This is a genomic window from Cedecea colo (assembly GCF_011808225.1).
Taxonomy (GTDB): domain Bacteria; phylum Pseudomonadota; class Gammaproteobacteria; order Enterobacterales; family Enterobacteriaceae; genus Dryocola; species Dryocola colo.
In genome coordinates, this window is sequence record NZ_SOYS01000002.1 from 516,422 (window position 1) to 568,825 (window position 52,404).

Consider the following 52,404-nt stretch of genomic DNA (forward strand, 5'->3'; position numbering starts at 1 on the left):
ATATGGCTGCGCTTCAGGCCTTCTTCGTGGAGCAAGGCGTTTGGGTGCGTCCCTTTGGGCGTCTGATTTACCTGATGCCGCCGTACATTATCGGCCGTGACCAGCTGGCAAAACTTATCGCCGCGGTGACAAAAGCCGTCGCCAACCCGGCCTTCTTCAGGAGCTGACCGCCAGCAGCCTGTGCAAGGATGCACTACACTTCGAAGATCTTTTCATGCGCCCAACAGGGAGAAGCAAATGAAAATCCTCATGGTACTCACCTCGCACAATCAGCTCGGTAATACGGGCAAACCTACCGGCTTCTGGCTTGAAGAGTTTGCCGCACCTTATTACGTCTTCCATGACGCAGGGCTTGAGGTGACGCTCGCCTCCCCCAAAGGCGGGCAACCGCCGTTAGATCCCAAAAGTGACGAGCCGGATGCGCAGACTGACGCCACCCGTCGTTTTCGCAGCGATGCGGACGCGCAAAAGCTTCTCGCCAACACCCACAGGCTGGATGCCGTAAACGCTGAAGATTTTGATGCCGTGTTCTATCCAGGCGGCCACGGCCCGCTGTGGGATCTGGCTCAGGATCCCCATTCGATTAAACTGATTGCAACGTTCTGGGCGTCGGGTAAACCCGTTGGCGCGGTCTGCCACGCGCCGGGCGTGCTGCGCCAGGTGAAAACGCCGGATGGCGTTCCGCTGGTAAAAGGCAAACGCGTCACAGGATTTACCAATAGCGAAGAAGAAGGCGTTGGCTTAACGACCATCGTGCCGTTCCTGGTAGAAGATGAGCTGAAAAAAGCAGGCGGCCTGTTCGAGCGCACCGACGACTGGGGCGAATATGCCGTTGGCGACGGGCATCTGGTCACCGGGCAAAATCCCGCCTCTTCCACCATCGCCGCTGAAGAACTGCTGAAACTACTCGATCTCTAATCACAAGGAGCGGCTATGAAACTGATTAGCAATGATATTAAAGAGGGTGAAAAGCTGCCGTCCCGCCATGTCTTTAACGGCATGGGCTACGAGGGCGACAATATTTCCCCGCAGCTTGCGTGGGATGACGTACCCGCAGGAACGAAGAGCTTTGTAGTGACCTGCTACGATCCGGATGCGCCAACCGGGTCGGGCTGGTGGCACTGGGTGGTAGCGAACCTGCCCGCCGATACTCGCGTCTTACCGCAGGGGTCCGGCTCTGATTTAGTAGAATTGCCTGAACCCGCCGTGCAGACGCGCACAGACTTCGGCAAAGCTGGCTACGGCGGCGCGGCGCCGCCAAAAGGCGAAACGCATCGCTATATTTTTACCGTGCACGCGCTGGACGTGGAAAAACTGAATGTTGATGAGCACGCATCCGGGGCCGTGGTCGGCTTTAATGTCCATTTTCACTCGTTAGGAAGCGCCTCTATTACCGCAATGTTCAGTTAATCCCACCTTTTATGAAGCCGATTGTGCAAATCGGCTTCCCGTTTCGCTCAACTTAGTATAAAAAAGCTGGTATAAAGATGTTAAATCTATTTACAATCAGTAATTTAGATGAGAAATAGAACAATAAACACACTACAAAACACGACTAAATACCATATATCCAGTCACTAACAATCAGTTACTTACATATCATTAGTGACCTCAAGCAGAGCATTAGCGCAAGGCGGCATTCGTCATCTTGCGCTAATTTTTTGCCCCATCCATGCCCCATCACATTTTCTTCGAGAAGCGCCCCAGAACTGAGCAGCCATTGTTTACATGCTGCTCACCCACTATTACCATCTGCTTGTCATAAGTTTTCAGGTGCGCACCTTCTTTTTGACATGCTCACTTCACAACAAGCAGATCGGAATAGCGCGTCGTAACGCAGCGATCAGGTTTGTGGGCTAACTTCAGCCAGCAGGAAACTTTTTATAAAGTGTGCACATAGCGACATCATAAATTAATGCCACCTGCTTCCTGGACGTGCCGTTAGCGATAAGTCGTCCTGCCTGCGCCCACCACTCAGTAGTTAGCTTTGTCCGCCGTCCGCCGACGCGGTTGTATGGAAATAGCCCACGTTTGTGGGCCGTTTTCTACCTAACTCTTTGAGAATGCTGCCCCAACTGAGGCTGTAAAGTTTCCGGCAGAGTTATTCATCAGGCAAGTCTTTCCTCCTGTTGGTCCGCTTATCGTCTGCGTCTGCGCTGTGCCAGTGGTTGGGTAGACGGTGATGGTATCACCTCCCTTAAGTATCCTTATCTTTCCTGACAGGTCAGCTGTCACCGCCCCAACTGAGGCAAGCTCTCCGTTGCTCATTGTGTAAAAGGACAAAGACCCTGTCGCAGATCTACCCACTCCACACGCTGATTTTTGTTTCTGCTTATAGTTAAACAAAACAACCAGGCCGACTGGCATGGACTCTAGATCCACTACAACAGACTGAGACGCTTTGCTGCCCTTTATCATGTCCGGCGCTTCGTCATCAGCAGTTGCAAGCCGGTAGCCGAGTGTTAAGTCGTTAACTGCTGGGTCGCTTCCTGTAACGCCTCGGATCTGACCAGAGTTCAAGGCAATAAAATTGAAGCCTGTGTAAACAGGCTGTAGGGATTCGCGAAACAGGATGCCGGGTGGGTACACACGGGATGGCAAGCCACCGTAGGTAACTGAAATGATATTCAGCCCTTTTTTCAGGGTGCCTATATTAGTGGTTTGCTTACCTGAGAATGATGTCATTCCATTACTGGACACTGGTCCCGACAGATATGCAGCATTCCTGATGTCATTGAGTATTACGGAAAATTGATTTGTGCGATCTGACGTTGTGTAAGTGGGATTAAATGGCTCGAATAATGTCACTGAAACATCACTCTTGTCACTCCAAACAAAGTACCGGCATGTGACGTTCTCAGATGCCGGATTAATCATCCCCCACCCTCCAAGCGCATCAAGATAATCCCCCCCACTTAGATTGGAAATGGACGGGTAATATCTTGCACCAGATGGATAACCTAAACCTATAAAAGAAAGTTGTGTTGTTGGGATGAGATTTTTATTTTTTGTGGCTAAGTAAACCCTCTCTTTAAAAATCTCTTTGGCCGCATACGCACCTATATATGCGTGTCCAATTGTCGAGGGATGACTCTGGTCAAATACTGTTCCGCCAGCCCGCTTGGCTACATCGGAGATGGAATATGCTCCGATATCTGCGTAAACGTCTGTTGTGGCTATCGACAGGTCAAGAAATTCGACTTTTGGAAATAATCGCTCGATACGTTTCTTGATTGCCGATTCCAGAAACGCCTTTGGTGCATCGTTATTGTTCATTGTAACGAAGCAAACCGGGCTTCCGTATCCCCAAGACTTTCTGATTAGCTTCTCAAATTCATGAAGATAACTTTCGAAGCCGATTGTTGGCAAAACTCCATTATCGTTAAACCCGAGGCTAACGAACAGAACATTAGGAGCAGACTTCCCATAAGCAGCATTCTGAAAGAATCCATAGTCAAAGTTGGCATATCCCCACCCGGTAGCCAATGCCTTACCTGAAGATGCGCAGTTATAAGCTTTAAAAATGCTAGTCGTGCTATCAGACAACATATTGAGGCAATCAGTGAAGATCCTGAACCAGGAATACTGCCCGCCATTCAGATTATGGTTATAGTTAGTGGAGTTAAGATTACCGTTTGAATCAGTAGGGTTCGCTGTCCAGCCCGAACTATACGAGCCATCTGTTATGGAGTCACCAATAATACCCACATGACAATCAGCAATCGTTGATGGATAGCCCTGCTTATTCGCAAACTGAGCGAGAGTGCCAAGAGCTGTAAAAGCTGTCCCGTTGGTTGCAAGCCCTACATCATAAACATGTTCGCCGCCCCAAGGGTCACGAGTCAGGATCTTACCTTCACCAAGGAATTTTGTTACATCATCGTCAGGTAAAAAGTTGCATCGCAACTGCACGCCATTAGGAACATAAATCTGTCCGGAATACGCGTAAAGAGCTGTTCGATTATCGGTCGTATCATTAATGACGACCCCAGGAACATATTTTACAGCCAATGCATCACTGCGATATTTGCCATTACTTAGCTCTGTCCTTAATGCTGCGTCCCCAACACCGACCCACTTCCCTTCACCCATACCGCCAGTGCTATCAGGAGTTGATCCTGGGGGAACGACTTTGGGAGTTGAGAGGTCTCCATCCCATCTGTAGTATTCCCCGTTACTCTCCCAGCGCAAGCACTCGTTAGCAATGCTAATGGTGCTGCCATCTTCAAAAGAATCCTTCGTGATATAGCCATAATTCAGAATTGCCTGATTCGCATCATAATTTATGCCATCAATTGTACGATGTTTATCGCCGAATCTGTCAACATAAACATGGTTTTCTGAAGTCACAAACTCGTCAATCTTGCCTGCATTAAATTTTAAATCGCGAGGTGACTCGGATGGAACTGGTAACTGTGTAGGTGTGGTCGCCATAATTTTTCCATAAAAAAACCCGGCTCGGTGGCCGGGTTCGGAGTTGGATGAATGTTTAGTTAGGGGTAAGTCAGGTCGCTGTACTCAGATAAATTGAGCGATGTCGTGCCGCCTGCATTGGGGGGTTTCTTCTCAGTTATAAGCCACTGAGTGGCATCAAGTTCTTCAGATGTGGCAATCACGTAACGCGAGGGTGACTGCACATCAAATCCGTCATAAATGTTCAGTTCAATATCGGGAATGGCAGCTATAAAGCCGAAATCGGTATCAGCGCGCTGCGTAGCTGCATAGCGTGAAGTTGTATTGCCCAGAGCATCGGTGACAACGACAAACATTGAGCCCGAAAAGTTAATACGTTCGCTGGTTTCGAAGTTGTTTCCGTTACGAGAAACGATATATCCGGCTTGTTGGTTGGTGTCATATGTATCCGGAACCTGCACCATGTCACCAACATTTACCCATTCCCCATCCGCCAGCGCCGTGAGCGACATGCTCATGCGTGAATATAGCAGGCGACGACATTCCTTTTGTGCGCGATAATCTGCCTGAAATGAATCACGGATATACATCATTTCGAACTTTTTCGCCTTGGTGGGCTGGCCGAGTTCAATCTGATTATTTCGGATTCGATAGCGAATGAACGCCTGTTTGTTCGTCGTTGGGTTCCGGTACTGCACCTCAACGCCGTCATAGCCGCCAGGCAGCGTCATATCGTAGCTAAGCGAATATCCCGTCTCGACTGTGTTGGAGCGGTTAAAAACGGTAACAGGCTTATCGCGCTTCGAGTCGAGAGTGAAAGACAGCACGCCGTCATCAGAATAAACGCTGACGCCAGCAGCATCGCAAATAGTCTCTATACGCTGGCCTAGCGACACATCCTCATCATCAAATGTGTAGTCGAAATACGCCAGTCGTTCATCGCGAGCATCAAGCTCAGACTGTATCTGATAAAGTCCAAAGATGTCGATTGTGGATTCATCCTGGCCTCCCGTAACGAGCCAGTTAAACAGAGCGACATCTGAAAATTTTCGCGATGGCCTGATTGTATAATCTACTTTTTGCGCTGACGGGTCATAGCTAATGACGTGACGTGTAATCAGGGCGTTATACTTTCTCTCTTTCACCGATGAAGAGTTTTCTGTCTCCTTCGTGGTAACACGTACAATAGTGTCGTCCGGATAAGTTACATTCTTCCTGATTGTGACTATATGTGCATAATCCAGCTTTAAGACATTGTAATCTTCATAGTTGTCAGTACGGTAAATCTGAAAAGCATATCTACCCTTTCCGTAAGGAGGGGCGAGCTTAAGTGTAAGGTATCGGTAATCTGACCCTTTTGTCGCATTTGAAATAGCCCCGGAAAATTGAGTTGTTGTGCCAGCAATAGCATTATTTTGCTCATCCACCTGCCAGTAAGAGCCACTAAAAGAGGCAGTTACTCTTCCAGATTGTTCGGCATGAAAATGCAACCATAACTGCTCGCCCTCCAGCGGGGAGAAAAATGGGCCCTGGACAAGCGGCTCATTATCATTCAGCACAAACTTTGTTGTATTGATAACTGTGTTTGCAGGCAGCCCTTGCGCATCTTCGCCGGAAAGATTTGAAAAGTAAAAAGTGTAGTAATGCGTTGGATTAGTTACGGAGCCATCATCGGAAGTTTGTGCGTCTGACAAGTTTGCAGTGATGTTCACGTCAGTTGTCACGGTGCCTGATGGCGTGCCATACGACACATTAACAACAAACGTCACACCGTGCGGACGCGGCAGGTCATAGAAGTAATCAAACGATTGCTGCTGTACGATTTTGACAGCCATCTGCCCGCCTGATAAATCAGCAGATACAACTGTGTTGGCTGTAGCACTATAAGCGGGGTTATCTTCTGTCTGATTTGGTCCGGGTAAGTCCTGTCCGTCTACATCATCAAACTGAAATCCCTGGTTAATCACTGCGATGTTGCTGCCGGGATTGTAAACCGTATAGCTCGCCTCAGGTAACGCGCCAATTGACGATTCTGAATATCGGACGTTCTCTACGTTGTATCGACCAAGTCCGAAATTCATCCATTCCGTGACGAGTTTATTGTTGTTTACGTACTCAAAAATGGATTCCTGTATCAGGTCGGGGTAGGCGCGAATTTGACCAAAATTATCAGGACGGGCCTCTCCATTTCGCGCAATGTTAGTCTGCCCTTTCAGGCTGTTATTAGATGATGTTTTTGTTTGCCCGGTATCGATACCTGGCTGCTTAATCAGCGAGTTCATCACTTTCTGGGTGAACTTGATCGGGTTGAAATGCTCAAGAGGGTTAAGCAGCGTTCCAACTAATCCGCCGCCCTTCGGCTGGTCGAATATGATTACCCTGTCGTCGTCTTTCAGCTCAAACGACAGCTCATCATCATTCTGCAACTCCCTGCCGTTTACATTTATTCTTACTTCAGCGTGAAGAGATTCTTCAGCAAGCCATTCGCTGAATATCGTCCCCACTGGAACATGAGCGCGGTCTTTCGGCAGGCCGGGAACACGCTGAATCTCGATGAGCGGCATAAGAGTAAAATTCCACTTTTGTATAAAGTTTCTGAATAGTGCGGATGTGGTCTGCGCGTACATGTCCGTTTTCGCCGCGGCTGTGCAGCGCTTTACCATCGATAACCAGGCCAACGTGCACAGGATTATTACCGTAATAGGCAACAAACATATCGCCGTCGCTGAATGCTTCTGCTTTGCGCCAGTAAACAATCTCGTTGAAAAAACATGTCACGAAATCATTGTCGGCTTCGTAACCAGGGACATTATGTAGCTCGATTCCGGGTACATGCCGGTAATACAAAACAATAAGCCCCCAACAGTCCACGCCATCAAATGAACACGCACGGTTGCACCAGGGTAAGCCTGTCACCCTTTCGATAAATTCAGATTTAAGCATTTTGCAGTCCGGGGAATTCATCGACTGTATAAAGTTGGCCGACATTGTTGTTGAGTGGATTCTTTAGCGTGAGCGAAACCGTGACGTCATTCTGATCCATGCTCACATCGCTCACATACAGAGTCCAGGGCTTAAGTGGTGTGTTCATGTCGTTAGCATCAAATCGCTGGTATGTGCATGAAATCGGAGTAATGCGGGCATATCCTCTCCACTTTTTAAGCTGCTGCTTAAAATCCTGCGCCAGTCGGCCAAACTTGACTGAACAATCTATTACCGGCGTGCTGCTCTGCTGGCTGTCGCTGATTTCCATTCTGCACGGCGTGTATATCTCGCCAGCAAACGTCTTGGGGAATATTTGCTTATCAACCAGCCTGATAGTACCGAAAGACTCATTGTAGAAGGTCAGCGTGTCATAGATGATGCGGTTTGGGCGCTTACTTTTGAACTCTCTGAAAGTCGGCATTATCGAGTCCTCGGCAAAGATTCCGGGTCGCGATTGTCTGGATACCCGGTCACGACAATATCCAGCCAGCTTCCCCACGGCGGTGGCAGCTCAACAAGGATGTCGTCGTAATCATCATCGGAATTATTCAGCTTCCTCGTAACAACATTACCGGTCCAGGTGAATACAGAACCGCTCTGACTCCAGGCCGGATAAGCAGTGAAATGGAATTCCTGCATTTCCAGGCCAGTATCCCCGGTTCCGGTTGAGAGCATCATCGTGAACCACTGGTTGCCGTTATCCAGATAATTAGGACTACGTAACCACTGATAGAATGCCCGGTGCTGAGCCTGCGTAAAAATCCAGGTCAGGTTAAAAGAGGTTTTGAGGTCGTCGGTCAGTTTCTGGAAAATCGGCGCACCAACCTGGGGCTGGTCAGTGCGGAAACCGGTATCGTTAGTGGGAGATTTATTGCTCTTCTGCGCCAGCGGGAGCCAGTCTGGATAATCAATTGCCATTATTCCCTCGCTCTTGCTGATGCGGTTGTGTTGCGGGTGATGGCTTGCCGGATAGGCCCACCCCGGTCAAGGTCGGCAACAATCACGTCAACGGTAATTCCATTGCCGGTATTGTTTGCCTGAGCGTCAACCGTCGCTCCGGTGTAGTTCTGAATGTTGATAACCACGCCTCCTCCGCTGCCTGCTCCCTGCACATCCTTGTTGCTGATGACAGAGCCATTATCTCCGGGGATCATGTACTGGCTGCCATTGCTGGCCTGGTAAATCTCCGGCATGCCACCTTCGCCGACCTGGTACATGCTGCCCGCTGATACCGGGCCGCCGTTTTTACGCTTTCCGGCTATACCGCCAGCCATCGCCATTGCAGCGATTACAGCACCAATACCAATGGCAGCAGCGCCACCGAACGAACCGATAGATGCAACAATAGCCGCAGGAGTCCAGGCGGCAGTTGTTACCGCCGCAGAGGAGACGCTGGCCGCCGTAGTCGTAGCTGTTCCCGCAACTGCTGCTGATGTTGTTGCTGCTGTTGCTGAAATTTGCGCCGCGCTCCCGGCAACTGCTGACTTGACCCATTCAACGCCCATTTGCACAAAGGAGTTTATGAGGCTGTTAATAGCGTTATTTGCAAGAGACGACATGGCCTCTTCGGCGCTCATGCTGCCAGTTACGATCCCGGTCAAGGCGTTGGATGCGTTTCCGGCGAGAGAGTCAAATGTAGCCGCTAGCGCCTCATTGCCTGCGTTCTGGTCGCGGAATAATTGCCACATGGCAGCAGTTCGCTGCTGCTCATATTCCGTGTTAGCCGCATTTCTAAGTGCTAAACCCTGCTGCTCCGTGATGGTTTTGTTGGCTTCGAATTGCTGAATGAGCGCCAGCTTCTGCGCGTTCTCATTTGCAAGCTGCTGTACCGGGTCAACAGTGCCTGCTGCTTGCTGTTGTGGTGTTACAGCCTGGTCGGCACGTATCTTAGCCAGCGTAGCCTGATGCGTTTGTTCAAGGCGCTCAGAGGTGGAGTTGTATTGCTCCTGGCTGATTTTCTTGGCAGATAATGCAGTGTTGAGGTCGTCGACGTCCTGCTTATAGCCTGCGTTCTCTTTCGCTTCCGGGAGTAACTTCTCAGCAGCCGCCTGTGCCCGGATGGCGTTAGCTGTATCCCATTTTTTTGCAGCGTACTGGCCTGCCAGCGCAATCTGCTCTTGAGTTGCGCCTTTGCCGAGGGATTGCTGAGCGGTAAGAATTGACTGTTCGCGGCTTAATTCTTTGGTTGAACCTGCGGCCAACTCTGATTGCTGTTTCAGGTTGGCAAGCTTCTGAGCAATAGATTCTGCCTGTGATGCGCCTTTCTTATTCTGAGACAGGAGATCTTTCTGCGCCTGCGTATTTTTGTACGTGGCTGCAGCGTCAGATTCCATCTGCTTCGCGTGCGGATCATCCTTCGCAAACCCGGCATCCTCAGCAGCATACTGAGCCTGAAGTTTAGCCCTGGCCTCTCCCTGCAGTTTTGACAGGGCAAGATTCCGCTCTGACTGCTTGATCAGGTTCTTCTGTCCGGCAGTGAGGTTATCCGTCTCTTGCTTAAGAGCTGCCACATTCCCTTTTGCAATTACTGCTTCGCGGGAAAGGCTAACAAGAGTGCCAATGAAAGCGGTCAATGCTGTCTGGCCTTTTTCTGTTGAACTCTGGGTATTCTGAAGTTCAGTTGCGAGGCGCTGCAATGCTTCTGGAGTTGGATTCTTGGCAATATCAGAAAGTTGTTTCGCAAAGTTGAACGCCTTCTGCTCTGATATAGCAAACTTATCCGCCACCGCGCCCACGGTGTTACCAATACTCAGCGTGGTAGCGTTAAATTCCTGACCCGCACCAAATGCCTGCTTCATGGCCTTAGAGTAATCATCTGTCGTTATATTCAGAGAGGCGAGGCGCTTGTTAAACCCATCGACAGACGCATAACCGCCAGAAAATGCTGAAAGAGCTTTATCACCAAACGACAGGATTGAGCTTGAAGCATCACTAATAGCTTTCGGTATTTTATTAATCGCTTCGTTGTACTCAAGGAGCGCCTGATTGCGCATGAGAGTAGCTACTTCTGCATTGGTCCTGGCAAGCAAAGCATACTTATCTGACAGCGCGGCCACGCCGTTCTGAGAGACGGTAATAACCTTATCCATCGCCTCAGCCGCATCTTTCAATGCATCCATGGCGTTTTTACCACCATTCAAGGATGTAATAAGAGTGCCAGCCACGACAGTGCTCAGGGCAATAACGGCACCAATCACTGCCCCACCCGGCCCGAATGCCCCGGCTAGCTGAGAGCCCTGCTGAGAGAAAGCGACGAGCGCCGATTGACCACCTTGCACCTGAACAATGAAATCCTGAACCTGATAACCAGCCTGCTGCATACTTGACTTCCAGCCCTTATTACCCCCTATTGAGGTGGTTGTAGCCTTCTGCATATCAAAGAGGCGGCCAGTCAGTTCACCAATCTTCTGCTTTTCTTCGTCCGATGCTTTAGAGCCAGCACGCAATTGCGCTGCCAGAACCGCAGCGCTTCTTGCACCATTCTCCTGAGCTTCATCCAGCACGGCGATCTGATTGCCAAGCATTTCAATAATTGATTCTGCACGACTAAATTCATTGCTTGCACTACCTGTGCCGCTTCGTGCCTCTGCCATAGCTCTCGTTATACCGCTGACATTGGTATTCAACTTTTTGAGTTGGTTATCCATGGAATTTGCATAACCTGCCAGCTCAGTAAATGCACTACCCGTAGCTGATGTGCTTTTATCCAATCCATCAAGTTCTTTACCGGTATTATTTGATGAGCTATCAATCTGGCTAAGTGCGTTCTGAACATCCTTGGCGCCGTCGAGAAGTTGAGCGGTATCCAGAGAGATGGTGATATCAATTCCACCTAAATTTTCCGACATTTACCTTTCTCCGGGCGTAAAAAAACCCTCCGCAGAGGGTTTAGGTTTCATTATGATTTCAGGGCGTTAATGTTTTGATATATTCGGATACTTCTTTGGCTGAATCACATTGATATTTTAATTTTTCATCCATTTTGCCTCGAAGTTCCTTGTTTTCTTCGCACATTACATTGAGGGCAGATAAATTATTTACTGCCATTAACAATGTCCTTATGCCTCTCTGGCACTCCGCTTTATTCGCATGATCAGCACACAGGACGTCAGGTGCGCTTTTTATCTGTTTTAGCGCATCGTTTTCCGCGCTTGCTAGCGTAGAAGTTGATGCTATTAATAATGCAAGAATCAATTTCCTCATGTTCACACTCTATTAGTAACGGTTTGTCACATCGTATCAGATGGATAGCGCAATAAAACGCAAATTTAAATCATCATGACTGCTGGCGTATTTCCCGATCCATCATTTGCCGCCAACGCCGCTCGTCATCATCCATAACTTCGTCGTATTCTTCGCGCGTCAGGCCTTTTTGATTAGGATATTTGGCGTTAAGTAAGAGGGCGAACTCAGTCATTGTCAGATGCGCCGCATCCTCTCTTGTCATTTCAAAGTGAGTACGGGCTGCATTAATGTATTCCATGGCATTAAACTCTGCCGTAGTCGTTGAGCTTTCGTGTCGCTGTAGCTTTCTGACCTTCGCCTTGCCGATTACACCGTGCGTCATCAGATGTTGAGCAATGATGATAATGTCGTTGCGGCTTAGCTTCCCAGGACGATAAACGATGTATCGCGACCACCCCTTCCATTCGCCAATCATTGGGGTTATGTCTTCTTCGCAACAGGCTTGTAGCACCTGCATTGAGACAGAAAGTACCTTCTCAGCCATGCGGTAGATTTGTGGTGACATCCAGTCAGGCAGCATGCCAAGGTGCGCGGCACATAAAGCGAGGAGATGTTGAACGTCACTACCATGAATCGTTGCATAGGCAGCAACTATTTCCTCAGGCGATCCAATCCGGGTCATTGCTGAGAAAGAGGGCCGTAGAATAAATTCCTTATTACCATCCACGCGGTCGCTTAGCACAACCTCGCCCAAATCTGTTAACGGTGTCATTTGGCCTCCATAATCATTATCAAAGGCATCACCCGGATGCCTTTTGGATTAATTACGGAGCCTCAGTTACTGTAACTTCGCATGTATCTGTGAAACCGCCATCTGCTGTTGTAGCCGTAATGGTGGCTGAACCTTCTTCAGCAATGATTGTTACAAGGCCAGTAGGGCTTACCGTTGCGATGGCTGGATCTGAACTTTCCCAGGTGACAGACTTATTAGTGGCGTCATTAGGCTCTACCATTGCTCCGAGTTGCTGTGTGGCACCAACAACAAGTGATGCGGTAGCCGGAGTTACTGTTACGCCAGTTGCCGCGATAGAATTAGCCACCTCAAAAACGACCGTGTCAGCGTCGTAAACCTTCCACTCACCGGAGAATGTGGAGATATCGCTTGTACCGAAATCACCAGACCATGAGGTTGTGTTGAAATACCCCATGATATAGGTGCCCGCATCTTCTCCAGCGAAATCAAAACGCACCCACACAGTAGGCTGGCGACCAGCCTGCACTTCGTCGAAAATGTATTTCGACATTCGCATTGCGCCGACTTCTACTGATTTATCAGCCTTACGAAACTCACCATCACCAGAGATGGTGAAGTCCATGTTATTGACGAGGTTCTCTACCAGCCCTTTGGAATCATCCGCCTCTGAGTTGACAGTGTTCATTGAGTAGTCGAAACCTTTCGTAGTCATTGCACCAAGACGCTTCCATTCGGAAAGCGCAGGTACAGCATCCGGGCAGCCGAAGGCCATGCGGAGCACAGCTACTTTCCCGATCAGCTTGCCAAAATCGTTAGCACAGCCTTGCATGTGTTACCTCTCAAATAAAAAAGGCCGCCCGTAGGCAGCCTAGATGGTGTGAAATTAAATTTAATCGCCGTAAACGCAGCGGAATCTAAGGGAGAAAACTATTCGTCCTTCAGTGGTTGGCATGGGGCTGGGGATGCCCATGGACTCGATATAGTTCAAGCATTCGTCTTTGGTAGGGTTTGCCCGCACATAGTCAATGATTTGCTGCATGCGCTCAGCAGCGCCCTTCCTGTTTTCTTTAGCACCCACAATCGTTACATCGACATAGTAATCTGAGGAAATATCATCACGTATTGGTGTGCCCCCCCCGGGCGAGAACACAATAAACGCATCCTTCAGGTTGCCAGTATCCTCGAATAACAGAAGCTGAACTTTGTATCCCGCAGTAAGACCAGCATCGACAAGCATGTTCCTTACGCGCTCATACATAGATGGAGTCATGGCTTAAGTTCCTTCTTGTAGATGTCCTTGATTGTGTCTTTATTCTTTTCCAGCGCCTTCACAAGGAATTGCGGCTCCCCATGCGGGTCCCAATAGTTACCCTGCCCCGTTCCTCCACCAAATGCTTTAGGCTTTTGTGGTCCAACTGATGAGCGATTGCTGGTCATGCCAAAGTCAGCGCGCGGCTGACCTTTTAACTTGCCAGATGCGTTGTGCACGGCCTTAGCATATTCAGCGGTGTACCCAAGCGTGCCCACTATTCCACTGGAACTGGTTTCCATGTTTTTAAACTGTGAGTTGATAAGGGTAGAGGTGTCTACAGGAGTTATTGCTGCGGCATCTGCCCCAACCACACTGAGAGACATGTATGTAGCCCGAGCGGCCTTTTTGCCCTGGATATCATCTATGATCTTGTTCAGATTCCTGACGACCTGGCTGATGCCTTTAACCTTCGCTCCCATAGCTACACCCCCGTAATGATTGACCAGTCATCTTCAACGCCATCGAGCGTGTCATTCCACTGTGTAGATGCTCTGACTTCATCGGCCTTTGTGTTTAACGGGTCTGGGTCTGTGCTTTCCCCGATGAGGATGTAATCACCCTCCTCAGCCAGTGCAAACGCAGTAAAGAATGTGTTTTTGACAACAACCTCTTTACCCATAGAGACAAGCTTTGCAGATATGCCGCCAATGTAGTCACACATGATGATTATTGGCGCCGCGTACCCGAGAGGGTCGCCATATTCATCGGTGCCGAGCTTCTTCCAGAATGTGCATGGTTTGTTGTAGCTCCACTGCGCTGCGCTGCTCACCAGAAACCTCCATCTGTAAAGTGGCTGGCCCCGTGACTTTCTGGCCGTCGATAAAGAATGAAAACTTCGAGGTGTCAAAAACCTGAATTTCTCTTTCTTCTGTTTTGCTTTTCTGGAACATCACTCTCTCCATTGGTTTACGACAGCGCCGCTCTCACGAATGCGCTTGCAGTTAATCACCCATTCGCCTCTGCTGTTTACGTAACCGGTAGTCTCGCGGCCCGTGTCAGTGCGAACCCAAACGCGGGAGAATGGTTTGGGTAATCGGTCAGTGACCGGCACCCAATCCATCAGCAGCCACCCACGACGAGGAAAAGGCCCACGCTTGAGCCAATATCTATCGGCAAGCTGGCAGTGCATCCAGAAGTATCCAGCGCAGCAAGAGAATCCCGCATGCTGGTAACATCGCCGCTGTATTCGAACGACCGCGACGCCCCTGAAGGCGCTGACTGTGATTTGATGCGCTGACTGTATGCGGTTAACGCCATTAGGGTGACGGCGTAAACCTGAATCAGCATGACATCGCAATCATCGTAGCCAGCCGCCTCCAGGCACTCCTGAATGCTGTCCAGTTTGCAGAGGTAGGCGTCAATCATGAACTCAGGGATAGAGTAGCCGAGTGCAGATAGCTGCTGCTTCACCTGCTCGGCTGTTATCTGCACTACTGCCATAGTTACTTACCTTTTTTAATGGCTTCTGCCAGTGCCGCTTCTGCTTCATCCGCACGTTTGGTTTCTGCTGCCAGTGCTGCGGCGTGAGCCTTTTCCTTCGCTTCACCATCGGCTTTGAGTTTTTCGTTCAACTCCAGTGCGTCGGCGAGTTGCTTTTGCAGACCAGTAAGGTCACCTGATTTAGCGGAAGGGGTTGCCACTTCGAAGGTAAGCTTCTCACCTTTCTTCTTGTCGGTTTCCTTCGCTTTACCGGCCTTAATCCAGCGTTCTGCGGTTGCTTCGTCTACATCGACCACAGCGCCGACCTCCAGCTTGCGGAGATCGGCACCGGCGTGCAGGTTGCTTGCCACGATTTCTACCAGTGCCATGTTTTATCCTTAGCTCGACGCGTGAATGACGGAGTACTTGTTGTTGATGTCCTGCTTAACCATCAGGCCCATCGCGCCCCAGGTGCGCCAGATGTAATCGCTGTTGTATTCAGGACGAGGAGAAGCAACAGTGCCGATTGCCTGACCGACGATAGGAGCGATAACGCCAGCACCCAGCGGCACGATGACGATTTCGTTACCGGTTAACTGACTGTCTTCTTTGATTGCCGCCACTCCGGTCAGCTTCATGATTTCATTCATGATGGTGCCCGATTGGAAGTTGTCAGAGAAGTAGCGCTCCAGATTGGAGATGATTTCACCGGACACATACCAGGTCTGCTCGGCATACTGGCTGTTGATGCGTCGCATCTGGTCACGCAACGCGATCGCGCCATCACGAATAGCCTGTGAGGTTGCTGTGCCAGAGGTAAAGTCGATGTTCAGGCCGGAAGCGCCCAGGTCGATTTGAGCAACACGCTCATCGTCTTTCAGTCCTTTCCATGTCAGACCGTCGAACACCGCGAAGTTACCCGCTTTATCGCGGAAGCCGTTAAAGATGTAATCGACATAACGACGCTGCACGTCCTCTACCGAGCCACGCTGTGCGTCAGACTGCGACTGCAACGCCTGAGGACTGTTGAAGATCGGATCACGCCATTCGAATTTAAATCCGGAGTCATGAATAGGAACCATGGTGCCGTCGAAGGTGTAACTACGAGCGTCAAGCGCCGCGCCTACCTGGCCGGACATGGAAGTGTGAGCCCAGCCACGACCACCGGTGCGAGCGTAATCGTAACGCGATTGTTCGATACGAACAGACCGTGACAGCGGCATTATGTCGTTGAACAAAGTGAACTCAGTGTTCGGTTCGAACTGCTGAAGAACTGTGGTATCAAAAGCGCGGTACAGGCGACGAATATCATCAACTGCGTTAATAGCATCCAGATGACCATTCTCGCCAAATCGCGTGCGAGCCAGGAAGTCAGCCGCCGCCTGCGCACTGGCATTACGCTCGTTTTGCAGGTTGTTGAACTGCCACTGGTTAACTTCTGCGTTACCGGTCTTTTCGCCGATAGACTTGGAGAATACAAACATAGCTGCCCCTTACTTGATTACGACACGAAGCAGGTCGCCTGCTGCCGCTGTATATGATTTATCTTCTTCCACATAGCAACGAACAGACTCATCCTCAGCGGCTACTTTCACTTGTCCATTTGCAATGGATAGGGCCTGGCCTTTGGTGTAAGTGCCTGCTGCTGCTCGTACGTTTAAGAACATGCCAGGAAGTGGCTGAATACCAACAACTAGCTCGCCAATCGGAATCGAATCATCAACTGACAGGCATCGCAGATAGTCTTTGTTTGCAACATAAAGGATTGCGGCTTCATTCCCGTCTACAGAAGCTGTGAATTTATCAGCAGCGCTGAAGAAACCGATTGTGCCCGGAGGTGTGGCAGCCACAGCAGCGCCCTCACGATTGAGCAGCGGATTGGGGAATACACCACCAGCGTGGATTACATGCTTTCCATCTTTAGCCATTTTATTACTCCGGCATTTCGCTAACAGATTGAGAGGAATTGACCTGGCGGAATGTACCATTCAGGCCGGTAGATTTTTGGCTGTTGGCATAGAGTCGGTCTAACGCTTTGCCGTCCAGATCTGCGACTTCTTCATCGCTCATGTTCATCGCCAGCTTTACCGCATTGCGCTTGTCGGCTTTCTCTTTGTCTGAGTTAACAGCCATGCCACTTTCGATGGCGTTAAGCTTCTCTGCGAAAGGTGTGAACCATGCCGGTGCTTCCTGGCTGTTGTTGGCGCTGCCTTTTGCTGCCTTTTCGTCAGCCTCTTTCTTCTCGCGGGCGGCCTTCTCTTCAGGCGTTTCGCTTTTGGCTGCCGCCTTTTCGGCTGCCATCTGATTGTAAGCGTCCATCAGTTCGGCATCGGACTTGCCGTCAGTCGGCTTACCAGCGGCTTTCAGCGCATTGATAATCAGTTCTTTCATCGGATCGTTCTCTCCGTTGGTTTTAATCTCGTACTCAGTGGGTTTGCGCACGACTTCTACAGGTTCGCCGACGAGCGATACGGCCCCGTCAGAGATGAGGTACTTCTGTTTGAATAGAGTCCGGCCAGATGTGGTCTTCTTTTCTTCTTCGAAAATCAGATAGTCCGGGTAAATGCTGACTACATAGCGCCAGGAATCAGGAGCGGTTGAGCGAATTGCTTCACGCAGTGATGCGGCAATCTCGTCGAAGGACATCCCGGCATCATTAGCGACAAAGAACTTTATTTTGTTCAGCCATCCGTCTTTACGGTTATCGCTAACGATCGCGTCTTGGAGGTTGCAGACTTCAATTTCAGTCTCATCACCTTCGGCATTAACGAAGATGCCCACGCCTTCTTCTGGTGTGCCCGCGCCGGGCTCATCGAGCAGCACAGCCACATGGTCAAACATCATGTTGGTGGCGATCTCGTTGTACTTTTTGCCTTTCGACTCGCCATTAGCTGCAATGCCGGAATAGAGCAGCCCGGTAGAGATGTGAATGGCTTCGGTATTGGTGCCGGCCACCATCTCATCCAGCCGGTTGATCAGGCGCTTACCCTTATCGCTGGATTCGGCGTATTGCCGGTCAACGTACATGTCACCGCTGACCTTGCCGTCTTTGTGGTTGACGTTCTGGAGCCATGCGCCGACGTGATAGTTGTTCACTGCCCGGACATCTCGCGCAGATACATGCTTGCCATCCACCTTCGGGTGGCCAAGCGGCATAGGGTTACGCTCAAGCGTGTTGTAGGCTTTTTCGATTTCGGCTGCCGGGTACAACTTCCGGTTCATCACGATATCGTCCACGACAGGCGTGATGCCGCGAACCACGATATGTGGCTTGCCGTCGATGGTTTCAGTGGTGATGTTTGAAGCGGAGTTGACGACGGTCAGCACGTTAACGCGGTTGCGTTTCATGCTGGGTCCTCGTTATTGGATTTTTCGTAACATTGGCGCTCTACAGCACCAGGGGAAATAGTCCAGCGCGGTTATGCACTGGTAGCGAGCAGTTCGACCGCAACCACAACACCAATAGACAGTCATACTGGGCCTCACTGGTGAGTTTCAGGCAATAAAAAAGGCCGCCGAAGCGACCTAAAAGAGGCGGTCAGGTGTTGCTAACATTAACCTAATATCGTCTATGTAGTCTTGGAATCCAGGATCAGGTTCTTCAAGACGACCATGACTTCTTATGTACTCTTCGTGAGCATTTTCATCTAACCAACGATCTGTAATTTTGATTATTCTGTCTATATAACTGCTATCAGGAACGATAATGCTGTACGCGTCAAGAATACTCAGCTCCTCCGCAGGCAATCGCCACTCTCTTTCCCACGTGAAATCGACTCCAAAAGGACGCTCATCTGAGATGGATATTGGATCATGAAGCATATAACGCCACAGCAGCTCATCATGAAGTAGGTTTTTCTCTCTTGAGGGCATATAAATAACAGTTCTGCCTCCTTGAGAGAAAATATAGTCTTTCAAATATTTCACACCGAATGGTTGATACTTTGATCTGTCACTGTGCATGAAATACTCAGGAGATTCAGTAAAACAAATACAAGATTTGTAGCCCGTCTTGTATGGATCCCCGCTTTTGACCGCACCATCATGAATAATGTTCAATAGGACATCGAAAGCAGTTTCATAATCAGTTTCTTTTATCTTTTCGAAAGGCTCGGCCTTTATCCAGTGATAGATAAATCTAGTGCTATCAATCCGTTTGCTCATATCCCCCCCATTATGGAGAGGATAATTTAACGTTCAGCTATTTTTTTTCCAAGCCGTTTGTTCTTGGATTAGCCTTATCTGTAATCCCTCATTGAAGATGCTGCCGTCGTCATTGAGCAGTGCCGGAATCTGACTACAATAACAGTGATATCTGTTGCCATTTCGCGAATAGAACTCCCTCACCCACACCGTTGTTTTTACCTTCCCGTGTTCCTTGGCGTGCCACCACCTGGTGGTCGGTTTGAGCGCAGATAACCACAGCAGTCCGGTATTGAGACCAAGCCTGTCGGCAGCCCAATCGGTCTCGTTCCAGTTAGCCTCGCGCAGCGCCCCTACCTGTTCGGTCTGAGAAATATTCTTTGCCCGAGACATCGATACATCCAGCCTCTTGCTAACAATGGCCGCCGTTTCTCTCGGATTTACACCACGCCCAATCGAATCGGCAATGATGTTAGCCAGGTCGCCGCGAGCCTTATCGCTCTCAAGCTTCCAGTCGCTGTATGTGGACACGAAAGCAGCGGCTATCTGGTTCTGGTAGGCCGGAGTGCTCAAAAGCTGCTGTAGCGTCGTCTGGCTTGCGTAGACTGGAGACTGCACAGATAGATTAGTGAAAGCATTCAATGTTCCGCGCTGGTATTCCTCGGCGACGTAATCAAACGCCCACAGATTCTGGCTGCCACCTTCTAACAGATGGTCATCGAGTATCGTCTGCACTACCTGCAACAGGTCGGCTAATTGTGCCGCTGTCATGTCGTAGATGTATGTGCCAGCGTTAACCTGGTATAGCGTATCGGGCTGATTTCCATTCCGTGCAAGGATATAACCGTACATCGAATTAGCTGCCCGCTCGCGACCTATTAACCGTAAGTCGAATAGCTGCTTCAGTGCCACCTTGATGTCGTAGTAGCGCTGTTCAATGTCTCGGTACATCCGGTTAACTGCGCGATAGGATTGCGTCGGGTCAGCTTTGTTACGCGGTATTATCGGGCTTCCCGGTTTCTGTTGGTTTTGCAATTGGCTCACCTGTCAGCGGGTCGATACTTTTCGCAGATTCGTCAGCACCTTTTGGTTCCTTTGATTCTTTGCGTGGTTCAAGTTCGCCCACCGCTCGGATTTCATTTTCATCAATGGATGGGGTGCCGTATGCCTGTTGAGTATCTTTAGCAACCTGAGCCATAGCCTGCATGTTGGCTATCTTTTCTTTCTCACTAGGTGCGAGTAAATCAGACCATGCGAGCGTTACTTCACCATTCTTCGGAGGCTCGATAATTCCCAGCGTCCAGAAGCGCTCAATGACACGAGTGATATAGTCAGTAAGGAAGCCCCAGCGGCGACCATTGCAGCGCTTGGCCCACTCTGTTTTATCCTCATCGGATGCCAGGCGACCAGTTTGCTGCCCGAACAGAATGGTGAACGGGCATTGAATGGTTGCGGAGAACTCATTAGCGGCCACCGTCCATGTTGGTGTTGGGTCTGCCGCCGCTACAGAAAGGACAGATGCCTGTCCAGCCTGCATGACCAATGCCGAATCAGTACCACTATTCATCCTGCGGATTTTGTCGTTCATCGCGTCGCCGAGTTTATCGAACCCTTCCTTTTTCGCCTGATCGATAAGGGTGTTGATATCAGTATCTTTGCTGAACTCAATGCCAAGTTGGCGACTGGCATTCTTCAGGAATCCTTCTGCGCTGCCGCCTGATGTTTTCTCAATATCGAGTAGCTTATTGAATCCTGCACGAAGCAAAGGCACACCGGCGAGCATGTCCTCATCCTCTGAACCTTCACTCAGGATGATCACGCGATCTGGGTGGACGGTAACGCTGCGCACGGTTCCATAAGTGCCATCATCTCCAACTGGTTGCTCGTTGAAGTTGTAGTTAACCGGCTGTCCGTAGGTATCAGACTGAGTATCAATATCGAAGTTACCCGGCTTAATCTGCTGCTCCCATGCGGGAATGAGCTTCACTAACGCCTTATCGCCGAGAGCTTTCACGATGTTGCGATCAACCGGCTGCCACCATTCACGCCCATCTTTGATTTGCATCAGCAGAGCGGAATATCGACCTACCAGGTTGCGGCGGTCAGCATCTTTTAGTTTGGCCCAGTGCTTGCTCAGGAGCTTGGTAGTTGAAGCTTCCCATTCACTGGTTTCTTCGGCCTCGTCTTTCTCTTCGCCATCGATAATTGTCGGGTTATCTGCCCAGCATGAATCCAGCAATTTATGCACAGCCGCATGAGCTACCGAATTACGCTCGTATGCCCGGTAGTAGTTATCGAAGTTAACCTGTTCCGGGTATCCGAACTCATCCCATAGCTTCGTGCGTTTAGTATTCCCGCTTGGCCCATGCGCGTACAGCATACGCTGCCGCCCTATAGCATCAGCAAGGGCATTTACGAGGAATTGCTCCCCGCTATTTAATTCACTCACTGAGTGCTCCTTAGAAGAAGATTGCGCCAGAGGATTTGTGTTTGATATAGCCATCTAAGCCATAACGCACACCATCCCAGCAGTGATTATTCTTGTCCTCGATAACCGGCAATACCTCACCAGTTATGCGGTCAGTTTTATAAGAGTAGAGCCGGGCCTCTTTCGCTGTCTCTTTGCAGCGAGGGTGAATGATGATTTGCTTGAATCCTCGCAGGCAGGCTATTCCATCCTCAACACTACCTTGCCACTTTTGGGCGGCTGTAATGTTGAAGCCCTGCGACTTAATGTGGCTTATTGTCTCAGGCCGTGAATTGTCTGCCTTGATAGGCCACTTTCTCGCCTCTGGTATGCCGGGGAAATTGGCCTCATCGGTGACCTTCCAGTCTGCCAACTGCTTAGGAGTGGCATCCTCTTTCCCTGCATAGAACTTCCACATGTCGTCTAGCTCAACGTGATTCCCGTAGGCTTCATATTCGATGTAGAGATTGCTTTCGAGGATGAACATTCGAATGAGGGTGTTCGGGTCTTTAGCGAATCCGAAGTCACCGCCGAACAGCAACCGCTCTGCCTTCTGCCAGAGGTCATCGGCAAAGCTTTGCACGATATATTTATTCGCAAGCACCTGCTTATCGGAGTTTTCAAGATATGCGCCTTCCCAAATCCACGCATAATCAGCGTAATCGAGGTTTTCCAGGTCTTCGAGGCGCTCCTCTTCGAGCACCTCCGGAAACCACGGATTGTCGCTGTAATTCATCTCGACAATCATCGAGCTTTTAGGTGGGTTCTTCCTGAATAGCTTATCGGTGGCGCTGCCGTCTTTCTCCGGGTTCCATGTCACCCAGATTTCGGAACCCTTTTCACGCACGGTCGGGCGCAACTTCTTCCAGGCTGTCGCCGATACCGATTCAGCCTCATCAACCCAGGCAACCAGAATGCGCGCCTTGGATTTAATGCTGTCGAGGTTGTGGCGCAGGCCGCAGAACACGTAGCTAACGTTGCGGTTTTTGGTGCGGATGTATTTTTCGCCAATATCGAAGTAATCATCCAGCCACGGAACAGACCTGATCGCCTGCTTCACTTCCTCCATTGACGACTCTTCGAGAGAGTTCATAAACTCGCGTGCGCAGAGTATGACGCCGCTTAGCCCGCTTTCCGCTGCCTGATATGCCTTAACGGCGCTCATAAGCGCAAAGGTACGCGTCTTTGCCGAGCCGCGCCCACCGTGAGCGCAGCGGTATCGAATGCCATCGGTGGCGAATACTGGAACTAATTTGGCTGGTATCTGGAGATCAACTTGGCTTTCCATTGGCTGGGTCAACTCCTACCAGGCGGATCGTCGTTGGCTTGGTTGCCATGCTGCCATCCGGGCTGGTGTGCTCCACTTTCTGACGATTGGTGTATGCATCCCCGCACTCTTTGGCTGCCTGCTCTATTAGTGTTGCCGCCAGCGCCATGTTTCGCATGTTCTCTGCTTTCGTCATCATTCGGTCTAGCGTTCGAAGACGATAAGCTTTGTTAGCGATCGGGATGTCGCTTAATTCCGTCTGGAAGCGCTTTCGGGTTTCATGAAACAACTCAACCCATTTCTGCCCAAGATTTTTAGCCATCGCCCTGGATGGGTCATAGGATGAAACCTGCTGTAGCGTTACCACCAGGCCAAACTCTTGTTTCACCTGCTCCGCAACTTTCGTGGGGGTATCGAAGCAAGCCAGCGCCTGTACAATGAAGGCCTTAACCTCTGGTGATAATGCTGCCATTGGTTACCTCCATGACAAACATAATGAAACACTTATGCCAGTTTCAGCATGCATGTCCCGCATGACCTGGCTATATCAACGTGAGCCACTTCTGCTGGCGCATTGGCCGCATCAACAAGCTCCTGTACTTCTTTGCTGGCACCGTATCGACGTACGACACCAGTGAATTCTTCAACGTCATGGCCGCGAAGTGTAAGCACTGGCTGCCCGGTCTCTTTGTTGAACTTAGGCGCGCCGAAATCATCAGTGGCCTGGGCGATGTGGTAAAGCTCATGCTCTACCAGTGCGCAGAATTCTAGGTCACTGCATTGTGAGCAGTAGTCGGCTGCGAGTGTGATGATGAACTTCGGAATGCGACCAAACCATTCATGCATCTGCTGTTCCATTCTGGCTTTCTGCCATCCACCGGCGCGGAGCATTACCTGTTCGGCCTGTCCGAGTACGTATCGACCTTTTTTCGCGAACGAGTCAGATGCCCACATGAAGCAGAGATCGGCCTCAAGAAGGTGTTCGTGGTCAGGGTTATGGATGCTTCCGGTATCGCTGATGATTTGCCGGTTTATCCACTCATGCACTTCGTTGGCGGGGATCAGCCTAGTGTATGGATGCCAGTTGTCGGAGTCGATGAAGTTAACTGGCGGGTATGGCCTGCGCTCGTCATCGTTAGCCATGAGTTACTCCGCTGTTTCTTCTTCCGGTGTCTCAGCCTGTTCTTGCTGTACTGGCGTGAAAACTATCTCGCTCAGTTCGTCAGGCTGAATGTAGCGCCACTCGCCATCTTTATTGGCCACAGCAAACAGGCCGTTAACAAGTTGAGGCTCTTTGACGGTCATGATTCCTTCGTAAGTGGTCCCGTCTTTCTTTTTGGCGCTTACTGTGTATTGCATGCTTTCACCTTCTGACTGATGCCATATCTAACGATGAATTTAGACACTCTGTCGTAATCAGGCTCCTGCCCGGTAATAATGCAAAACAATGTCAATGTGCGGAGGTATACCGGCAGCCACCAACGAGATTTAATCTCCAAAGTCAGTGTTATAACCATTGCACTCTATCCTCACGATGCCGTGCATCGTCGTATGTTGAAGCTCGCCGCTTTTAATAATTGGCTGCCCGTTTTGCCTCCTTGCAATGACTACAACCTCGCCTTTTTCGTCATCGGCGGTTAAGCATCGTTTTACTTCAGATCCGTCGAGATAAACTTTTATACGTTGCCCGGGATTAATTTTTATACCTGGGTCATCATCAAGTACGGTCAGGCGCATAGTCATTCTCCTGTAATTTAATGTTCCAGTTTCATTCTGCCATGGCACTGGTTGCCACTATGAGCGCTCAAACCCTGCCGGGTAGCAGCCAGCAGGTAAACACGCGGCATTACTCGTTACGTTTATCGACAATACGCTCGCTTGCAGGGGTCCCCTTATGGGGCAAGGTCTTCGCTGATATTGTCACGCGTTATCGTGGAGACGAGTCGGCTTGCACGCCCACTATGTGGGAGGAGGATTATTGTCGCAGGGTTGCGGTGCTTCACAGCATGACTTCCCCACTTACGGCTTACCCGTCAGCAAGATTGGATCACACTCCTTGCGGGGCTACACAATCTGTTTCCGCCACGGAATTGATGAGAGCCGTTGTGAAAGTGGCTCTTTTGATCTTCATGCCGCTGCATAGAGCAGCTTCATCTGACCTTTAACCGGAAATGCAGCCATACAGCGTGCTTCAAAGTCCTTTGTATCAATGCTGCAATTTGCAATATTCGTTACTGCGATAAGCTGCTGCTCGACTTTTCCCAGCGCATCAGGTTTAAGGTGCTGGTGAATTTTCTCTCCGCTTTCCCCTGCTGCTGTTTTCGCTGCTTGGTACACAAAGTCTGGTAACGCAACGGCATATACCCACCTGGCGGTGATTTGCCCAAATAATGCTGGACAGCCGCCTACGTGGCCGAAGTACGGAAGCCCGGTCATCTTTGCCAGCGCCTGGTAGAACGGATCTTTAAAGCGCTTCTCCCAGGATGTCGGCTGCTGATACACCATCAGGCCAACAATCTGGTCTTCCGTAAGCTGGAAGTTTTTGCTCAGAAGAAGATTTTTGATGTGACGATCGCAGGCGCGGGCGAACTTTGCTGATAGCCAGCGGGCAAACTCAACAACCAGTTCGGGGTGCATCCAGGTTCCGCCGTAACGGCCTTTTTCTGCACGAACTAAAAGGGTAGAAATCTGCCCTTTAGAATCGAATGGCTCAATATCAAGTTCTTGCGCCAACTCTGCGATGTATTCCCGACTTGATTCCAGTATTGTCCAGTTCTTTACCCTCTTGCCGTGGTGCTTTGCTGCCACAGTAGCGTTAAACCAGCAATCTGAATAAAAAGGAAACTGTTGTTCATCAAACGTCATCGGAATGATGTTGCTCATAGCGTTTACCTTACTTTGAGATGAACCTTTGCCGCACAGGAGATCAGCCCGTCGAGGCTCGCCAGCACTAACTGACTCCTCAAAGGCTCATTCCAAAGGGTTGGGTTCGACGTGGTTACATGCGCATTGCGGTGCGCGGTGAAATTCGGGTAAAAAAAGCCCCGCTATTGAGAGGCTCTTGTGATATGGACTTCTTCTTATTCAGGATTGACAGGCTTTACCAACGATTTCAGGTGCTGAATTACCGGAGCAAAGAATTCAATGCCAAGCTTGTCCGCTGCATATTTCGCTACATCGAAAATCTTCTCTACATCCTCGGCAGCGTAATAAACAGTGTTAGTTTTCTCGACCGCTGCCTTCACGGCTTCCGCGTTCGGATCTGCTACTACTGCGGGTTGTACTTCTACGGTATCAATCACGGTCTTTTCCTTATTTTCTGGCTGCTTTTTGGTAAGGAACCACTTAATGGGATTGAACATTGGATTTTTCTCCGCATAGCTTCACCCAGATATCGTTGTGATCGTTTATCGCCCGCACCGTCCGTATATCCATAACGTCAGCATCTTTGCCGTGAGTGCGGATAGGTGCGTCTTGCGTGCAGAGTGAATCGATGGTTTTGGTTGGCGCTTCAGTCGTCGGAGTTGAATTGTGATTTCCGCAACTTGTCACGCTGAGCATCATCACTGAGAGCAGCATTGCTTTGTTTAACACTGTTCGCTTTCTCCGTATTGTCAGACTGCTGTTTGGCAACCGAAGTTACCTGTGCAGATTCAACCTTAGCCGCCGTAACGTCAGCTTTAGCCTGCGTCTCAGTGGTGCCGATTTTCTTACCGCCGAAATAAGCGCTGACCAATGCGGCCACTACAGCCAGCCCGGCCAGAATCTCTGTCCACCAGCCAGAAAGTAATGCTGTCAGTGTTGTCATGGCTGCGTGTCCAGTTGTTGCTTCTTCTCAACAAGGCGTTTCTGCCGGACAAACTGAGAGATAACCGCCATCGCCACCATAAAGGCGCCAATGAATCCCAGATAGTTCTGGGGCAGGAATGACTTAATGTCAGGTGGAAGCATATTCCAGCCATTCATCGCAGCGTCAGGGAATGACTGTACCCATGCGCTTAATGCAGAGCCGATACTTGCCAGCCAGACTGACCAGGCTTTAAACAGGAGCTTCGCGTGGGCCACAAACTCAAGTGAACTATATTTGCGAATAAGCAGCACGGCCAGAATCGCGATAAGCACGATAACCAGCCAGGTGATAAAGGTCATATCAGCCCCTTATAGATATCGTATGTACCGGTGCGGATTACTTCTGCGTGACGTTGCGCTCTTTTAGGCGTCTGTTTGCTCCACAAGCTGTCCAGCATGCCAGCCGATGCGCCGGTGAAGTTTCCAGCCGCTATCATAGCGAGTGTATTTTTGAAACCGGCCAGCCCATCCACGCCCATCTGATAAGCCATGCTCACAAGAATATCTTTGCGCTCTGCGTTGCACTGCTTCATAGCCGCAACGATGTTTGGTTTTGAGTTCATCTCTTTAACCGTGGCATCAACAAATGACTGTAGCCATACGTCGCTTACTTCCCGGGGCACAGTAAATGTGTAGTTGCTCAACGCTGCGCCTTTTGGGCCAATCTTGATCCCTGTCGCTACAGTCGGATAGCCTTCTGTGTCGATATAGGGCTTTGCTCTGTAGCCTTCTTCAAAAGTAAGGATCGGGATTATCTGGCTCATTTCGCCTCATCCTCTTTAACGACTTTGTTAACTTCGGTGGCTGTCTGCTTTGGCAGAGCATCCAGCTTCTTCTGTATGCCGCCTACCGCCACATCACGCTGACTGGCTTTTTCTGCATACTCAGATCGGGCAATAAAGTATCCGGAAGTGACGCCCCCCAGATAGATGCCGAACGCGGTCATAAAGATGACCAGCCACATTCGCCATGTAATGGAAAATTCTTCGGACGTTAATTTCATGTTCATCGTGGAACCCCCAGCGATGTGCGGAGTTGGTTTATTTCGCTTATGAGGTTCTTATTAGAAGTGGTCAGGTCTGAAACTTGGTTTTTAAGTGATTCGTTTTGTTCAACAAGTAGCTGCTGAGAGTTTTCGATTATCTGGAGGCGGGCCTGTGTTTCAGTGATCGTCTTCCAGTAGTCGCGGATAGTCTTTTCTTTGTCGCCGACTTCTTTTCTCAGCTCTTCGTTGTTTGCCTCAAGGCGATCGATAAGCTTTTCCTGACGTTCGAGCATGTCCACATGCTGATTGTCATTTTCATTGCGAACTTTGTTTGTTAACCAGAAACGACTGAAGGCCATCCATCCGTTAATAGCTACAGATACAGAAGCTCCCATCCCTATCAGGGTCTCTTTTGTAATGAACTCAATTGCCATAAGGTCGATCTCCGACCATTGTCGGCTTATTTATTGTGTGTAGAGAAAGCGCCACTCATGCCACGGCACGTTATCTATGAGTGAAAGTGATTGCTGGATGGTTGGCGCTAAATAGAAAAAGGCAGATCTGTGGCGACCTTGCTTTGATATGTACTCCGTTTCGTGGAGCTAACGGGATGGAGCGCTACTCATCCGCCCGGGCGGAACTTATTTTCGGCTTTAATGCCCTTGCCGCATTTGGTGCCGGTTAACGGACTTGAACCGCTACCCATCCCCTTACAAGGGGGCCGCTCTACCATTGGAGCTAAACCGGCTAATTTGGCGGGGCAGGAAGGATTCGAACCTTCGACCATTCGGTTAACAGCCGAACGCACAACCGCTGTGCTTCTGACCCAGAAACGAGAAAAGCCACCGGCTATTAACCTGGTGGCTTTTCTTTAGTGATGCTTCATTTCGTCATCACCGCGCTCTTTCGCTATTGCTCCCGAGCATACCTAGAAATATACACTTTCATTTCGCAAAATCAACTCATTGCGGAAATATTTTTCCTTTCATGCTGCAATTAGAGAATTTTCATACTCCATTTCACGCTTAAGTGCATAAAACATTTCCTCATCCAGTATTTTCGAGCACCACACTACACGTCGGCGCGAGGCCTGAATATCCATTCCTGTGTGATAGCTGATTAGCCTGGCAATGTCTTGCGGGCATTTGCGCTCGCAGTATTGTTTAATGGCTACATCGCGAACCGGGCTGTCTCGGTTAATGGTTTTGCATAGAACTCTTTCTACGAAAGCAGCATCATCGGATTCTTTGGCGAGAGCGATGATGTTGCTTAGTGAAGATTGAGGTATAACCAGGTCGCGGGCTTTTCGGTATAACTCTTCTCCGCGTAATGCGCCACCCTCTTCGCTGTAGAGATACTTAACCACCCCTTCGATTTGCTCCCCTTTGTCAGCGCTCCACTGGCTGCGGATCATCAATCTGCCGATGACGTTAATAGCCCCTGCTGGTGAATCGTCACCACGGTTAACCCTTCCCCACACAGCAAGCATGTAATGTACCCAGGCTTGTTGCTTCTTCGTGATTGCTCGCTTCGGATGTTTCCATGTTCGCCGTAGGTGGGCTTCATCCACGATTGATGGAAGATGGTAAATCGCATCGACCTTTCTCATTCCGCCTCCGCTATCAATTCGTCATGGTTCAGGTAAAGCCCCCAGCAGCTAACCAACATGCTTGCCTTCACAACCGCCTTTTCCTCATTGCACCAACGACAGAACCAACTGACAGCGCCATCTACTTCCTGCTTTACCTGCCCTTGATTGTCGAAGTGCACCGGGTACACAACGTCATCGAATACAGCAGCGGTGGTCATTGGGTAACGTATGGTTTTCATGCTGCTTGCTCCCGTTGGTTAATCAGTTCTTTAAGCTTCTGCTGATACTCAGCTTTGATTGCCTTGCATTCATCAACCGTCCAGCGGTGGCGGTCGTGATTCGACTCAATGCTCTCAACTTCCGCCAGGCCAATGCGCCTGATAAGCTCAGCTCTGTACGGGACTAAATTCCCGCTCTTGTGCTGATTGCAAACTGAACATTGCTTCCATATTTGGCGAGGATCGAACCTTAGCTGTGGTGCGGCGGCCGTAGTGCGATAGTGGCCAGCATCCCATTGAGCGGCGCTCAACGTTCCACATGAAACGCAGGGAAGGTATTTATCTCTCTCACGGATGTAGGCATTAACTGCTTGCTGGGCTTGCTTGATGAAATAACTGCGGGGCTGTACTGCTAACTTGCGGACTTTTAAACTTCGTCGTTCCTGCTGGGCTTCATCCTTTCGTCGTCGTTCTGCTTTCTGTATCGCGTTCTGACGGTCTTTCTCTCTCTTGGCTAGTGCTATTACGGTTCCGCAATCTGCGCTACACCAGGTTTGATTCTGGAAGGCTGGATGAAACCATTCCCGGCACTCAGGATTCTTGCACCGCTTTCTGGGTTTCCTCATCTCGAATTACTCCGTGGGGATAGGTTTCATCTGGTGCCAGTGGCTTTGTACATGCTGCGCAATATCCTGCTGCTGCGTTGCAGGTGCGTTGATATGAGGTGATGGATTCAGGGCTTAGCATTGTCTTTATCCCGCATCATGAGGAAGAGAATCATCGCTGCGCGAAGTGGTTTTTTCTCATCGCCGTAATACTTATCACCGGCCAATGAAGTTGCTCTGCACCATGCGTTTTGTGGCGTGTCATATCCGTCATTATCAAAATTAATGCTGATTAGGTTATCGTGGATAATCGGCCAGGCGTCTGCCGGGTTGTTGCAGGGATTGAATGTTGCATACACCTCGTCATATTCGACATGCTCACCGAATTGCACGTCGTTCAACTGCCACAAAAGCTCAATATCGTCGCCTTTACCGTTTTGATGGTGCTGGTTACCATTGGATAGAGCGTCCATAACCATCCCGTTAATCTGCTGGTCACTCATCTGTGAATAGTCGGTCATGCTATTGCCCTCAGAAGTAGCTCTGTAGCTGGTTGAGTATCTGCGGGTCTTTAGTCCCGGCGAATACGTGTTTAATGGCGGCGTTAATCAGTGCGCTGTAGCAGCGTTCGAACTCGTCAGGTTCCATGTTCGCGTAAGCCAGGCTCTTGGCCCTCACCTTAAGTTCACCCTTGATGGTCGTGACGGTGTCAAAGAAGCCAGCAAGAATGGTTAGATTCTTTCTGAACTCTTCTTTCTGGGTATATTCGTCAGAGCAATCGTATCCGGCGTTCTCTGCTGCCCAATGAGCAAAACAGAAGCCGAAGAAGGCAAACACTTTTCGGTGAAAAGAGGGGTTTCGAGTGAGCTTGATTTCGGCGGTGTACTGCTCGCCGTTCTTGAACTTGGTTAACCTGGGTAAGTCACTATCGAACGCTGGAACAAAAACGCCACCGGCATTCTTGACCATTTCGATCTGCATCGCTTCCTCACTTGCATAACAGCCTGAACATGAAGTAGATAAAGACGCAGATGACGATTAAATCCATCAGCTATCTCCTTTAACGGTTCCATTGCTGTCACGGTAGTCATCAAGCGCCGCTGCAATAGTTTCTATCGGGTCGCTCTCCTGCCCGATAATCTCGTTAATATTTTTCTCATCTTCAACATCGAAGAAATATTTCAATGCCAACATAATTTCTTCGTAAGCTTTCATTGCTCTTCTCCTTTAACGGTTATGCCAGCGGCGAGTACTTTTCTTTTGCAGATGCCCAGGCACATGCCGAAGCCCATTGCCATATAGTCGTGGTTGGCGTCCGTTTCACCTTGGGATAGCATTGGCTTAGGAAGCTCAACGACGAGTGCGGCGCGGCTGGCAGTCCACGCCATAAACATGGCCTGAATGTTGAGGTACAGATCTTCGTTATCGTCTTCGCCAACTGTGTATTCGTTCTCTTCCTCGTTGAAAGCATTAAACTGAAAGTCCTCCGTTTCGATGATTTCCCGCTTAAACCACGCTTCAAACTTCGCCCGCTCTTCATCAAGCTTTAGTGTTTCGTTTGTCATAAATCCCCCATAAAAAAGGCCCGCGATTTGCGAGCCTGTTAAACCAGTTTCATTAGATGCGCTATTAGCGGAATGACTGCTATCACTACTGAAAATCTAATGATGTAGCCATTTCCAAGCACTCTGTATCCATTCTCCCAGGTAATAAAACACATCACCGCCAGGAAAATATGAAAGAGTGCCAGTAGGCCAATCCCCCAGATAATTGCTTCTTTCATGCTCGCACCTCACGCAGTCTCTTATTTAGCTCGTAGCCGGGCCAGTTCTGGCGGCACTCTTCAAATACCGGATTCCCCGGCGTCGGCTTCATGAAAATAACCTGCTTCACTGGCTCAGTCGCTGGACGATATGAACCTCTGCCGTACATCTCTGGCGGGCTTGATTTCACTGCCGAATAGCATCTGAATCCTTTCTTGCCGACGCATGTCACACACCCAGCTTTACGCAGCTTCGTGACTGCATCGGACACTTTGCGAGAGTGACATCCCATCGCTTTCGCTATGCCTGAAAGGTTTATTCCGGGGCTGTGTTGGATGATTGTCCAGATTTGATATGCGCGGGATAGTTCTTTGATTCCGGTGTTCATACATCGGCTCCTCTGGTGTATTTCCGTTGCTTCTGATCGGCCTGCGGTTTGAATGTGCACTTCTCCCGCGCTTCGCCCTGGTCGCAATCCATGAAGTGACCATTAACAAATCGTTGGTAGACGGTGCCAAGTGAACCGAAGCGGTTCTTGGTTACGATGATTTCTGCGAATCGCGCTGCGTGACTGTTCTCGTCGTACACGGATTCGCGGTAAAGCATGATGATGGAGTCAGCGCAACGAAGCATTGCCAGGCAGATGTCCATATATTCGTGCTGTTCCAGCCCGCCTGGTAACACTGCAGGGTTAAGTACGACGTGTCCATAACACGCCTTGATGTATGCGGCTTCATTAAAGGCTGCGCGGTTAAAGTCAGGTAGGCCGCTCATCGGGCCTGCGATGTAAATTTTCATGCCGCACTCTCCGCCAGTTCTTTCAGGTTATCTTCCGTCAGAATCACGTCGCGTACTTCCCGGGTTAACGCTGCTTCCATCTTGCCCAGGCAGCCACGAATGCGGGTGATTTCCGATTCTGGAAACAGGCTGTGGCTCATCGTGCGCAATGTCCCTTGCAGGTTGCGGTTGTTCACCTTGCCCGATAATGCTTTGGCACACTTACGCAGAGACTCACCAACCTTTCTGCCTTCAAGTCGTGCAAAGGATCGGCATAGTTCGAGAGTGAGGAGAGTGTCAGGGAACTCTTTATATTTACTTGCATGGATGATTTGTAATGCGGCGTTCATGATTGAAGTCCTTTCTTCAGGCCAAACTTCGACCGGATTTCTGCGAGCTTATCCAGCGCCTTATCGTTGCTGACCGGGATGCTCAGTTTCGGTATTTGCACAACCGGTGCCGGTATAGCCTCTCCCGCCTCGATACGCTTCGACATGGCTTTGAGTTCACTGGCGCAGCGTTTGCGCAGTTCCGGCTCTGTGAGGTTGAGAGATCGCATCTGGTTAAACAGCGCGGTCACCATCCAGAAACAGGCTGGCGATTCCCATGGATAAGCTTCTGCCGAACTGTAATACCCACGGTCACGGCTGTACTTCATGACCATGCGGTAAAGCTCATCCAGGTCAGGCAAGCCGTTAGCCTTGATAATCCCCTGCTTGCACCATGCGATGAATTGCCCGGGCGAAGGCCAGAATGCCGACTCACTGGCTCGGGCATGCTGCATGCCAGCCGATAGTTGCTCACGACTCCTGATGCCATTCTCAGCGAATGCGGCGATCCACTGACGTTTAGCGGCGGCTTCGTCAGACGGATTGCGAAACACTGTCGATACCGCAGCCGGGAATACTTGCTTCAGGTTCTGAAAAAGCGCGTCTACCAGCTTCTCAGCGTTTTCGTTAACGATGCTTACTGGCTCAGGGTTAGCCCCTGCCATGCTTGCCAGCGCACCGCCGTCTCGGTTGGCGATAATGCTCGTCAGATTTCTCATATGAACTCCTGCCATGCTTCACGTGTATTCCAAGATTCGGATTTGATAGGTGTAGGTGCGGCACCTTCCTGCTTCCGTTGCGCTGTGAGTTTCTGCCACTGCTTACGCAGACTTGTAGGGCTGAGGATGTTTGCTGCCCAGAAGTGATGTTTGTTCGCCCACTTGAAGAGATCACAAATCTCATGGTGACTGCGATTGTCCTGCTGTCGCATGAGTCGAACGGTGTTTGACCAGTCAGCCCAACTCGGCTCAGGTGTCGAAGGGTCTAGCAGGGCTATGCGGGCAAACAACCACTGAGCAGCTTTGAAATCGTCTGCATCACCCCAGAGTTTCCCAGATGGCGAATAAACCCCATCAGCAGCTTCTGGGTGACGAGACAAGAACTTCTCGGTGGCATCGTTTCGGGATTCGTCAGAATTCCGGGACGAAGAAAGGTTTTTATTATTGTTATTACCTTCTTGTTCATGATGCGCGGCTTTATGCTCGGTCTTATGCGCGGGGTGTACCTCTGAGGCCGCGCCAGCACTGGCTTCGTTATGCGCGGAGTTATGCGCGGAGTTATGCGCGGGTAAATCGGGTATTTTTTCAGCATATTCGGAGTAATTCAGAACGGTTATTAGCGTCCCTTTTCTCCTTTCAGCATGAACTGAAATCATCCCTTCTTTCTCAAATACAGTAAGCATCCTTTCAACTGCATGGCGACTTGTTGGCTCCCCGTTTCTGTTGCATAGAGCCAGACCAAGATCAGCTGAGGTCGTTACCAGTTGTCCGGTTTCCAGTCGCCATGTATGCCCTTTAAAGTTGGCTACGAATGGTTGCCTGGCTGCGTCAAGCAGGATGTTTTCCCAGAGCGTCCTGAGATAGACATCCTTTGCCCATGGTTGCTTCTTGACGCTCCGGTACAACGGGATGTAACCATTCTTCTGGTTCTCCATCCTGTTGCTCCTAAACTGAGCGGTATATTGTTCAGGGAAGGTTAATATCCTCGCCGTGCTCATTGGCCATCCCCTTTAGGCGGCTTAACCAGGGCAAAACTCTTCCCAGTGTAAACGAAGGTTCCGCCATCCTGAGTAAGCTGCTTCACCAGTGATGCACCAATGCTCGCCAGCGCCCAATAGGTGTTTCCTTTGCTGCCAAAAGTGCTGATACCCATTTCTTCAAGCATGAATTCGGTGTCGTGCGGGAAGAAGTAATCATCGAAGGTGACAAAGTTAAATTTATCGGTCAGCTCCTCTACAGAGCTTGCCTCTCCAAATGGAAGAAACCTGCGGCATTCGGTTAAGATCTTGTCGATTGGGCATGAGAAGAATTCTCTGGATTGTGATACCCGGAAGCGGGAAAGTGATTCATGAATGATTTTTTCATCTCGCTCTGGGTCGGCAGAGATGAATTTGGCTTCAACAACGAAATCAGTAGGAGAGCCGGAAGACTTCGACAACTGCCCTGCCCTTTGCTTCGGATGAAGTCTGGTTAATCCAATCTTGTACATGCCCGGCATAGAAGGGTTAGATAAAACGTATACCCAACCTTTTGGATTGAAATCTGAAGGGAAAGGCATGCTTTCCCCCGGCTGCATATTCAAAAGCTCTTCAATTAGTGCCATAATTACTCCTGTGAATTGATCCAGTTATTCGCACTAAGCGCTGAAGTGTTCCAAGCACTCCGGCGCTTTTTCTTTTGTCAGCAGCCTGGCCACATGCTTAGCCAAATCCGCTAACTCTTCGTCTTCGACGCCCCACTCCAGAACTGCCAGTAGCATCGACATGCGAGGTAACAGCGACTCCTTCCAGCGTGTAATTTGCGACTTGTCCACGCCGATAAGCTCAGCGACGTTCGCAACGCCACGAATAGCAATCTTGCTCAATAACTTGCTTTCAATTGCGCGGGCTTTATTGCGTGTTGTTGTAGTGTCCATTTCGTATGATTTCCGTAGTTGATTAAGTACGTGTGCATACCGTGGGGTATGCCACTTGTTGCTCCGACATTTCGGTGGGAGCGGCTTCAGAGTTTTAAAGAGCGGGACTGCTTATGCTGCGTCTTCTCGTGTGTTCATAAACACGAGGCTTTCTTTTGTAACTGGCGTATGTTTGCCGATCAGCTTTGTACCTTTTTCGATTGCAGCGGCGCGGGCAGGAGATGCGCGCCGAACGCCATATGCAATCAGGTTCATGTAGCCGACAGACGTGCCGACAAGTTGAGCAAGAGCAGCCCACTCTTCCTTGTCGGCAGATTTGCGCCATCGGAGTAAATCATTGCTCATAGAATTTACCTTCTTTGTAAAAGATAAATTAAGTTTATCTCAAAGATAAATTAATAACAATGCGAATTTATCTTTTTGAGTATTTATCAAATTGCTAACGCATGGGACTATCGATGCATGGAAACTAAAGACTTCAGACGCAATAATTTGCGCACTCTCATGGATGCATACATCCACGAGGGAAAGACAAAAGCTCAGTTCGCCGATGCGATCGGACTACCCGCCTCGCAACTCAGCCAGCTCGTCAGTGTTAACAACACCCGCAATGTCGGAGACATTATTGCCCGACGAGTAGAATCCAGCTTGGGATTGGTGAGGGGGTGGTTAGACGTTCCGCATCCGGATATTTCTATTGATCCTGATAATGATTCCGCTAAAAACATTCCTCCATCAGATGGTTTTAGCTTGCAAAACCTCTCCAGAAACTATACTGATCATCCATACAGGTTAGAGCTGTTTGATACACGGCATAGTTGCGGAGGTGGGCGAGTGAATACGGAATATCCCGACATAATCCAGTCAATTGAAGTAGATCCAGAATATGCAAAGAGAATGTTCGGAGGTAGACCAGCAACCTCACTCAAGCTGACTACCGCTGATGGAGACAGCATGATCGGAACTATTGACCCCGGTGAGTTGGTTGTGATCGACGTGACTGTCAGGAATTTCCGTAGCGATGGGATTTACGCCTTCACATATGGTGATGCATCACACATCAAGCGCCTACAGATGCTGAAGGACAAAATTGTTGTGATCAGCGATAACGCAAAATATGAACGCTGGGAGATTAACATCGACAATGAAAGCACATTCCACATTGAAGGCTTCATTGTCGGCAAGTGGCAAATGGCCTACTCACGCCTAGGCTAATCACCCCTCACCTCTATTTAAACCAGCCTAGTGCTGGTTTTTTTACGCCTATCGTAAATTTGATAAATTTATTTATCTTTTATTTTCATGTATTTATCAAACAACCCTCACTCCAGCTTAAATAATTTATCATTTTGCTATTTACCATTCTTTATCTTTGAGATAAATTAAACCCATCGCAACAACACAGCGACTGCGGCTCAGGATGATAACCGCGCCAGTCATGACGACAGGCTGCTTCTTTAACATTGATGGGGTTTGTTCCCGCCGAAAGGCGGGGAACCAAAGTGAAGTTGGCTTTGGACTGGCGTGTCGTGGAGCTTAGGCCTAGAAATACCGATCGGGCTGACCTATGAAGCGACTTGAAATCCGGAAACGTCACAGGTTCTGGCGCCAGTACCTAAGCCAATTTCAAAGCCATGCCGCTGGCGATTTGACGCGGCCTACAACAACAGGATGGTTTATGTGAATGCATAACTTAAAAACCGAGGTTAATTAAACCTATCGATCTGGAGTGAGCTTCAACCTGTTGGTTGCGAAGCTCCTTATCCCCTCCCGAGTGGAGGGGAATAAGCAAGTTGATTTAGCAATGCAGGGCATCGCTAAGTCAATTACTGGAGGTACACATGACAATCGTAATGACCATTCTGGCCTCTGATAACGCCAGAAATCGCCGCAGGGCTAAACGTGCAGCTCAGCGTGAAGCAGCCACAACTGTTACAGGGTGCCGGGACAGGGTACAGCAAGCACTACGAGCACCGAACTGGAGAGAGTCAAAAGAAGACACTGGAAGTGCGTGCTTACCACAGGTAGCGCTCTATAGCGCTGGTCATCGCACAGTCCGCAAGGACGTGGTGCATATCGTTAAGTGATGGAGTTACCCCATGAACAAAGTAACAGCCGATGCAGTTATTCATATCGCTAATTACGCAGTGTTTCACTGTAACGCACACAGCTTAAAGGGTGCAAAAGGATGTATTCATGGGGTGATAACCAGTTATGGAGAACAAGGCATAAACAAGGATGAACTTAATTCAATATTTGCAGATGCGCTGTCAGCTAAGCGAAAAGAAACATTTAAAAACGCCTGCAATAAGGCGGCGGTTGAAGCGCGATGGAGCAAAAAACAATGTCCAGCACAGAACATTTTAAGCGCCTGAGATGCTCTAAGTGCGGAAGCGAGGCAATTCAGGTGCCAAAGAAAGTGGGTGAAATGTATCTCTGTGAGTGCCACTGCGGACATAAGTACAAATCAAGATCAATGGCGGCAGGGGCAAGGCATCTTGTCTATTTACGAAATAATTCTTAGCCCCGACATAAAAGTGATTGGTGGAAAGCGGTGGTAAATATCGAAATCGTCATAACGAAGAAAGTTAACAGGCTGCCAAATGGCGGCCTTTTTTATACCAAAAATTCAGGAATAACAACATGAACTCAGCAGATTTAGTGAAGATTCTCGAAGAGCATAAATTGTGGGTTACATCGATGTGCGAAAGCGGATCAAGGGCCAACCTGCGCTATTACGACCTGAGCGATACCAACCTGCGCGGTGCCAACCTGAGCGGTGCCGACCTGAGCGGAGCCAACCTGAGCGGTGCCGACCTGAGCGGTGCCAACCTGCGCGGTGCCAACCTGCGCGGTGCCAACCTGCGCGGTGCCAACCTGCGCGATGCCGACCTGAGCGGAGCCTACCTGCGCGGAGCCAACCTGAGCGGTGCCGACCTGCCTGATCACACATTCGTAATAATGGGTGAGAAGTACGCTATCACAATCACTAACGGCGAATATGTTCGCGCCGGATGCCAGAACCACACGGTTGAAGAATGGCGCAAATACAGCAAGGAAGAAATTGCGGAAATGGATGGACGCAATGCACTGCGCTTCTACCCACGCCTGCTTAAGATTATCGATTTTTATCTTGGTGAAGGTGAGCACCCGGCATGGCTAAACGAGCCAGATAAAGAATCAGAACAGGTCGCCTAGCGCGGCATTTTTTATGCAGAGGAGCGAGTGATGGGCGGGGAGTTTGTCATTTATACGATTCATGGCGGTATGAAGATGTATTTCACCGGCACTCATTGGGGTGGGCCTGGGTATTTCAATCAGCTTTGGGGTGCATACAGGTTTGATACGCAGCAGGAAGCTGATGATGCTCGCTTGTGGCTTGATGAAGAGCTTGTTGTGCCACAAGAGCACTTAATTGAACAAATAAGCCAGAGCACTTGTATCAGCAAGGCTACAGGAGAATAGATATGAGCAAAAAAACAGGTGGCGCAGCTTTCCCTGGATTGGATTACTACCGCTCGAAACCATTACCTCAGGAAGCACAGGGCATGACTTTACGTGATTACTTCGCAGCAAAAGTTATCAACGGCATTCTTTCCGACCCCAACGCCGGATTACTTGATGACGACCTGAGTCGATACGCCCGTATCGCTTTCAAAGCTGCTGACGCAATGCTTAAAGCCCGCTCAGAGTAACTTCCGCATCAGCTTTCACTGAGAGCTAACTAAACCCTCGCTGTCCCGATTGCCCGCCGCTGTGCGGGCTTCTTTTTGCCCGGAGTAAATTAAATGCGTGTAGATAACGAAGTATTGAACGTGCTCAGTGCCTGTACGTGCGAAGGCAACAACCTAATCCTCACTGGTCAGTTAGACCGGAATTTATATACCCGAACCAACAAGGTGATTGAGGCAGCTGGCGGTAAATGGAACCGCAAGGCCAAGGCACATGTTTTTGATATCGATGCAGCAGAGCGCATTGAGCAAATCATCCTTACCGGCGATGTCGTGGTGCCGAAGGATGATTTTGAGTTTTTCCCTACCCCACCAGATGTTGTCAGACACGTAATTCATTTGGCAGATATTCGGGATGGGATGATGGTTCTTGAGCCTAGCGCTGGTCAGGGTGCGATTGCTAAAGCTGCCCATGAAGCAGCAGCAGATGTGAAGGTTGATATGTATGAGCTGATGCCAGCCAATAACGATGCGCTGCACGCTCTGAATCTTCGCTTGTCAGGTATTGGTGAGCCCGTCGATTTTCTTACCGTACAACCAAATCAACTTTACGACCGTGTGGTAATGAACCCTCCATTTGGCCGACAGGCTGATATCAAGCACGTTACTCACGCACTGAAATTCCTGAAGCCGGGAGGCCTGTTAGTGTCGGTTATGGCGTCATCAGTGACGTTCCGCAGCAACAGACTGACAACCGAGTTCAGGCATCTTATTGAAGATCGTGGCGGATACATTGAAGAGTTACCAGAAGGCGCATTTAAATCATCGGGAACAATGGTTAATACCGTGATTGTCGTTATACCAAATTAATTACAGGCCGCTTAAGTGCGGCATTTTTAACTGGAGAAAAGTATGGCGAAAATTGTTGAAGATGCATATGCCCCTCACCTGCGCGATTTTCTTGAAGAAAACTGGAGCAGTTTTGTAGATAAATTGGCAGAAAACTATGACGAAGAGGCGGAGGAAATCGCCGAGGAAATAGTTAACAAGCTCGCATAGTAACAAGCCACCTTCGGGTGGTTTTTTATTGCGTCCATTCCTGAGCGCTATCGCTGATGAATGAACACAACACTAACAGAAGGAATTTCCCATGATGTACGCCATCGCGGGAAGCGGCGTCATGTCCGCTTTTTACCCGCACGAATCAGAACTTTCCCGCCGATTTAAACAAATCATAAAAGCAGCCCGTAAACATCTGGAGGCGCTATGCAGCAATATTTGAGCATTAACCACAACAAACTCAAAGCAGCCCAAAGCAAGGCGGTTATTGCTCGCTATCTGGGTGACGGTCGCATGTGGGCGCAGGCCAATGCTGAGATGAAATCGGCAATTAACCTGCCGTGGTATCGGAGGGATAGATGAGCCAGCAGAAGCCAGTTAAAGAGTGGTCGGACGAGAAGCCTTTGTCCGGCTGATGAAGGATTTAATCGGCGGCAAGAAAGAGCCGCAGAAGGAGTCAGCATGAACGCTTACGCTAATTTTGACCGTGCCGAAGATCAGAAAGAAGTACAGCACGAATTGCAGGTTTTCCGTGAAGAGTGGATTCGAAATAAAGCGGATCAACTGGCAACAATATTCCCTCAGTGCGCAATGGAATTTTACCCCACCCATTCCAGATTTTCACCATATCAGGTCGGCTTGGACTCAGACGAAGCACAGGACGCATATGCAGAATATGTTGATCAGGTTTGCCTTGCAAAAGCCAAGAAGCTTTTCATCGAGGCACAATTTATGGGGGATGTGGCGTGATGCATCCGGGTATTTATTACGATCTGTCTAACGAGGACTATCACAAGGATGAGTCGATAGGCTCAACGACAATCAAGGCGATTAGCGTCAGCCCCGCAAACCTGTACTTTAATCCGTTCAAGGGGAGTAAATCAGCGCAAATCGGGACTGCTATCCATGCCGCTCTTCTGGAGCCTACGGTCTTTGAAAAGGAATTCTTACTTAAACCAGACATCAGTACCAGGGCATCAAAGGAATACAAAACTCTGGCTGCGGATAGCGACCCTGAAAAGATACTCATTGGAAACGAAGTTGACACGATAAACAGGATGATTGAATCGGCACAACTGAACAATGATTTTATTGATTATCTATCAACAAAAGGGCGCTCAGAAGTTTCAATGTTCGCCACCTGCCCCACAACTGGCTTAAAGCTAAAATGCCGGTTCGACAGGCTATCAGATAGTCACCCCTACCCTCTGGATGTGAAGAGTTGCAGGGATGCAACGCAGCGAGGATTCAGTCAGGCGTTCGGTCAGTATCACTACCATGTGCAGGCGGCATTTTACTTGTACGTGCTGAAGCTAGTCACCGGGCGAGAGCTTAACCAGTTTGCATTCTTCGCCATCGAAAACACTGCACCTTTCAAAAACTGCATGTACTACATCGGCGAGGACTCACTGGAACTCGGCAGGAAAGTCATGTTTGAAGCAATGGACATGCTTTTGGGATGCATGGACGATCCCTCTCTCCAATATGAAGGGATGGTTTTGCCATCAAGCGAAATAAACGTTCCTGGCTATCTGTTTGAAGAAGAATTTGACGACGAGGTATATCTATAATGGACATTTCAAACACTGTAGTTCCACGCTCAGACCAGATTAACTTTGAGGACGTGCAGTCTGTCAGCATAACTGCGGTAATAAAATCCGTTCGCGCGGGAAGCAAAGACCAGCCGGTATTCATTGATCTTGAGGGATATGAAGGGCGTCCATACAAGCCATCGAAATCTATGCGCCGGGTACTTATCGGCGGCTGGGGTTCTGATGGTCACTCTTGGGTAGGAAAATCATTAACTCTGGTGGGTGACCCTGGCGTTAAATTTGGGGGTGTGGCCGTTGGTGGAATCAAGGTTAAAGCCATGAGCCATATTGATGCTGATTTCTCCTTAATGCTCACAGTATCGCGCGGGAAGCGCGTTGAGCACCGAGTTGAAAAGCTAAATATTGTCGACCCGCTTGCATGGTTCTGCGAGCAGGCAATTACTGCTGATTCTGAAAAGCTTGAGCGTTTTTATCAGAAAACCAAAACAGCTTTAGCTGGCAGCGCGGACAAACTCAAAAAGCTGGATGAAGCATACAGCAGCCGTAAATCAGAGTTTCAAAATAAAAATGGTGAATAGCCATGAAAGACGCACACGACAACATACGGTGCGGGACTACCGTATTGCGCTATTACAGCGCGTACAGCGGCTGGATGCTGCCAGATAAAACATTCACAAAGAACCCTCTCAAAGCTTACAAAATAGCTGAACAAACCGAGGCGGCAAAGGAAAATCATAAGCAGGAATGGGAGTTGTACGAACTGCAGCTTCTCAAGGAAAGAAACCCCAACTGGAATATCGTAACAATAGCTCGTCGCCTCGACAGAACTAACTCTGACGTTAAGAACATGCTTAGCGCTATATCAGCGAGTAACTAATCATGCACAGTGAAAATAACAATTACGGAACGGTCGTGGTTGGAGGAAAGAAGCTTCCTTCTGATATGCCAACCGAAGCCGAACTTAAAGCACGGCATAGCTTCCCGTCACCGAACGATAACCGGCACATCGACAAGTTCATCAAAGCTACGAAGCACTGAATCATGGACACAGCAGAGCAAAACGCTATTCGCGCTACAGCTCGTAAATGCTGGGGAGAAATACAGGAAGCGTGGAAGGCAGAGGAAGCCAGAAGCATTAAGCAAAGGGACATCATTAACCGCCGCATCCTTCTCAGTTACGAAAAGCGCATATCTCCCCGGTTCACCTTCTATCAACTCATCTATCACATAGGCGTCATTAACGGGACGCTTAAGGACAGGTTATGACAGTTAAAATTTATTCAATACCGAGCGAAATGCTTTCTCCACCAGTTATCGGTGATTCGTTTGTTACAGATTTAGTGCTACATACAGATTACGCAGCGCTCAAAGCCAAAATGGACATGGTTCACGGCCTGATGGAAGCCGCTGAGCAGGCTAACGCTTTAGTGAGAGAAGGTGTCGAAAATTTGACGAAAAAGCGTGACGCGCTGGCGGTGTGTAATTCCAGGAAAGACGAAATTATCGGGCGTCTTGTAAGCAAGCTTAATTTATCCGGATACGAAGCCAGGCAAAACTCTGTCAATCCCGCTGAGGCGTTATTGTTCGATGCGTTGCAGGTTTATCTGGAACCGGCCACCGACGCCGCACTGGCAGAGGTGCGCAACGAGGCTCAGATAGAAATATGCGAATCGTTAATTGAAATATTCAGGCGATGCAGTGATCCGGGGAAGCCGTTCAGCGAAGGTGCCGCTGGAGCGCTGGCAATTATCGATATGAAATTAGAGGAACTGCGCAAGGAGTCAGTGTGACCACCGTTGAGGAAAGGATTCCTTACGATGTCATGGATGTATCAGGTTCGTGGATGAAAACCTTTAGCCCTAAACCGGGGTTTAAACTCCGAACACTCAGCGGCGGCAGGTGGAATGGGATGAGTAAGCGTTGCAATGGTAAGGAAACCAGGTGGAAAGGGTCACATTACAAATTTTGTCAAAACGGATTTTCTAATTTCGATGAGTTTGCTGAGTGGTCAATGTCGCAGTTCGGATACAGGATGAGAAATACAAATGGCTCATTCTTTCATCTCGATAAAGACATTTTATCACCAGGAAACACCATCTACTCGCCGGAAAGGTGCTGCTTTGTAAGTTCAAGAATTAACAACCTTATATTCACCTCTTACAGAAAAAACAACGACCTTCCCATCGGAGTCTGCAAGCAACTTAATTGCAGAACATACACCGCCAGAGCCAATAGAGATGGAAAGCTTATCCAGCTTGGGGGGTTTTATGATCCCATGGAGGCTCATCATGCATGGCAGCGGTTCAGGGCTGACGAGATAGCAAGGGTTTCATTAATCGAGCTTAGAGATGGTCGGATAAACAAACGTATCTATGAAGCCCTGATCAACATATCCGAAATATTCATGAATGATGCATCTAACGGCCAACAAACAAACTTCAGGATGAACAGCGATGACTAACTCACTCGAAGCGCTAAAACGCGATGTGCAAGCGACTTTATATAAGCTAACGGGCGCTTTTGAACCTGAGCACACAAGCGAAAAGCAACGTCAGGCACTTTCTGACATGTTTGACACAATGCAGGCACTGATAGCGGCGCTGGAGCAGGCGCAGCAGCGCGTTGATGAGCTGGATAAACTGACCGCAGAGCAGGACCAGCAACTGATCAACTATGCATCCATTGCGACGAAAAACGCTGTGAAGGCGTCAGAGTCCAGCCAGTTATCCGTGAAGCTGCCAGATTACCGTAACTCTCCTGATATGCACACGAAACAATTTTATGAGGCAGTAGGTTTTAATCAGGGCTTGGATGCTTGCATCGAAGCAATTCGCGCCGCTGGCGGCACCGTGGAGGGCGAATAGTGACCCCATCAATTATCTACGCTGTTGTGATTATTGCTGTTGCAGCTTATTGCTGGGTTAAGAGGGGTGAGTGAGATGGCAATGACACACGATGAGCTTTGCCAGCGTGCCGCCCGCTTTCTCCAGTCAAACGGATTTGGCGTGGCTTTTCATGACCGCTTCCGCGCCTATTCCGGCACCGGCGAACTGCCGGATGCTATCGGCTTTCGAAATGGCGTCTCTTGCTTAATCGAAGTGAAGTGCTCACGCAGTGACTTTTTCGCAGACAAAAAGAAGCATTTTCGCATCGACCCCACTGTAGGCATGGGCGACTGGCGATTCTTCATGTGCGAGCCTGGAATAATCAATGTGCAAGATTTGCCTGAAGGCTGGGGTTTACTTCACGTCAAAGGTAATAGAGTTATGAGGATTCACGGCTGGCCACCGAACACATACTGGCATTACCAAAAGCCTTTTACCGGAAACAAGCAAGCTGAGTGCGATTTCATGTACAGCGCACTGCGCCGGATGGTAGTTCGTGGTCACTTTAACGAAATTTACGACGGGTTGCCCGTAACGGCATCCGGGGAGGCTTTATGACAACAACAAACCTGAGCAATGAGCACCTGGAAGCACTGAACGAAGACCTTGCAGAATGGGAAACATTCTATGAGCACCCCGCAGACATTAAGAATCGCACTATGTTTATTGCCGCCCAAGCTGCTGTCAGCGAGCTACTGGCACTGCGGGAAGCTGCGGAGAAGCCTGTTGCTGCAGTCGTTTCGTGGAATCATCCGACCGAAGAGCGAAAATGTGATATCCGCTGGCTTCGTTTCGATGTTGAACCGGGCCATCTCTACGCCGCCCCGCAACTCCCTGCCGTGCCTGATGGCTGGGTGATGGTGCCGAAGGAGCCGACACAAGCTATGTGCGCCGCCTTTAACGACAGCGACTATGGGCGTAAGTCTCTTCGTGAACGCTACAGCTCTATGCTAGCAGCAGCGCCGCAGTTGCCCGGCAATACCAAATGACACACAAACCACTGACCTGACAGCCGCTAACATAGCGGCTTTTTTATTGCTTGGCTGCCATTGTGCAGCCTTTTTTATTTGCGTGTAATTGCGGAGGTAAAACTATGTACTTAACGCTTCCAGAATGGAACGCCCGCCAGCGAAAACCGCGAAGCCTTGAAACGGTTCGCCGTTGGGTAAGAGAGTGCAGAATTGTTCCTGCCCCGACTAAGGACGGCAGGGAATATCTGTTTGACGAAAACGCCGTGAAGGTTGATCCACTACAACACCCAACCGGCAGCCTTTTAAAGAGAATACGATATGGGAAGAAGGCGAAGTCATGACAGAAGAGATTTGCCACCGAATCTCTACATCAGAAATAGCGGCTATTACTGCTATCGCGACCCACGGACGGGTAAGGAGTTTGGTTTAGGTAGAAACAGGAGAATAGCTGTTACCGAAGCAATCCAGGCAAACATTGAATTGTTCTCAGGACAAGAAAGGAAAACACTTCTCTCAAGGATTAGCAATGATGATGCGATGACAGTCCATTCATGGCTGGACAGGTATGATGTGATTATCAATGAGAGGGGGTTAAGCAAGAAGACGCTTGTTGACTACAGGAACAAGGTTAAGGCCATCAGAGAGAGGATTAGCAACACGCCGATTGTGGACGTAACAACGAAGCAGATAGCTTCTTTGCTTAATGACTATGTTGATAGTGGCAAGGCGGCCACGGCGAAACTTATACGCTCAATGCTCGCCGACATGTTCCGTGAAGCTATTGCTGAAGGACATCTGCAAACCAACCCGGTATCAGCAACCCGTTCACCGAAAACCGAGGTTAAGCGCGAGCGACTGACGCTTGATGAATACAAGCAGATAATGGCAGCAACTGCCGATTTGCCTCCGTGGGTTCCGCTGTCGATTGAGTTGGCTGTAATTACAGGCCAGCGAGTGAGCGACTTATGTGCCATCAAGTGGAGCGACATACACGATGATTATCTTCATATTGAACAGCAGAAGACTGGCGTTAAACTGGCAATACCAGTTAACCTCACACTCGATTCGCTCGGACTTGTACTGAGCGATACGTTGTTCAAATGCAAGACTATCCTAAGCGGCGATACGGTAATTTCATCAACCCGCAATATGCCTCTTTCATCGGGAACGGTATCACGCTATTTTATGCGCGCCAGAAAGGCATCAGGACTATCATTCGGCGACAGCCCGCCCACGTTTCATGAATTGCGTAGTTTATCTGCCAGGGAATACGAGAAGCAGGTAAGCGACAAGTTTGCTCAACACCTTTTGGGTCATAAGTCTGACAGCATGGCGGCTCAATATCGTGACGATCGCGGCAGGGAATGGAACAAGCTGGAAGTCAGATAGTGATTCTATTTTGACTGATAGTGACCTGTGCCTTTTAATATTCTGATATTGCAGGCGTTTTTATCGTGCCAACTTAGTATAAAAATGCAGGCCTTGAGGACACCCCTTTTTCAACCGCACAGCAAGGAGCAACCCTTGAACACATTATCGGTTACTCGTCGGGCCGCAGCGCTCGCTTTTGCCGTTGCCTTGAGCGCCTGTAGCTCAACGCCGCCAGAAGACCGCCCATCCACGCAGGTGGCCCCGGGAACCCAGTCTCGTCCGATTTTATCGGCGGATGAAGCGCAGAACTTTGTTCAGGCGCGCTATTTCTCTTCCATGAATAAAGATGAAGCGTCATGGTCCCCGTCGTCTATTCGCATCCCACAGCAGCCGGATTTCGTGGTTGGCGCCGCGGGCGGCCAGGGCGTAACGCATACTTCCATCCAGGCTGCGGTTGACGCAGCGATTGCGAAGCACAGCAGCTCACGTCAGTACATCGCCATTCAGCCGGGCGAATATCCGGGCACCGTGTATATTCCTGCCTCCTCCGGCAGCGTAACGCTGTATGGCACAACTGATAATGCCGCAGATGTGAAAATCACCATGCCGCTGGATTCAGAAATCGATGTCGCCACCTGGCGTCGCACGGTGAATCCGTCCGGTAAATATATGCCGGGCAAACCAGCCTGGTATATGTTTGATAGCTGCCAGAGCCGCCGTTCGGCAACCGTCGGCATCATGTGTTCCGCAGCAGTATGGTCGCAGAACAATGGCCTGCAGTTGCAAAATCTGACCATCGCCAACACCCTGGGCGACAGCGTTGATGCCGGTAACCACCAGGCCGTGGCGCTGCGTACCGATGGCGATAAGGTCCAGTTAAACAACGTTCATCTGCTGGGCCGTCAGAACACCTTCTTCGTGACCAACAGCGATGTGCAGAACCGCCTGTTAGACAACCGCCAGACACGCACGCTGGTAACCAACAGCTACATCGAGGGTGATGTGGATGTAGTGACAGGCCGTGGTGCGGTCGTGTTTGATAACACCGATTTCCGCCTGGTTAACAGCCGCACGCAGGAAGGCTATGTCTTCGCGCCTGCGACGCTGCCAAACGTGTTCTATGGTTTCCTCGCTGTTAACAGCCGCTTTACCGCCGCTGGCGATAACGAAGCGCTGCTGGGTCGCGCCTGGGATGTTGAAGCGTCCGAAAACGGTTATACCGCTGGCCAGACATCTAACGGGCAAGTGGTTATCCGCGATAGCGTGATTAACGAAGGCTTTAATACTGCCAAACCATGGGGTGATGCAGCCGGTTCTAAACGTCCGTTTACGGGCAATACCGGTGCGAAAGATGAAAAAGAAAACGTTCAGCGCGATCTGAATGATGCTAACGCTAATCGTCTGTGGGAGTTCAACAACCGTGGCGTCGGCAGCCCGGTTGCTGGCGAGTAAAACGTACGGGCTTTAAAACAAAAAACCTCGCGCTCGCGAGGTTTCAGTCTGATGACCAACTCTCAACCAGCACAGGTTGAACCTATACCACCGAGTAAAAAATAAGGGAAATCAATGCATTGATTTTCGGCTGATAACCACAAAGAAGGAAAAACCACGCTTTTTCCTTCTTTGTCAGCAATAAAAAAACCTCGCGCTCGCGAGGTTTTTTTATTGTGTTGTCAGGCACATCAGTGAGCGTTAACCACAACCCACATCGGCCCCTGCCCTACCGCATAGCGCCCTTTCTCTTCCAGCAGGCCCTGCACGCCGTTAATCTGGTATACCGCGATGTGGTGAGATTTCTGTCCCGCCGCAATCAGATATTTACCGCTGCTATCGATATTAAAGCCGCGCGGCTGGGTTTCCGTTGGCTGGTAGCCTTCAACAGACAGCACGCTACCGTCTTCAGAGACGCTAAAGATAGTGATGATGCTGGCGGTACGATCGCAGGTATAGAGGTGGCGACCGTCTGGCGTGATATGAATATCCGCCGCCCAGCGGGTATCTGCGAAGTCCGGCGGCATGATATCCAGCGTTTGCACACACTCGATTTTGCCGTGCGGATCTTTAAGCTCCCACACGTCAACAGAGCCGTTCAGCTCATTCACGCAGTAGGCGTACTGTTGGTTAGGATGGAAGGCCATATGACGCGGGCCCGCGCCTTCTACCGTCGCCACTTCAGCCGGATTTTGCGCCACCAGCGCGCCATCGTCAGAGAGCGTAAACAGGCAAATGCGATCCTGTTTCAGGGCCGGCACCCACAGCGTGCGGTTGTCCGGAGAAATATTGGCCGAGTGGCAGCCTTCGAGGCCTTCCACCAGCGATACGGTCTCGCCCGGCAGGCCATCATCGCCCAGGCTGGTTACGCTGACGCAGCCGGAATTATAGGAGGCGCTGAACAGGTACTTGCCCTGGTGGTCGGTGGAAATATGCGTCGGGCTGCCCGGCAGCCCGGCGACGCCCGCTTCGGTAAGGCGGCCATCTTCTGGCGTAATACGCCAGGCCATCACACGAAACTCCGGACGCACGCCTACGTAAAGGAAACGTTTATCCGGACTGATAACCATCGGCTGGACCTGGCCTGGAACATCGACAACCTGCACCAGTGTGAGTTCGCCCTGTAAATTCAGCGACCAGACGTGGATCTGCTGGCTTTCGGGACTGGCGGTATAGACTGTTTGTTTCATGTAATTTCGTTCCTCCCAACGTATCGAGTGATAGTCACAAGGGTAGCCCGTTTTGCCGTTTAAGGACGCCATTTTGCACAACGCCCCGGGCGGTGTACCATCGGCTCAGACCCTGTGACCTGAATTTGACTGGAACCTGAAATGACTTATCGAGTAATCGCCCTTGATCTGGACGGCACCCTGCTAACGCCACAAAAAACCATTCTTCCTGAATCACTGAGCGCGTTACAGCGTGCACGCGAAGCAGGATTCAAAGTGGTGATCGTGACCGGTCGCCATCATGTTGCCATCCATCCTTTTTATCAGGCACTGGCTTTAGATACACCTGCAATTTGCTGTAATGGCACTTATTTGTATGATTATCTTGCGAATAAGGTCTTAAGTGCCGATCCGCTGCGGCCTGAACAGGCTATGCAGCTTATTGATTTGCTCAACGTTCATGATGTTCACGGGCTGATGTATGTCGATAACGCCATGCTGTATCAATACCCTACCGGCCATGTGCTGCGCACTGAAAAGTGGGCGCTGTCGCTGCCGGAAGCCCAGCGTCCGGTGTTTCGCCAGGTGGATTCCCTGCGTGAAGCGGCATGCGCCGTGGAGGCAATCTGGAAATTCGCCCTCACCGATGAAAACATTCCTAAACTGCAAGGCTTCGCAAAAACGGTGGAACAGCAGCTGGGGCTGGCCTGTGAATGGTCGTGGCACGCTCAGGTAGATGTCGCGCAGAGCGGCAACAGCAAAGGCAAGCGCCTGGCGCAGTGGGTGGAGTCTGAAGGGTTATCTATGGATCAGGTGATTGCCTTTGGCGATAACTATAACGATCTGAGCATGCTGGAAGCCGCCGGTCTTGGCGTAGCGATGGGCAATGCCGATGAGGCAATTAAAGCCCGCGCGGACCTGGTGATTGGTACCAATCTTGAAGCGGGCATCGCCGAAACGCTTTACCGGCACCTGCTGTAATCAGGTCGTTATCGACACGCTTTTGATTTGTGCATACAGCCACTGGCCGGGTTTGACCGCCAGTTCGTCCCGTGCCCAGGGGCTGATGCGCGCCCAAAGCGTTCTGCCGCCGACTTCCAGCTGCACTTCGGTCTGCCCGTCGTCGTCAAAGCACTGCATTACTTTTGCCCGCAACACGTTACGAATACTGCTGTTTACCGGCGGCTGCAAAACCAGCGAGACATCTGAAGCCTGAATGCGAATGCGCAGCGGCGCCTGTAGCGGTTTATCCAGCTTATTCACCCAGATATGCTGGTCGCCCAGCGCCAGGGCTGTCATAGCGTAATGCGGATGGTGCTCCATGACGGTGACTTTCAGCACGCTGCTCTGCTGTTCTTTTGGCAGCCACGGATACATAACGCTGCTGCCCCATACTTCTTCGAGATTGCCAAAAGCTTTTACCTCGCCGCCATCCAGCACCAGCACTTTATCCGCAAGGTGCAGGATTTCTTCCAGCGAGTGGCTGACATACAACATGGGAATATTGATTTCCCGCGCCAGGCGTTGCAGGTAGGGCAGCAGCTCGCGTTTGCGGGGAATATCAAGCGAGGCCAGCGGTTCATCCAGCAGCAATAGCTCCGGTGATGTCAGCAGCGCGCGCCCGATTGCCACACGCTGCTTTTCGCCGCCGGACAGGCTCCACGGAAAACGCTCCAGCAAATCCTCTATGCCAAGCAGCGCCACCAGTTTGTCGAACTGCCCGGCCATATTTCTGTTCATGCCGTACTTAAGATTACCGCGCACGCGATAATGCGGGAAAAGACGCGCGTCCTGGAAGACGTAACCTATACGGCGCTTTTCCGGCGCCAGAAAGAGGCGTTTTTCAGCATCGCTCAGGATGCGATTGTTGAGCACAATTCTGCCCTGCTGCGGGCGCGTCAAACCGCTGATAGCGTTTATCAACGAAGTTTTACCCGCGCCGGAAACGCCAAATACCGCCGTAATCCCATCGCCCGGCAAGGTTTCATTAATTGTCAGACGGTGGTCGCCAAGCGTCTGTACAAAATTAAGCTCCAGCATTATATCGCCCCTGTCCGTTTACGGCTCTGACGGGCCAGCCACTCCGCCGCCAGCAATGACACCAGCGCCAGCACGATGGAAATCATACACAGACGGGCTGCGGCGCTTTCGCCGCCGGGGATTTGAATCAGGGTATACATTGCAGAAGGGATGGTGCGCGTCTCGCCAGGAATGTTGGATACGAAGGTGATAGTCGCGCCAAATTCACCCAGCGAGCGGGCAAAGGCCAGCACCGTTCCGGCGATAATTCCCGGCAAGGTGAGCGGCAAGGTAATAGTGCAAAAGACTCTCCAGCGTCCGGCGCCCAGCGTGCGGGCAGCCTGCTCAAGCTTCATATCCACGCCTTCCAGCGCCAGGCGAATCGCCCGCACCATCAGCGGGAAGGACATAACCGCAGCCGCCAGTACCGCGCCACGCCAGCTAAACGCGAACGTGATGCCAAACACATCGTATAGCCACTCCCCGATAAAACCGCGTCGCCCCATGGCAATCAACAGT

75 protein-coding genes, 2 tRNA genes and 3 pseudogenes (2 of these 80 only partly in view) are annotated in these 52,404 nt (G+C 50.0%); 26 read left to right on the forward strand and 54 right to left on the reverse strand.

The features are described from left to right. The 3 genes from bioA to E2L00_RS06805 all read left to right on the forward strand — a co-directional run. Positions 1-167: the end of an adenosylmethionine--8-amino-7-oxononanoate transaminase gene (gene bioA / locus E2L00_RS06795; RefSeq protein ID WP_167608804.1), read on the forward strand. It extends 1,123 nt beyond the left edge of the window; the window shows 167 of its 1,290 coding nt (coding positions 1,124-1,290); its start codon lies beyond the left edge, outside the window; it ends in the stop codon at positions 165-167. A 70-nt stretch (positions 168-237) separates the two neighbouring features. Beyond that, entirely contained in the window at positions 238-918 is a 681-nt protein-coding gene (locus E2L00_RS06800; protein ID WP_167608807.1) for a type 1 glutamine amidotransferase domain-containing protein, read from the forward strand. Between the two features lie 15 nt (positions 919-933). Continuing rightward, on the forward strand, positions 934-1,410 hold the full coding sequence (locus E2L00_RS06805) for a kinase inhibitor (protein WP_167608810.1): 477 nt from the start codon (positions 934-936) through the stop codon (positions 1,408-1,410). Positions 1,411-1,862: 452 nt separating this feature from the next. Here the strand turns inward: E2L00_RS06805 and E2L00_RS06810 are convergent. From E2L00_RS06810 to E2L00_RS07060, 51 genes and pseudogenes are all read right to left on the reverse strand, one after another. Further along, positions 1,863-2,009 (reverse strand): annotated as a pseudogene (locus E2L00_RS06810) (helix-turn-helix domain-containing protein); the annotation flags it as partial. A 40-nt stretch (positions 2,010-2,049) separates the two neighbouring features. Beyond that, on the reverse strand, positions 2,050-4,434 hold the full coding sequence (locus tag E2L00_RS21570; protein WP_236127687.1) for a tail fiber/spike domain-containing protein: 2,385 nt from the start codon (positions 4,432-4,434) through the stop codon (positions 2,050-2,052). A gap of 59 nt (positions 4,435-4,493) precedes the next feature. Continuing rightward, entirely contained in the window at positions 4,494-6,977 is a 2,484-nt protein-coding gene (locus tag E2L00_RS06820; protein ID WP_167608812.1) for a host specificity factor TipJ family phage tail protein, read from the reverse strand. Beyond that, positions 6,886-7,356 (reverse strand): NlpC/P60 family protein, encoded by a 471-nt coding sequence (locus E2L00_RS06825; RefSeq protein ID WP_167608815.1) that lies wholly within the window; start codon positions 7,354-7,356, stop codon positions 6,886-6,888. The genes E2L00_RS06820 and E2L00_RS06825 overlap by 92 nt, the downstream gene beginning before the upstream one ends. Further along, positions 7,349-7,819 (reverse strand): DUF1833 family protein, encoded by a 471-nt coding sequence (locus E2L00_RS06830; RefSeq protein WP_167608818.1) that lies wholly within the window; start codon positions 7,817-7,819, stop codon positions 7,349-7,351. Before E2L00_RS06830 ends, E2L00_RS06825 begins: the two co-directional genes overlap by 8 nt. Further along, positions 7,819-8,316: a hypothetical protein gene (locus E2L00_RS06835; RefSeq protein WP_201279320.1), complete on the reverse strand. Its 498-nt coding sequence runs from the start codon at positions 8,314-8,316 to the stop codon at positions 7,819-7,821. The genes E2L00_RS06830 and E2L00_RS06835 overlap by 1 nt, the downstream gene beginning before the upstream one ends. After that, on the reverse strand, positions 8,316-11,246 hold the full coding sequence (locus tag E2L00_RS06840; RefSeq protein ID WP_167608821.1) for a phage tail tape measure protein: 2,931 nt from the start codon (positions 11,244-11,246) through the stop codon (positions 8,316-8,318). Before E2L00_RS06840 ends, E2L00_RS06835 begins: the two co-directional genes overlap by 1 nt. Positions 11,247-11,304: 58 nt before the next feature. Next, positions 11,305-11,445 carry a hypothetical protein gene (locus E2L00_RS21575; protein WP_236127688.1) on the reverse strand — a complete coding sequence of 47 codons (141 nt, stop codon included), beginning with the start codon at positions 11,443-11,445 and terminating at the stop codon, positions 11,305-11,307. Between the two features lie 229 nt (positions 11,446-11,674). After that, complete coding sequence (locus tag E2L00_RS06850; RefSeq protein ID WP_167608826.1) at positions 11,675-12,355, reverse strand: DUF6246 family protein; 681 nt, start codon at positions 12,353-12,355, stop codon at positions 11,675-11,677. A 52-nt stretch (positions 12,356-12,407) separates the two neighbouring features. After that, positions 12,408-13,166, reverse strand: a complete 759-nt coding sequence (locus E2L00_RS06855) for an Ig-like domain-containing protein (protein WP_167608829.1) — start codon at positions 13,164-13,166, stop codon at positions 12,408-12,410. Positions 13,167-13,226: 60 nt separating this feature from the next. Further along, positions 13,227-13,607, reverse strand: a complete 381-nt coding sequence (locus E2L00_RS06860) for a phage tail termination protein (protein WP_167608832.1) — start codon at positions 13,605-13,607, stop codon at positions 13,227-13,229. Then, entirely contained in the window at positions 13,604-14,068 is a 465-nt protein-coding gene (locus tag E2L00_RS06865; protein ID WP_167608835.1) for an HK97 gp10 family phage protein, read from the reverse strand. Before E2L00_RS06865 ends, E2L00_RS06860 begins: the two co-directional genes overlap by 4 nt. Before the next feature lie 2 nt (positions 14,069-14,070). Then, positions 14,071-14,418 (reverse strand): hypothetical protein, encoded by a 348-nt coding sequence (locus E2L00_RS06870; RefSeq protein ID WP_167608838.1) that lies wholly within the window; start codon positions 14,416-14,418, stop codon positions 14,071-14,073. A gap of 290 nt (positions 14,419-14,708) precedes the next feature. Next, positions 14,709-15,089: a DUF7370 family protein gene (locus E2L00_RS06875; protein WP_167608841.1), complete on the reverse strand. Its 381-nt coding sequence runs from the start codon at positions 15,087-15,089 to the stop codon at positions 14,709-14,711. Positions 15,090-15,091: 2 nt separating this feature from the next. Then, on the reverse strand, positions 15,092-15,457 hold the full coding sequence (locus E2L00_RS06880; RefSeq protein ID WP_167608843.1) for a hypothetical protein: 366 nt from the start codon (positions 15,455-15,457) through the stop codon (positions 15,092-15,094). Between the two features lie 9 nt (positions 15,458-15,466). Then, entirely contained in the window at positions 15,467-16,552 is a 1,086-nt protein-coding gene (locus E2L00_RS06885; RefSeq protein ID WP_167608846.1) for a major capsid protein, read from the reverse strand. 9 nt (positions 16,553-16,561) lie between these two features. Beyond that, positions 16,562-16,996 (reverse strand): hypothetical protein, encoded by a 435-nt coding sequence (locus E2L00_RS06890; RefSeq protein ID WP_167608849.1) that lies wholly within the window; start codon positions 16,994-16,996, stop codon positions 16,562-16,564. A 4-nt stretch (positions 16,997-17,000) separates the two neighbouring features. Then, positions 17,001-18,416 carry a DUF2213 domain-containing protein gene (locus tag E2L00_RS06895; protein WP_167608852.1) on the reverse strand — a complete coding sequence of 472 codons (1,416 nt, stop codon included), beginning with the start codon at positions 18,414-18,416 and terminating at the stop codon, positions 17,001-17,003. Between the two features lie 177 nt (positions 18,417-18,593). Further along, a complete protein-coding gene (locus E2L00_RS06900) occupies positions 18,594-19,232 on the reverse strand; it encodes a hypothetical protein (RefSeq protein ID WP_167608855.1) in 639 nt (212 codons plus the stop codon). Positions 19,233-19,265: 33 nt separating this feature from the next. Continuing rightward, positions 19,266-20,162, reverse strand: a complete 897-nt coding sequence (locus E2L00_RS06905) for a phage head morphogenesis protein (protein WP_236127703.1) — start codon at positions 20,160-20,162, stop codon at positions 19,266-19,268. Positions 20,163-20,202: 40 nt separating this feature from the next. Then, positions 20,203-21,591, reverse strand: coding sequence for a DUF1073 domain-containing protein (locus E2L00_RS06910; RefSeq protein WP_236127704.1), 1,389 nt, complete (start codon positions 21,589-21,591; stop codon positions 20,203-20,205). A gap of 79 nt (positions 21,592-21,670) precedes the next feature. After that, entirely contained in the window at positions 21,671-22,966 is a 1,296-nt protein-coding gene (locus tag E2L00_RS06915; RefSeq protein WP_167608864.1) for a PBSX family phage terminase large subunit, read from the reverse strand. Beyond that, positions 22,950-23,417: a DUF2280 domain-containing protein gene (locus E2L00_RS06920; protein ID WP_167608867.1), complete on the reverse strand. Its 468-nt coding sequence runs from the start codon at positions 23,415-23,417 to the stop codon at positions 22,950-22,952. The genes E2L00_RS06915 and E2L00_RS06920 overlap by 17 nt, the downstream gene beginning before the upstream one ends. 32 nt (positions 23,418-23,449) lie before the next feature. After that, entirely contained in the window at positions 23,450-24,088 is a 639-nt protein-coding gene (locus E2L00_RS06925; RefSeq protein ID WP_167608870.1) for a putative metallopeptidase, read from the reverse strand. 3 nt (positions 24,089-24,091) lie between these two features. Continuing rightward, positions 24,092-24,304: a hypothetical protein gene (locus E2L00_RS06930; protein ID WP_167608873.1), complete on the reverse strand. Its 213-nt coding sequence runs from the start codon at positions 24,302-24,304 to the stop codon at positions 24,092-24,094. 129 nt (positions 24,305-24,433) lie between these two features. Further along, positions 24,434-24,682, reverse strand: a complete 249-nt coding sequence (locus E2L00_RS06935; RefSeq protein ID WP_167608876.1) for a hypothetical protein — start codon at positions 24,680-24,682, stop codon at positions 24,434-24,436. Between the two features lie 390 nt (positions 24,683-25,072). Further along, positions 25,073-25,828: a KilA-N domain-containing protein gene (locus E2L00_RS06940; RefSeq protein ID WP_167608879.1), complete on the reverse strand. Its 756-nt coding sequence runs from the start codon at positions 25,826-25,828 to the stop codon at positions 25,073-25,075. 197 nt (positions 25,829-26,025) lie between these two features. Then, on the reverse strand, positions 26,026-26,307 hold the full coding sequence (locus E2L00_RS06945) for a hypothetical protein (RefSeq protein WP_167608882.1): 282 nt from the start codon (positions 26,305-26,307) through the stop codon (positions 26,026-26,028). Positions 26,308-26,456: 149 nt separating this feature from the next. Further along, positions 26,457-26,753, reverse strand: coding sequence for a hypothetical protein (locus E2L00_RS06950; RefSeq protein WP_167608885.1), 297 nt, complete (start codon positions 26,751-26,753; stop codon positions 26,457-26,459). Beyond that, positions 26,750-27,094 carry a DUF7940 domain-containing protein gene (locus E2L00_RS06955; RefSeq protein ID WP_167608888.1) on the reverse strand — a complete coding sequence of 115 codons (345 nt, stop codon included), beginning with the start codon at positions 27,092-27,094 and terminating at the stop codon, positions 26,750-26,752. Before E2L00_RS06955 ends, E2L00_RS06950 begins: the two co-directional genes overlap by 4 nt. Further along, complete coding sequence (locus E2L00_RS06960; protein WP_167608891.1) at positions 27,091-27,558, reverse strand: glycoside hydrolase family protein; 468 nt, start codon at positions 27,556-27,558, stop codon at positions 27,091-27,093. The genes E2L00_RS06955 and E2L00_RS06960 overlap by 4 nt, the downstream gene beginning before the upstream one ends. Next, entirely contained in the window at positions 27,555-27,803 is a 249-nt protein-coding gene (locus E2L00_RS06965; RefSeq protein ID WP_236127689.1) for a hypothetical protein, read from the reverse strand. Before E2L00_RS06965 ends, E2L00_RS06960 begins: the two co-directional genes overlap by 4 nt. Further along, positions 27,800-28,213, reverse strand: coding sequence for a hypothetical protein (locus E2L00_RS06970; protein ID WP_167608894.1), 414 nt, complete (start codon positions 28,211-28,213; stop codon positions 27,800-27,802). The genes E2L00_RS06965 and E2L00_RS06970 overlap by 4 nt, the downstream gene beginning before the upstream one ends. Positions 28,214-28,451: 238 nt before the next feature. Continuing rightward, a tRNA-Thr gene (locus tag E2L00_RS06975) sits at positions 28,452-28,527 on the reverse strand. A 5-nt stretch (positions 28,528-28,532) separates the two neighbouring features. Next, a tRNA-Asn gene (locus tag E2L00_RS06980) sits at positions 28,533-28,607 on the reverse strand. A gap of 157 nt (positions 28,608-28,764) precedes the next feature. Next, entirely contained in the window at positions 28,765-29,388 is a 624-nt protein-coding gene (locus tag E2L00_RS06985; RefSeq protein ID WP_167608897.1) for a hypothetical protein, read from the reverse strand. Beyond that, entirely contained in the window at positions 29,385-29,609 is a 225-nt protein-coding gene (locus E2L00_RS06990) for a protein ninY (protein WP_167608900.1), read from the reverse strand. The genes E2L00_RS06985 and E2L00_RS06990 overlap by 4 nt, the downstream gene beginning before the upstream one ends. Next, positions 29,606-30,214 carry a recombination protein NinG gene (locus tag E2L00_RS06995; RefSeq protein ID WP_167608903.1) on the reverse strand — a complete coding sequence of 203 codons (609 nt, stop codon included), beginning with the start codon at positions 30,212-30,214 and terminating at the stop codon, positions 29,606-29,608. The genes E2L00_RS06990 and E2L00_RS06995 overlap by 4 nt, the downstream gene beginning before the upstream one ends. Positions 30,215-30,321: 107 nt before the next feature. Beyond that, positions 30,322-30,714, reverse strand: a complete 393-nt coding sequence (locus E2L00_RS07005; protein ID WP_167608909.1) for a phage protein NinX family protein — start codon at positions 30,712-30,714, stop codon at positions 30,322-30,324. 10 nt (positions 30,715-30,724) lie between these two features. After that, entirely contained in the window at positions 30,725-31,174 is a 450-nt protein-coding gene (locus tag E2L00_RS07010) for a DUF1367 family protein (protein WP_167608912.1), read from the reverse strand. Positions 31,175-31,240: 66 nt separating this feature from the next. Next, complete coding sequence (locus tag E2L00_RS07015) at positions 31,241-31,408, reverse strand: hypothetical protein (RefSeq protein ID WP_167608915.1); 168 nt, start codon at positions 31,406-31,408, stop codon at positions 31,241-31,243. Beyond that, positions 31,405-31,758, reverse strand: a complete 354-nt coding sequence (locus E2L00_RS07020; RefSeq protein ID WP_167608918.1) for a phiTE_015 family protein — start codon at positions 31,756-31,758, stop codon at positions 31,405-31,407. The genes E2L00_RS07015 and E2L00_RS07020 overlap by 4 nt, the downstream gene beginning before the upstream one ends. Positions 31,759-31,796: 38 nt before the next feature. Then, complete coding sequence (locus tag E2L00_RS07025) at positions 31,797-31,976, reverse strand: hypothetical protein (RefSeq protein ID WP_167608921.1); 180 nt, start codon at positions 31,974-31,976, stop codon at positions 31,797-31,799. Between the two features lie 364 nt (positions 31,977-32,340). Further along, a pseudogene (locus tag E2L00_RS21850) lies at positions 32,341-32,577 on the reverse strand (DnaB-like helicase C-terminal domain-containing protein); the annotation flags it as partial. Between the two features lie 36 nt (positions 32,578-32,613). Then, a pseudogene (locus E2L00_RS21855) lies at positions 32,614-32,754 on the reverse strand (DUF4406 domain-containing protein); the annotation flags it as partial. Then, positions 32,751-33,083 (reverse strand): DUF7740 domain-containing protein, encoded by a 333-nt coding sequence (locus tag E2L00_RS07035; protein ID WP_167608927.1) that lies wholly within the window; start codon positions 33,081-33,083, stop codon positions 32,751-32,753. The gene E2L00_RS07035 and the pseudogene E2L00_RS21855, both read right to left, overlap by 4 nt. Next, complete coding sequence (locus E2L00_RS07040) at positions 33,080-33,781, reverse strand: replication protein P (RefSeq protein WP_167608930.1); 702 nt, start codon at positions 33,779-33,781, stop codon at positions 33,080-33,082. The genes E2L00_RS07035 and E2L00_RS07040 overlap by 4 nt, the downstream gene beginning before the upstream one ends. Next, a complete protein-coding gene (locus E2L00_RS07045; RefSeq protein WP_167608933.1) occupies positions 33,778-34,716 on the reverse strand; it encodes a replication protein in 939 nt (312 codons plus the stop codon). Before E2L00_RS07045 ends, E2L00_RS07040 begins: the two co-directional genes overlap by 4 nt. A 59-nt stretch (positions 34,717-34,775) precedes the next feature. Then, positions 34,776-35,384: a GIY-YIG nuclease family protein gene (locus E2L00_RS07050; protein WP_167608936.1), complete on the reverse strand. Its 609-nt coding sequence runs from the start codon at positions 35,382-35,384 to the stop codon at positions 34,776-34,778. A gap of 33 nt (positions 35,385-35,417) precedes the next feature. Then, positions 35,418-35,696: a CII family transcriptional regulator gene (locus E2L00_RS07055; protein ID WP_167608939.1), complete on the reverse strand. Its 279-nt coding sequence runs from the start codon at positions 35,694-35,696 to the stop codon at positions 35,418-35,420. A 111-nt stretch (positions 35,697-35,807) separates the two neighbouring features. Continuing rightward, positions 35,808-36,041, reverse strand: a complete 234-nt coding sequence (locus E2L00_RS07060; RefSeq protein WP_167608942.1) for a transcriptional regulator — start codon at positions 36,039-36,041, stop codon at positions 35,808-35,810. Between the two features lie 117 nt (positions 36,042-36,158). On the opposite strand from E2L00_RS07060, the gene E2L00_RS07065 reads away from it, so the two are divergent. The 22 genes from E2L00_RS07065 to E2L00_RS07170 all read left to right on the forward strand — a co-directional run bounded on the left by E2L00_RS07065 (position 36,159) and on the right by E2L00_RS07170 (position 48,658). After that, entirely contained in the window at positions 36,159-36,911 is a 753-nt protein-coding gene (locus E2L00_RS07065; protein WP_167608945.1) for a S24 family peptidase, read from the forward strand. Between the two features lie 626 nt (positions 36,912-37,537). Continuing rightward, positions 37,538-37,783 (forward strand): transcriptional antitermination N peptide, encoded by a 246-nt coding sequence (locus E2L00_RS22070; RefSeq protein WP_476695796.1) that lies wholly within the window; start codon positions 37,538-37,540, stop codon positions 37,781-37,783. Between the two features lie 12 nt (positions 37,784-37,795). Beyond that, a complete protein-coding gene (locus E2L00_RS07070; protein WP_167608948.1) occupies positions 37,796-38,071 on the forward strand; it encodes a hypothetical protein in 276 nt (91 codons plus the stop codon). A gap of 268 nt (positions 38,072-38,339) precedes the next feature. After that, a complete protein-coding gene (locus tag E2L00_RS07075; protein ID WP_167608951.1) occupies positions 38,340-38,894 on the forward strand; it encodes a pentapeptide repeat-containing protein in 555 nt (184 codons plus the stop codon). A gap of 30 nt (positions 38,895-38,924) precedes the next feature. Next, entirely contained in the window at positions 38,925-39,161 is a 237-nt protein-coding gene (locus E2L00_RS07080) for a hypothetical protein (RefSeq protein ID WP_167608954.1), read from the forward strand. Between the two features lie 2 nt (positions 39,162-39,163). Further along, entirely contained in the window at positions 39,164-39,391 is a 228-nt protein-coding gene (locus tag E2L00_RS07085) for a hypothetical protein (protein WP_167608957.1), read from the forward strand. A gap of 93 nt (positions 39,392-39,484) precedes the next feature. Then, a complete protein-coding gene (locus tag E2L00_RS07090) occupies positions 39,485-40,237 on the forward strand; it encodes a methyltransferase (RefSeq protein ID WP_167608960.1) in 753 nt (250 codons plus the stop codon). A 42-nt stretch (positions 40,238-40,279) separates the two neighbouring features. Further along, entirely contained in the window at positions 40,280-40,426 is a 147-nt protein-coding gene (locus tag E2L00_RS07095) for a hypothetical protein (RefSeq protein ID WP_167608964.1), read from the forward strand. A gap of 91 nt (positions 40,427-40,517) precedes the next feature. Further along, entirely contained in the window at positions 40,518-40,649 is a 132-nt protein-coding gene (locus tag E2L00_RS07100; protein ID WP_167608967.1) for a hypothetical protein, read from the forward strand. Further along, positions 40,634-40,789 (forward strand): host cell division inhibitory peptide Kil, encoded by a 156-nt coding sequence (gene kil, locus E2L00_RS07105; protein ID WP_167608970.1) that lies wholly within the window; start codon positions 40,634-40,636, stop codon positions 40,787-40,789. The genes E2L00_RS07100 and kil overlap by 16 nt, the downstream gene beginning before the upstream one ends. A gap of 99 nt (positions 40,790-40,888) precedes the next feature. Further along, a complete protein-coding gene (gene gamL, locus E2L00_RS07110; RefSeq protein ID WP_167608973.1) occupies positions 40,889-41,176 on the forward strand; it encodes a host nuclease inhibitor GamL in 288 nt (95 codons plus the stop codon). Beyond that, positions 41,176-41,997 (forward strand): PD-(D/E)XK nuclease-like domain-containing protein, encoded by an 822-nt coding sequence (locus E2L00_RS07115; protein WP_167608976.1) that lies wholly within the window; start codon positions 41,176-41,178, stop codon positions 41,995-41,997. The genes gamL and E2L00_RS07115 overlap by 1 nt, the downstream gene beginning before the upstream one ends. Further along, the gene (locus E2L00_RS07120) at positions 41,997-42,557 is read left to right on the forward strand and encodes a hypothetical protein (protein ID WP_167608979.1); all 561 of its coding nucleotides are present in this window, start codon (positions 41,997-41,999) and stop codon (positions 42,555-42,557) included. The genes E2L00_RS07115 and E2L00_RS07120 overlap by 1 nt, the downstream gene beginning before the upstream one ends. Before the next feature lie 2 nt (positions 42,558-42,559). Next, a complete protein-coding gene (locus E2L00_RS07125) occupies positions 42,560-42,856 on the forward strand; it encodes a DUF1317 family protein (protein ID WP_167608982.1) in 297 nt (98 codons plus the stop codon). Positions 42,857-43,241: 385 nt separating this feature from the next. Further along, positions 43,242-43,769 carry a hypothetical protein gene (locus E2L00_RS07135; RefSeq protein WP_167608988.1) on the forward strand — a complete coding sequence of 176 codons (528 nt, stop codon included), beginning with the start codon at positions 43,242-43,244 and terminating at the stop codon, positions 43,767-43,769. Beyond that, entirely contained in the window at positions 43,766-44,440 is a 675-nt protein-coding gene (locus E2L00_RS07140; protein WP_167608991.1) for a hypothetical protein, read from the forward strand. Before E2L00_RS07135 ends, E2L00_RS07140 begins: the two co-directional genes overlap by 4 nt. Next, on the forward strand, positions 44,433-44,843 hold the full coding sequence (locus tag E2L00_RS07145; protein ID WP_167608994.1) for a hypothetical protein: 411 nt from the start codon (positions 44,433-44,435) through the stop codon (positions 44,841-44,843). Before E2L00_RS07140 ends, E2L00_RS07145 begins: the two co-directional genes overlap by 8 nt. A gap of 75 nt (positions 44,844-44,918) precedes the next feature. Then, positions 44,919-45,422 carry a PDDEXK family nuclease gene (locus E2L00_RS07150; RefSeq protein WP_167608997.1) on the forward strand — a complete coding sequence of 168 codons (504 nt, stop codon included), beginning with the start codon at positions 44,919-44,921 and terminating at the stop codon, positions 45,420-45,422. Next, the gene (locus E2L00_RS07155) at positions 45,419-45,853 is read left to right on the forward strand and encodes a hypothetical protein (RefSeq protein ID WP_167609000.1); all 435 of its coding nucleotides are present in this window, start codon (positions 45,419-45,421) and stop codon (positions 45,851-45,853) included. Before E2L00_RS07150 ends, E2L00_RS07155 begins: the two co-directional genes overlap by 4 nt. A gap of 104 nt (positions 45,854-45,957) precedes the next feature. Further along, a complete protein-coding gene (locus E2L00_RS07160) occupies positions 45,958-46,176 on the forward strand; it encodes an excisionase (RefSeq protein ID WP_167609003.1) in 219 nt (72 codons plus the stop codon). Further along, complete coding sequence (locus E2L00_RS07165) at positions 46,154-47,224, forward strand: tyrosine-type recombinase/integrase (protein ID WP_167609007.1); 1,071 nt, start codon at positions 46,154-46,156, stop codon at positions 47,222-47,224. Before E2L00_RS07160 ends, E2L00_RS07165 begins: the two co-directional genes overlap by 23 nt. A gap of 135 nt (positions 47,225-47,359) precedes the next feature. Beyond that, positions 47,360-48,658, forward strand: a complete 1,299-nt coding sequence (locus E2L00_RS07170) for a putative acyl-CoA thioester hydrolase (protein ID WP_167609010.1) — start codon at positions 47,360-47,362, stop codon at positions 48,656-48,658. 230 nt (positions 48,659-48,888) lie between these two features. On the opposite strand, the gene pgl is transcribed toward E2L00_RS07170, so the two are convergent. Beyond that, positions 48,889-49,887: a 6-phosphogluconolactonase gene (pgl, locus tag E2L00_RS07175; protein WP_167609013.1), complete on the reverse strand. Its 999-nt coding sequence runs from the start codon at positions 49,885-49,887 to the stop codon at positions 48,889-48,891. 141 nt (positions 49,888-50,028) lie between these two features. On the opposite strand from pgl, the gene E2L00_RS07180 reads away from it, so the two are divergent. After that, entirely contained in the window at positions 50,029-50,847 is an 819-nt protein-coding gene (locus E2L00_RS07180; protein ID WP_167609015.1) for a pyridoxal phosphatase, read from the forward strand. Here E2L00_RS07180 and modC read toward each other — a convergent pair whose 3' ends face one another. Further along, entirely contained in the window at positions 50,848-51,906 is a 1,059-nt protein-coding gene (modC, locus tag E2L00_RS07185; RefSeq protein ID WP_167609018.1) for a molybdenum ABC transporter ATP-binding protein ModC, read from the reverse strand. Beyond that, positions 51,906-52,404, reverse strand: partial view of a molybdate ABC transporter permease subunit gene (gene modB, locus E2L00_RS07190; RefSeq protein WP_167609021.1) — the 3' portion only. It continues 194 nt past the right edge of the window; the window shows 499 of its 693 coding nt (coding positions 195-693); its start codon lies off the right edge, out of view; its stop codon occupies positions 51,906-51,908. The genes modC and modB overlap by 1 nt, the downstream gene beginning before the upstream one ends.

Coding starts and splice junctions, on each gene's coding strand:
- E2L00_RS06930 (WP_167608873.1), bottom strand. CDS start 24,304: ATGCAATACACAGTAAGCGCCAAAAAGAAAGACGGGACCACTTACGAA.
- E2L00_RS07055 (WP_167608939.1), bottom strand. CDS start 35,696: ATGGACACTACAACAACACGCAATAAAGCCCGCGCAATTGAAAGCAAG.
- E2L00_RS07150 (WP_167608997.1), top strand. CDS start 44,919: ATGGCAATGACACACGATGAGCTTTGCCAGCGTGCCGCCCGCTTTCTC.
- E2L00_RS07165 (WP_167609007.1), top strand. CDS start 46,154: ATGGGAAGAAGGCGAAGTCATGACAGAAGAGATTTGCCACCGAATCTC.
- E2L00_RS06950 (WP_167608885.1), bottom strand. CDS start 26,753: ATGACAACACTGACAGCATTACTTTCTGGCTGGTGGACAGAGATTCTG.
- E2L00_RS07095 (WP_167608964.1), top strand. CDS start 40,280: ATGGCGAAAATTGTTGAAGATGCATATGCCCCTCACCTGCGCGATTTT.
- E2L00_RS06800 (WP_167608807.1), top strand. CDS start 238: ATGAAAATCCTCATGGTACTCACCTCGCACAATCAGCTCGGTAATACG.
- E2L00_RS06970 (WP_167608894.1), bottom strand. CDS start 28,213: ATGGCAATTGAGTTCATTACAAAAGAGACCCTGATAGGGATGGGAGCT.
- modC (WP_167609018.1), bottom strand. CDS start 51,906: ATGCTGGAGCTTAATTTTGTACAGACGCTTGGCGACCACCGTCTGACA.
- E2L00_RS07075 (WP_167608951.1), top strand. CDS start 38,340: ATGAACTCAGCAGATTTAGTGAAGATTCTCGAAGAGCATAAATTGTGG.
- E2L00_RS07120 (WP_167608979.1), top strand. CDS start 41,997: ATGGACATTTCAAACACTGTAGTTCCACGCTCAGACCAGATTAACTTT.
- E2L00_RS06880 (WP_167608843.1), bottom strand. CDS start 15,457: ATGGCACTGGTAGAAATCGTGGCAAGCAACCTGCACGCCGGTGCCGAT.
- E2L00_RS07160 (WP_167609003.1), top strand. CDS start 45,958: ATGTACTTAACGCTTCCAGAATGGAACGCCCGCCAGCGAAAACCGCGA.
- gamL (WP_167608973.1), top strand. CDS start 40,889: ATGAACGCTTACGCTAATTTTGACCGTGCCGAAGATCAGAAAGAAGTA.
- E2L00_RS06860 (WP_167608832.1), bottom strand. CDS start 13,607: ATGACTCCATCTATGTATGAGCGCGTAAGGAACATGCTTGTCGATGCT.
- E2L00_RS21575 (WP_236127688.1), bottom strand. CDS start 11,445: ATGGCAGTAAATAATTTATCTGCCCTCAATGTAATGTGCGAAGAAAAC.
- E2L00_RS07015 (WP_167608915.1), bottom strand. CDS start 31,408: ATGAAAGCTTACGAAGAAATTATGTTGGCATTGAAATATTTCTTCGAT.
- E2L00_RS06840 (WP_167608821.1), bottom strand. CDS start 11,246: ATGTCGGAAAATTTAGGTGGAATTGATATCACCATCTCTCTGGATACC.
- E2L00_RS06920 (WP_167608867.1), bottom strand. CDS start 23,417: ATGGCAGCATTATCACCAGAGGTTAAGGCCTTCATTGTACAGGCGCTG.
- E2L00_RS06895 (WP_167608852.1), bottom strand. CDS start 18,416: ATGAAACGCAACCGCGTTAACGTGCTGACCGTCGTCAACTCCGCTTCA.
- E2L00_RS07115 (WP_167608976.1), top strand. CDS start 41,176: ATGCATCCGGGTATTTATTACGATCTGTCTAACGAGGACTATCACAAG.
- E2L00_RS07085 (WP_167608957.1), top strand. CDS start 39,164: ATGAGCAAAAAAACAGGTGGCGCAGCTTTCCCTGGATTGGATTACTAC.
- E2L00_RS06985 (WP_167608897.1), bottom strand. CDS start 29,388: ATGAGAAAGGTCGATGCGATTTACCATCTTCCATCAATCGTGGATGAA.
- E2L00_RS22070 (WP_476695796.1), top strand. CDS start 37,538: ATGACAATCGTAATGACCATTCTGGCCTCTGATAACGCCAGAAATCGC.
- E2L00_RS07155 (WP_167609000.1), top strand. CDS start 45,419: ATGACAACAACAAACCTGAGCAATGAGCACCTGGAAGCACTGAACGAA.
- E2L00_RS06965 (WP_236127689.1), bottom strand. CDS start 27,803: ATGAACATGAAATTAACGTCCGAAGAATTTTCCATTACATGGCGAATG.
- E2L00_RS06825 (WP_167608815.1), bottom strand. CDS start 7,356: ATGCTTAAATCTGAATTTATCGAAAGGGTGACAGGCTTACCCTGGTGC.
- E2L00_RS06820 (WP_167608812.1), bottom strand. CDS start 6,977: ATGCCGCTCATCGAGATTCAGCGTGTTCCCGGCCTGCCGAAAGACCGC.
- E2L00_RS06865 (WP_167608835.1), bottom strand. CDS start 14,068: ATGGGAGCGAAGGTTAAAGGCATCAGCCAGGTCGTCAGGAATCTGAAC.
- E2L00_RS06910 (WP_236127704.1), bottom strand. CDS start 21,591: ATGCTGTACGCGCATGGGCCAAGCGGGAATACTAAACGCACGAAGCTA.
- E2L00_RS06925 (WP_167608870.1), bottom strand. CDS start 24,088: ATGGCTAACGATGACGAGCGCAGGCCATACCCGCCAGTTAACTTCATC.
- E2L00_RS07100 (WP_167608967.1), top strand. CDS start 40,518: ATGATGTACGCCATCGCGGGAAGCGGCGTCATGTCCGCTTTTTACCCG.
- E2L00_RS07145 (WP_167608994.1), top strand. CDS start 44,433: ATGACTAACTCACTCGAAGCGCTAAAACGCGATGTGCAAGCGACTTTA.
- E2L00_RS07050 (WP_167608936.1), bottom strand. CDS start 35,384: ATGGCACTAATTGAAGAGCTTTTGAATATGCAGCCGGGGGAAAGCATG.
- E2L00_RS06890 (WP_167608849.1), bottom strand. CDS start 16,996: ATGGCTAAAGATGGAAAGCATGTAATCCACGCTGGTGGTGTATTCCCC.
- E2L00_RS06945 (WP_167608882.1), bottom strand. CDS start 26,307: ATGTTCAATCCCATTAAGTGGTTCCTTACCAAAAAGCAGCCAGAAAAT.
- E2L00_RS07090 (WP_167608960.1), top strand. CDS start 39,485: ATGCGTGTAGATAACGAAGTATTGAACGTGCTCAGTGCCTGTACGTGC.
- E2L00_RS06905 (WP_236127703.1), bottom strand. CDS start 20,162: ATGTACCGAGACATTGAACAGCGCTACTACGACATCAAGGTGGCACTG.
- E2L00_RS06995 (WP_167608903.1), bottom strand. CDS start 30,214: ATGAGGAAACCCAGAAAGCGGTGCAAGAATCCTGAGTGCCGGGAATGG.
- E2L00_RS07045 (WP_167608933.1), bottom strand. CDS start 34,716: ATGGAGAACCAGAAGAATGGTTACATCCCGTTGTACCGGAGCGTCAAG.
- E2L00_RS06850 (WP_167608826.1), bottom strand. CDS start 12,355: ATGACACCGTTAACAGATTTGGGCGAGGTTGTGCTAAGCGACCGCGTG.
- E2L00_RS07025 (WP_167608921.1), bottom strand. CDS start 31,976: ATGAAAGAAGCAATTATCTGGGGGATTGGCCTACTGGCACTCTTTCAT.
- E2L00_RS06855 (WP_167608829.1), bottom strand. CDS start 13,166: ATGCAAGGCTGTGCTAACGATTTTGGCAAGCTGATCGGGAAAGTAGCT.
- E2L00_RS07070 (WP_167608948.1), top strand. CDS start 37,796: ATGAACAAAGTAACAGCCGATGCAGTTATTCATATCGCTAATTACGCA.
- E2L00_RS06990 (WP_167608900.1), bottom strand. CDS start 29,609: ATGAAAACCATACGTTACCCAATGACCACCGCTGCTGTATTCGATGAC.
- E2L00_RS07035 (WP_167608927.1), bottom strand. CDS start 33,083: ATGAACGCCGCATTACAAATCATCCATGCAAGTAAATATAAAGAGTTC.
- E2L00_RS07010 (WP_167608912.1), bottom strand. CDS start 31,174: ATGCAGATCGAAATGGTCAAGAATGCCGGTGGCGTTTTTGTTCCAGCG.
- kil (WP_167608970.1), top strand. CDS start 40,634: ATGCAGCAATATTTGAGCATTAACCACAACAAACTCAAAGCAGCCCAA.
- E2L00_RS07065 (WP_167608945.1), top strand. CDS start 36,159: ATGGAAACTAAAGACTTCAGACGCAATAATTTGCGCACTCTCATGGAT.
- E2L00_RS06955 (WP_167608888.1), bottom strand. CDS start 27,094: ATGACCTTTATCACCTGGCTGGTTATCGTGCTTATCGCGATTCTGGCC.
- E2L00_RS07180 (WP_167609015.1), top strand. CDS start 50,029: ATGACTTATCGAGTAATCGCCCTTGATCTGGACGGCACCCTGCTAACG.
- E2L00_RS06935 (WP_167608876.1), bottom strand. CDS start 24,682: ATGCGCCTGACCGTACTTGATGATGACCCAGGTATAAAAATTAATCCC.
- E2L00_RS07060 (WP_167608942.1), bottom strand. CDS start 36,041: ATGAGCAATGATTTACTCCGATGGCGCAAATCTGCCGACAAGGAAGAG.
- E2L00_RS21570 (WP_236127687.1), bottom strand. CDS start 4,434: ATGGCGACCACACCTACACAGTTACCAGTTCCATCCGAGTCACCTCGC.
- E2L00_RS06960 (WP_167608891.1), bottom strand. CDS start 27,558: ATGAGCCAGATAATCCCGATCCTTACTTTTGAAGAAGGCTACAGAGCA.
- E2L00_RS07040 (WP_167608930.1), bottom strand. CDS start 33,781: ATGAGAAATCTGACGAGCATTATCGCCAACCGAGACGGCGGTGCGCTG.
- E2L00_RS06900 (WP_167608855.1), bottom strand. CDS start 19,232: ATGAGCAAACGGATTGATAGCACTAGATTTATCTATCACTGGATAAAG.
- E2L00_RS07020 (WP_167608918.1), bottom strand. CDS start 31,758: ATGACAAACGAAACACTAAAGCTTGATGAAGAGCGGGCGAAGTTTGAA.
- E2L00_RS06805 (WP_167608810.1), top strand. CDS start 934: ATGAAACTGATTAGCAATGATATTAAAGAGGGTGAAAAGCTGCCGTCC.
- E2L00_RS06875 (WP_167608841.1), bottom strand. CDS start 15,089: ATGGCAGTAGTGCAGATAACAGCCGAGCAGGTGAAGCAGCAGCTATCT.
- E2L00_RS07125 (WP_167608982.1), top strand. CDS start 42,560: ATGAAAGACGCACACGACAACATACGGTGCGGGACTACCGTATTGCGC.
- pgl (WP_167609013.1), bottom strand. CDS start 49,887: ATGAAACAAACAGTCTATACCGCCAGTCCCGAAAGCCAGCAGATCCAC.
- E2L00_RS06835 (WP_201279320.1), bottom strand. CDS start 8,316: ATGGCAATTGATTATCCAGACTGGCTCCCGCTGGCGCAGAAGAGCAAT.
- E2L00_RS07135 (WP_167608988.1), top strand. CDS start 43,242: ATGACAGTTAAAATTTATTCAATACCGAGCGAAATGCTTTCTCCACCA.
- E2L00_RS06885 (WP_167608846.1), bottom strand. CDS start 16,552: ATGTTTGTATTCTCCAAGTCTATCGGCGAAAAGACCGGTAACGCAGAA.
- E2L00_RS07005 (WP_167608909.1), bottom strand. CDS start 30,714: ATGACCGACTATTCACAGATGAGTGACCAGCAGATTAACGGGATGGTT.
- E2L00_RS06830 (WP_167608818.1), bottom strand. CDS start 7,819: ATGCCGACTTTCAGAGAGTTCAAAAGTAAGCGCCCAAACCGCATCATC.
- E2L00_RS07080 (WP_167608954.1), top strand. CDS start 38,925: ATGGGCGGGGAGTTTGTCATTTATACGATTCATGGCGGTATGAAGATG.
- E2L00_RS06915 (WP_167608864.1), bottom strand. CDS start 22,966: ATGGAAAGCCAAGTTGATCTCCAGATACCAGCCAAATTAGTTCCAGTA.
- E2L00_RS06940 (WP_167608879.1), bottom strand. CDS start 25,828: ATGAGCAACATCATTCCGATGACGTTTGATGAACAACAGTTTCCTTTT.